Source organism: Chryseobacterium daeguense DSM 19388, from assembly GCF_000430825.1.
GTDB classification, from domain to species: Bacteria; Bacteroidota; Bacteroidia; order Flavobacteriales; family Weeksellaceae; genus Chryseobacterium; species Chryseobacterium daeguense.
Map to the genome: position 1 here is coordinate 115,343 of NZ_KE387263.1, position 57,671 is coordinate 173,013.

Here is a 57,671-nt window from a genome sequence, read left to right on the forward strand (position 1 = left end):
TCTGGTAACCCCAGCTCGGATCATACGGATATTCCATTACCGGCATAAACTCCACATGTGTAAAGCCCATTTCCTTGATATAAGGAATCAATTTTTCGGCAATATCTCTGTAATTTAAAAATCGTTCAGGATCATTTTCATATCTGAGCCATGAGCCCAAATGCATTTCGTACACAGAAATAGGTGCATTAAGGGTATTTTTTTTCCAGCGGTTTGCCAGCCAGTCTTTATCATTCCATTCGTACCAGGTTGTGGAAACCAGCGATGCCGCCTGAATATTCTGTTCCCAGCTCAGGGCATACGGATCACTTTTTTCGAGAATTTCTCCAAAAGCAGTCTCCACCGCATATTTGTACAACGTTCCCCAGGTAAGTCCTGCAATAAAACCTTCCCAAATCCCCGATTCGTCCCAGCGCGGAAACAAAATGTGGTCTTTGTGGTTCCAATTATTAAAATTGCCAATTACTGAAACTTTTTTTGCATTTGGAGCCCAAACCGAAAAATAAACACCTTTTACACCGTCTTTTTCCGCAGAATGTGCACCAAATTTATCATACAGCTTATAATGTTTACCCTCCTTAAAAAGGTAAATATCCTGATCCGTAAAAAGTGTATAAGTTTTAACCGAATTCATCACGGTTTTTAATTTAATTTTTATTTTTCTTGAAACTACGAAAAATTATCCACAAAAAACGTTAAATATTGTTGAAATAATCATCATCACTGTTGTTTCAGCACCTTGCTTCTTTCAAATATATCATTTTTTCTTTCACCACGTATTGAATTTTAAAAATTATCTGTATTAAAGATTTTTTATAAATTTAGCGGTTAAATTTTATGAGAACACATGATGAGGTTTGAACTTTATACGGCAGAAACAGACGACAGGAAAATATATATCACCGGAAATTTCAATGGCTGGAACCCTAAAGATGCACGCTATCAGCTTAATCAGACAGATTCCAACAATTATTTCATTGAGCTCGGAAGCGATATTTTGCCGGACGTTATAGAATATAAATTTACGAAAGGCGGTTGGGAAAACGTAGAGCTGGACAAATACGGAAGCATCACACCCAACAGGAAAGTTGCAAAATCTCAGGGAAAAACTTCAGACACCATAGAAAAATGGAGACTGAACTGGGGCCCTTTCAAAAAAGAATATTTCCCGATCGCGGAAATCATTTCTGAGGAATTTTATATCCCTCAGCTTGAGCGCTACCGGAAAGTCTGGGCGCTTTTGCCTTATGATTATTATATTTCACAAAAAAGCTATCCTGTTTTGTATCTCCAGGATGCACAGAACTTATTCAATGAAGGAAGCGGTTACGGAAACTGGGAAATTGATAAAAAGCTGTCCATTTTAGCAGAATACGGACGTGGTGATGTGATTATTATTGCCATAGAACACGGCAGCGAAGAGAGAATTAAAGAATATATTTTCGATAATGATAATGTGGCGAATGGTTCGGAAGGGAAAAAATACATCCGTTTCATTACAGACACCCTAAAACCTTATGTGGATGAAAATTACCGCACCAAAAAAGACAGGGAAAACACAGGAATCGGCGGAAGCTCTTTAGGGGCTTTAATCAGTATTTACAGCGGCTTTCTTTACCCTGAAGTATATTCAAAATTATTGATTTTCTCACCGTCACTCTGGGTAGAGCCGAACAATAATTTCCCGATGATGAATTTCCGTACACCGTTTAAAACAAAAATTTATTTGTACGGAGGCGGACAGGAAGGTTCCAAAATGGTTAAAAGAATCCACATTTTTGAAGAATATTTAAAACGCTGGGAAAAGAAAAATCTTTTCGATTTTGAATTTAAAACCAATATCAATCCGGAAGGAACGCACAGCGAATTCTACTGGTCGCAGGAATTTCCCAGAGCCATAGAATGGCTGTTTTACAACAACACGGAAAATCCTGTGGAAGTAAAGCCGCATCAGGAAAATATTAAAAAGTCTGTTTAACTGATAAAATTTAACCGCAAAAGCTACAAAGACTAAAAAAAATAGTAAGTTTAATAATTTGAAAACTGAAGTTTACAAAATCATTTTAAATCTTTATGTTCTTTGCGTTAAAAACGTTCAATCAAGATTAAAAATTAACTATGAAATTAATCAACAAAAAAAATAAAAATTACACCCAGGTTTTCCATCTTTTCACCGAAGAAGAATGGACCAAAACCGGTAAAAATTTCAGTAAAAACATTTCCGTTTTTTTTACCGGCAAAAAAAATGAAGTTTTCATCAATGCTCACGAAGAAGGCATTACCTACTTTATCGGACTGGGAAAATCTTCACTGCAGAATTTTGAAGTTCAGCAGGTGGCCGTTAAATTTTCACAAACGCAAAAAAGAAATCTTCAGGCCGTTCCTACATTGGTTTTAGCAGATTTCATGAACGAAAAGCAATTTGAAGAATTTGTAAAAGGGCTTTTCTTAGGAACCTACAATTACCCTTTCGAGAAAACTCATCCTGTCTGGAATGAAAAATTTGAGCTTCATTTTGAAAATTTAAGCCAGAAAAAACTGGATGCAATTAATCAAAAATCGGAAGCTTTATGTAACGGACAAATCGCCTGTCAGGACTGGCTGAATAAACCCGCCAATCTTAAAAATCCTGATATTTTCAGCTTATATTTAAAAAATACTGCTAAAAAATACAGTTTAAAATACACCTCGTTCAACAGAAAAAAATGTGAAGAACTCGGATTAGGAGCTTATCTTTCTGTAAATCAAGGAAGTACTTATGATGCCGCTTTTACTATTTTAGAATATAAAACCAATGTGAAAAACGCTAAAACGTTCGGACTGGTGGGTAAATGCGTGTTGTTCGACACCGGCGGAATTTCCCTGAAAGACCATACCAATATGCATTACATGAAATCCGACATGGGAGGTGCAACGGCTGTTTTGGGAACACTGATTTATGCCGCAGAAATGCAACTTCCGGTAAATATTGTCGCCATTTTGCCCATTACGGATAACGCCATTTCAGAAAAAGCATTTCTTCCGAGCGACGTGATTACCGCCTACAATGGTAAAACAATTGAAGTGCTGAATACCGATGCAGAAGGAAGAATGATCCTTGCAGACGGGCTTTCTTATATGGTAAAAAACTTCAAAACAGACTTTCTGATTGATCTGGCGACATTAACGGGAAGTTCCGTAAGGATGTTCGGTGATACTTGCGGGGCGCTATTTTCCAATGATGAAGAATTAAAAAATTTATTAATAAAAACCGGTGATAAAACCAATCAAAGGATGTGGAATATGCCGTTATGGGATATTTGGAATGACGATATCAAATCTGATGTTGCAGACATGAAGAACATTTCCATGAAGCCCATTGGCGACTGTATTATTGCCGCAAAATTTCTGGAACAATTCATTGAAAACCATCCGAAATGGGCACATCTTGACATCGCAGGTGTAGCATTTGGAAGCGTGGGTTATGCCAGAGAAAAGGCTGCAACCGGCTTTGGAGTACAATTATTGACAGATTTAATCGAAAATTATCACTAAAAATTAGTTTATTACAAAAATTCTCTGTATAATTGATAGAAGAATTTTCAAATACGCATTTTATTCCGGATTTTCATATTAAATAATTAATAGAAAATCTCTTTTATTTTTGAAAATTTATCAATATTAAAAAAACATTATATGGAGGAGAAATCAATAGTATGTATTTCGTGCTATTACAAGGGCTATGACTTCATGGACGAAATGAAAAAGCTCGGTAATAAAATAATCTTAGTTACATCCGAAAACCTTAAAGACAAAAACTGGCCTTGGCACGCCATAGACGAAGTATTCTATATGCCAGAAATGAAGCCGTCCGTATGGAATCTGGATCATCTTGTTCAGGGATTTTCCCACCTGATGCAAACCAGAAAAGTGGATGCCGTAGTAGCTCTGGATGATTATGATGTTGAAAAAGCGGCGCTTATCCGGGAAACTTTCCGTATTCCGGGAATGGGACAGACAACACACCGTTATTTCAGGGATAAACTGGCGATGCGTCAGAAAGCAAAAGATTCAGGGATCAATGTTCCGGAATTCACGGCTGTCTTTAATAATGATGAGGTTAATCATTTTGTTGAAAATGTACCTGCACCATGGGTTTTGAAGCCGCGTTCAGAAGCTTCTGCATCTGGGATTAAAAAGCTCAGCTCCAAAGAAGAACTTTGGGATGCCCTGAATTCCCTCGGAGAAGAACGACACCTTTTCCTCCTTGAAAGCTTCAAGCCGGGTGATGTATACCATGTTGACAGCCTTACATTTAATAAAGAAATTATTTTTACATCGGCCTCAAAATATCTGGCTCCGCCTATGCAGGTTTCTCATGAAGGAGGGGTTTTCAGAACAAAGACATTAGGAAGATATTCCGATGAATTTAAGGCCCTTGAAAAGATTAATTCAAAAGTTTTATTAAGTTTCGGGCTGCTGAACGGCGCGACACACACAGAATTTATCAGAAGTAAGGAAGATGGAAAATACTATTTCCTTGAAACATCTTCCAGGGTTGGTGGTGCACATATTCCTGATCTTGTGGAGGCTTCCAGCAATATCAATATCTGGAGAGAATGGGCAAAAATAGAAGATGCTTTGCTGAAAGGCAAAAAGTATGAAGTTTCCAAGTCTACGGGATATTATTCTGGGTTGATTATTGCCTTAATTAAAGATAAAGAACCAGATTATAATGAATTCGAATGTATCGAAGCGGTGAAATTTTTACCGATCGATTATCATGTAGGGATTGTTTATAAATCCAATGATTCTACTATTGTTCAGGAAAGATTAGACACGGCGGCAGAAAAAATACATGCAGAAATGCTCAATATCTTACCTCCGAAAGACAAACCGACAAGCTAAGAGTTAGGAGTTAGGAGTTAGGAAAATTACTCAAAATCAATTATCATTTATCAACCATAATTTATAACAAAAAATGCCGCAAATAGAGCATACAGATTATTACTCAAATATTTTAGGAATAAGCCTTAAGGTAGAAGTTACAGGACATTATGGCCATCCGATCATCATGTTTCCGACTTCTCAGGGACAATATACCCAAAATCACGATTTTCATCTTAACGGAAGTATCAACTGGTTTATTGAGCAGGGAAAAGTAAAGCTTTATAACATCCAGACCATCGACAGCTGGAGTTTTTATGACGAAAAAATTTCTCCCCAGCAAAGGATTAAAAATTACGAAAGATATGTGCAGTTTCTGATTCAGGAGTTTGTACCCTACATTCAGAAAATCCATAAAACGCACCGCGTAGCTGTGGCAGGAGCGAGTTTTGGAGGCTATCATGCCGCTAACTTCGCTTTCCGTTTTCCGGATGTGGTTTCGCACCTTTTTTGCCTGTCGGGAGCGTTCAGCATAAGAAACTTTATGGATGGATATTCTGATGATCTGGTTTATTTTAACTGTCCGAGAGAATTTGTAAGAAACGATGAAGCCTGGAAATACAAGCACATGCATATTGTTTTAAGCACTTCGGATCAGGATATCTGTAGGGATAAGAATATTGAAATGGCAGAAATTTTACGTTCAAAAGGAATTGATTTCTGGTATGATGAAAGAAAGTGGATCAATCATGACTGGCCGCTCTGGAGAATGGTTTTCCCAACTTTTATCGGAAACTTTTTCTCTTAAAAATAAATTTAAAATCAAATATTAATATAAAACATTAAAAAACATCAATTATGACAAAAAAAGTAGGAATTCTGTTCGGTATGGAAGATACATTTCCTTGGGCATTTATCGATAAAGTAAATGAGCTGGGAGGCGGGGAAATCGTTGCTGAGCCTGTGACGATCGATAAACTGGAACAGGGAGCAGACTATGGTTATGCAGTAATTATCGACAGAATTTCGCAGGATGTTCCCTTCTACAGAGCTTATCTTAAAAATGCAGCTTTAAACGGAACGTATGTAATCAACAACCCCTTCTGGTGGAGCGCAGACGAAAAGTTTTTCAATAATGCGCTGATGTCAAAGCTTGGGATTCCTCTTCCCAAAACAGTTTTGCTTCCGTCACACGAAAGGCCGACAAATACTTCGGAAACATCATTCAGAAACCTGAAATTTCCTCACGATTGGGATTATATTTTTAATTATGTAGGATTTCCGGCGTATATGAAACCTCATGACGGCGGCGGATGGAGAAACGTTTACCGCGTGGAAAACCCTGAAGATTTATGGGCAAAACTGGGCGAAACAGAACAACTGGTAATGATGGTTCAGGAAGAAATTATTTTTGACGATTATTACAGAGTGTATTGTTTAGGCAAAAAATATGTTCACATTATGCCTTACGAACCTAGAAATGCTCATCATTTAAGATATGCAACAACCCATCAGACACAAGGCGCAGAATTAGAAAAATTATTAAAAACAATTCATGATTATACCATTAAAATGAATGAAGCTCTCGGCTATGATTTTAATACGGTAGAATTTGCGGTAAGAGACGGAATTCCTTATGCCATCGACTTCTGCAACCCGGCTCCGGATGCTGACAGAAACTCTGTGGGTGAAGAAAACTTTGCATGGATCGTGGAGCATTCTGCAAAATTAGCCATTGAAAAAGCAAAAGAATATGTTCCCGGAAAACCTAATATTTCATGGGGAACTTTTGTGAAAGATTCAGTAAAATAAAACATAGAAAATAAAAAAGCACGAAAAAAAATGCATCAATTTACTATTGGAATCGAAGAAGAATATCAAATCATTGATGTTGAGAGCAGAGACCTTATCTCTCATGTTTCGAAAATTATTGAAGGCGGAAAAGCGGTTTTAAGTGAAAATTTAAAGCACGAAATGCATGAATCCATGATTGAAATGGAAACCGGCATCTGCCAGAACATTCAGGAAGCCAGAGCCGAACTTACGAACCTAAGAAGACACCTCATTAAAACCGCCCACGAGCAGGGACTTCGAGTTTCCGGAGGCGGAACCCATCCATTCTCACACTGGTCTGCCAACAGCATTACCCAGGGTGAGAGATACATTAAAATTGTGGATGATATGGGCGATGTAGCACGGGAAAATCTCATTTTCGGGCTTCACGTACACATTGGGATTCCGAACCGTGAAGAAGGAGTGAGAATTCAGAATGTGATGAGATATTTCCTTCCTCACGTGTATGCACTGTCCACCAATTCGCCTTTCTGGATCGGCAGATACACCGGCTTTAAATCGTACAGGCAGGAAATTTTTGTAAAATTCCCAAGAACAGGTATTCCGAGCTATTTCAATTCTCTGGCGGAGTTTGACAGCTATGTTGATCTTTTAGTGAAAACCGGTACCATCGACAATGCCAAGAAAATCTGGTGGGATCTGAGGGTTCACCCGTTCTACCCTACTATTGAATTCAGAATTTGTGACATGCCGTTAAGAATTGACGAGACGGTTTGCCTTGCAGCGATTATGCAGGCTTTGGTAGCAAAAATCTATAAGCTTCATCAGCAGAATTTAAGTTTCAGAAGCTACAGAAGATTATTATTGAATGAAAACAAATGGCGCGCTTCCAAGAGCGGAATTGAAGCCCATCTGATTGATTTTGGTAAGGAAGAATCTGTACCGTATCCTCATCTTTTGAAAGAGCTTCTGGAGTTTATTGATGATGTGGTGGATGATCTGGGATGCCGTGCAGAAGTGGAATATGCCTGGAAAATTCTGGAAAACGGAACCGGTGCAGACCGCCAGCTTAATATCTTTAAAGAGACCGGAGATCTCACGAAAGTAGTAGATTATATGATTTCAGAAACGGAGTATGGCATAACACATGGCGAACCCGCTTTGTAATATTTTTGGTAACTTTGCTAAAAATATGAAGTAGTATGAAAGACATTCGAATCGCTTTGCTGGACATGAACAACAATCATGTAAATCAAGGCTTTAAGAACATAAAAGAAATTTCCGAAGCATTTCAGCTCAACTCTGAAGAAAATGTAATCATCAAAACTTTTGATGTAAGATATAAAAATGAAATGCCGGATATTGAAGATTTTGACATCTTCATTTCATCGGGTGGCCCTGGAAATCCACACAGAGAAGGTCTCGAATGGGAAGATAAATTTGCATCATTTCTGGATCAGGTTTTTGAACATAATAAATACAGTGACGACAAAAAATATTTGTTTTTAATCTGTCATTCATTCCAGCTGGCAAGCATTCATTGGCAGCTTGGTAATATCTGCAAAAGAAAATCATATTCTTTTGGGGTGATGCCGGTTCATAAAACAGAAGAAGGAGAAAAGGAATTTTTATTTAAAAACCTTCCGGATCCTTTCTATGCGGTAGATTCAAGAGCTTTTCAGTTTATAGAGCCGAATCATGAACGTTTCGAAGAGCTTGGGATGAAAATCGTTGCGATTGAAAAATTCCGTCCGCATATTAATCTTGAAAGAGCCGTGATGGCGATCCGTTTTTCTGAGGAAATCTTCGGAACACAATTCCACCCGGAGGCCAATCCTGAAGGTATGGTAGAAAATCTGAAAGATGAAAAAAACAAGGAAGCCATGATCGAAAATTTCGGAATGGAAAAATACCTTGAAACCATCGACAGAATGGATGATGAAGACAAGATTATCCTGACCCAGGCACAGATTCTTCCGAGATTTTTGCAGCTGGCAAAAAAAAACGTTTTGAAGCACACAAAAGAAATGGCTTAAATTGAATAAAGATGCTTCGACTTCGCTCAGCATGACACCGTTACAAATATGCTGTTACTTTAGGAGTTAGTTTAGTGTTGTCGTGCTGAGCCTGTCGAAGCATCCGTCACTTGTTGCACTATCATGGAGGTATTAAAGTAAAAACTTAAACAATAAACAAAATCGGGCAAAAACTTGTCCGATTTTTTAAAACCACAAAGAAAAAGAATATGATTTCAAAATACAGAAAACAATTTAACCAAGAATTTTCGCAGGAAAAATATAATCAGCTTAAGGAAATTTTAAAGCAGAAAGGAGGTCTGGAACCCAGCTTCAGAATTTCTGAAAGTCCACTTTTTTTAACCAAAGAATTTGAATCAAAATTAATTGACGCCAGCGAAAGCATTATTGACCAGATCAAAGCCTTACCTTCTAAAACTCTTCAGAAAGCGATTCCAGATAACTGCAGGGTTCCGAACGACACAGAAAAACCCCACTTTTTCACCATAGATTTCGGAATCTGTAAAAGTGAAAACGGGGAAATAGAACCACAACTAATTGAGCTGCAAGCGTTCCCTTCATTATATGCTTTTCAGAAAGTTTTTGAAGATGCATTCTGTGAAGTGTATCCTTTTCTTTCCGAAATCAGGAATAAAATGCCGCATGAAGACTTTAAAAATTATTTGAAAGAATTAATTATAGGTAAAGAAAATCCTGAAAATGTTATTCTTCTTGAAATTTATCCCGAAAAACAAAAAACCTTAATTGATTTTATTTTAACTGAAAAGTTATTGGGAATAAAAACGGTTTGTCTTACCAAGCTAAAGAAAGAAGGCAAAAAACTCTTTTATGAAAATGACGGTAAATTAACTGAAGTTAAAAGAATTTACAACCGTGTAATTTTTGATGAATTAGACAGAATTCCTGACCTTAAAACAGAGTTTGATTTCCGTGAGGATATTGATGTGACATGGGTTACGCATCCTAATTGGTTTTTTAAAATATCCAAATTTTTGTTGCCGCTTCTTCAGCATCAGTTTGTCCCGAAGAGCTATTTTTTACATGAATTTCCGGAAAACGAAAATCTTGAAAACTTTGTATTAAAACCCTTATTTTCTTTTGCGGGAAGTGGAGTTAATTTAAACCCGACTAAAGAAATTACGGATGCTATTGAAGACAAAGAAAATTATATCCTGCAGAGAAAAGTAACCTATGAACCCATTTTTGAAGATATTAACGGTGAATTTTCAAAAGCAGAAATTCGATTGTTGTATATTTGGCGTGAAAATGATGAACGTCCAATCCTCCTGGAAAATCTCGGAAGAATGACAAAAGCCGCCATGGTAAATGTAGATTTTAACAAGAAAGATGCGATATGGATCGGGAGTTCTAATGCGTTTTTCGCGGAAGAAAAATAAATAAATAAGTGCTTCGACTTCGCTCAGCATGACATTGCTAAAAATGAGTCGCTAATGAAAAACAGTTAGTATTAGAGATGTTATGCTGAGCGAAGTCGAAGCATCTATTTAAAAAAATTTCGGCGGTTTTGTCTTTGACAAAACCGCCGAAATTACTAGATATTATATCTTATCATCCTCAAGCAATTCCCTCGCCTGATATTCCTGTACAAGATCAATAGCATTTGAAATTACATCACTTAAAGCGGTGATGAAAGTTCCTTCTTCGGCCATACCCATCGCATGCTTTAAGGCATCAATTTCTTTAGGGATAATTTCATAGCTGATATTCTTCCCCGAAGACTGCATTCCTTCGATGATCAGTCCGTTAATTTCCTCTTCTGTTCGCCCGCGAAGGTGTTTTTCATTTCTTATAATAATATGGTCAAACATTCTGCCGGCGATTTTTCCACACTCCCTGATATCATTGTCACGCCTGTCTCCCACTCCGGAAATAATACCTATTTTTTTGTTGGATTCCACATTTTTCAAGTAGTCTTCAATGGCTTGATAACCGGACGGATTATGTGCAAAGTCTATTAAAACTTTAAAATTTTTAAACTTAAAAACATTTAGTCTTCCCGGCGTAAGCTGTGCGCTTGGAATAAACGTTCTCAAAGAATTAGAAATATCTTCAATTCCAAAACCGTAAAGATAACAGGCAAGACTTGCCGCCAGTACGTTTTCGATCATGAATTTGGCCTTCCCTTCCATAGTAATAGGGAAATCTTTTGCTTTTCCTATTCTGATCTTCCAGTCGCCTTTTTTTATCGTAATAAAACCTTCTTCATAAACGCAGGTAATCCTTCCTTCTTTTGCAAAGCTCTGAATATGAGGATTATTTTCATCCATACTAAAGATGGCTACCTTAGAATCAAGGTCATTTACAATCTTCATAGAATATTCATTGTCTGCATTCAAGATGCTCCAGCCATTCTTTTTTACACTGTCCAGAACAACCCTTTTTACCTTTGTAAGGTCTTTAAGATTATGAATATCATTCATTCCCAAATGATCCTCTTCAATATTCGTTAAAACACCGATATCACATTGAGAAAAGCCAAGACCTGAGCGTAAAATACCTCCTCTTGCCGTTTCCAGAACGGCAAATTCCACCGTTGGATCCTTTAAAATAAACTCAGCGGAAAGCGGGCCTGTGGTATCCCCTTTTGACAGCATGGTGTTTTGAATATAAATTCCGTCTGAAGTTGTGAAACCAACCCTGTAACCGTTACTTTTTACAATATGAGAGATAAGTCTTGTTGTGGTAGTCTTCCCGTTTGTCCCTGTAACCGCAATAATTGGAATGGTGAAAGGCTTTCCGGGTGGATACAGCATATCTACGACCGGAGCCGCTACATTTCTCGGTAATCCTTCACTTGGAGCCAGGTGCATTCTGAAACCGGGAGCCGCATTTACTTCAATAATTGCGCCGCCGCTTTCTTTTAAGGGCTGAGTTAAGTTTTCAGCCATAATATCAATTCCGCACACATCCAGACCGATGATTTTTGAAATCCTTTCGGCCATCGTGATATTTTCCGGATGGATCATGTCTGTAACATCAATGGAAGTACCTCCTGTAGAAAGGTTTGCTGTTGATTTTAAATAAACCACTTCCCCTTTTTGAGGAACTGTTTCAAGAGTGTACTGATGTTTTTCGAGAAGCTCCATGGTGTCTTTATCGACTTCTATTTCGGTTAAAACATTTTCGTGGCCGTAGCCTCTTCTCGGATCTTTATTTTCTTTATCGATTAATTGCTGAATATTCAGTTCGCCGTCTCCTACAACATGGGCGGGAACCCTTCTGGCTGCGGCTACCATTTTATTATCAATAACCAATACCCGGAAATCATATCCGGTAATATATTTTTCAACAATTACTTTTCTGGAATATTTCTGAGCATGTTCCAGCCCAATCTTTGCGGCTTCCCAATCATTTACATTGATGGATGAGCCTTTTCCGTGATTCCCGTCAAGAGGTTTGATAACAACAGGATAGCCTATTTTTCTGATCACTGCATCCAGCTCTTCTTCATGGGTTACCAGATCACCTATCGGAACAGGGATTGCTGCATCGTGAAGCATTCTCTTCGTCAATTCTTTATTACAGGCAATATCTACGGCAATTGAGCTTGTTTTTCCTGTGATTGTCGCCTGGAATCTCTGCTGATTCACACCGTAACCAAGCTGTACCAGAGAATTGGTTCCCAATCTTATCCAGGGGATTTTCCTGGAAACTGCTTCCTCAACAATACTTCCGGTTGAAGGGCCCAGACGAACCCTTTCCCTGATTTCTTTTAATTTCTGAATGCAGGCGTTTAAATCATATTCTTCCACTTTTATAAGGGCTTCAGCAATCTTTACGGATTCTTCCGCTGCGTAAATTCCTGCATTTTCTTCAAGATAATTGAAAACTACATTGTAAACTCCCGGAGTTTTAGTTTCACGTGTCCTTCCGAAACCCACATCCATACCGGCCAGGGTCTGAATTTCCAGTGCAATATGCTCTATCACATGCCCCATCCACGTTCCGGTTTCCACACGGTGAAAAAAACCGCCATGTACCCCCTCAGAGCATCTGTGAGTATAAAGTGAAGGCATCAGCTTTTCGATTCTTTCCCGGAAACCCTCTATTTTATTGGTAGGAAAATCTTCCATCTCTTCAAGATCCAACCGCATCTGTATCAGCTTCTTCCTTCTGATACTCCAAATATTCGGGCCACGCAATGCCTGTATCTTTTCAATTTTCATATTCTATTTGCATTTTTTATAATTAACGATATCTTCATTTAAATCAAAGATAATGTAAAACCCTAAACGAAACTATACCACATTTAAAGATTTATTAAAAAAGAGCTGAAATTTATCATCATTTCTAAAATACTCAGAATCAATCTAAATATGGCATGAATTTCGCCAACTGTTAATTATTTTTTAAATTTGCACACTATGATGAAACCCGTTGGAAAATTAATTGTCATCGGAGGAGCCGTAAACAAAGGAAGCTTTGCCGAAACAGATTTTGATCAGAACATTGAAAAAAATCTCAACTTTTTTGAAAGAGGAATTTTAAGAAAGATCATCAACGAATCTAAACATAAGGAAGATTCTGTGATCGAAATTATTACAACCGCCTCACAAATACCTCAGATTGTAGGAACTGAATATAAAAAAGCATTCGAATTTCTGGGTGCTAAAAATGTCAATATTTTAGATATTCACAACCGTGAAGAAGCCAATTCTGATGCAATGGTAGCAAGAGCCAATGCAGCAGATGTAGTGATGTTTACCGGTGGTGACCAGCTGAGATTAACCTCAATTCTTGGCGGAACAAGATTTCACGACACTATTTTGCTGAAATATCAGGAGCAGGATTTTATCTATTCCGGGACTTCAGCCGGGGCAGCTGCCGCGTCAGAAAATATGATTTATCAGGGAAGCAGCTCTGAAGCTTTGCTGAAAGGAGAAATCAAAACCACGCAGGGTTTAGGCCTAATTGACAACGTTATTATTGATACCCATTTCGTACAGAGAGGAAGAATCGGAAGGCTTTTCCAGGCTGTGGTGAACAATCCGAGAACGCTGGGAATCGGGCTGGGAGAAGACACCGGGCTTTTTATCCATAACGATGTAATGACAGCCGTAGGTTCCGGACTTGTAATTTTGGTTGACGGAAGGTTTATTAAAGATACCAACCTTACCAATATTAATTTGGGAGAGCCTATTTCTATTGATAACTTAACGGTTCATGTAATGTCAATGAATGATCATTATGATTTGATAACAAAGACCTTAACCATCGAGAATTCACAATTTAATCCAATTCCACAAGACAGATAAGAGTTTTGAGTTATGAATTATTACTTATGAGTTTTATTTTTTTTAAATTAAATTTTAAATTCAGCGTAACAAAGAACTTATAATTTATAACTTACAACTCATAACTTTTAAAACTATGAAATTAATCATACACGGCGGTTTTTTCTCAGAAAGCGACCAGAGCCAGGAAGTAAAAATTGCCAAGCATGAATCTTTAAAAGCAATTGCACAAAAGGCATTTGAATATATGCAGTCTCATTCAGCATTTGATACTGCTGCCTATGCAGTTTCTCTTCTGGAAGATGATCCTCTGTACAATGCCGGAATTGGTTCCCAAATCCAAAGAGATGGCGTAATCAGAATGAGTGCAGCCATCATGAATGGGGAAACTCAAAAAATGAGTGGCGTTATTAATATTGAAAATGTAAAAAACCCGATTTTTGTTGCGAAGGATTTAGTTCATGAAGACGACAGAGTCCTTGGTGGAAATGGTGCGAAAATATATGCCACCGAAAACGGATTTGAAAGCTTTTCAACTGAAATCCCCCAAAGAAGAAAAGAATATGAAGCAAAAATAAATAACGGAGGAAAAGGAACCGTAGGCTGTGTAGCGATTGATAAAGATGGAAAACTGGCTGTTGCCACTTCCACAGGAGGAAAAGGCTTCGAAATTCCGGGAAGAATTTCTGATTCTGCAACCGTTGCAGGAAATTATGCCAACTCTTTTTGTGCCGTAAGCTGCACCGGAGTGGGTGAAGATATTGTAAGCAATGCCACAGCAGCAAAAATAGTAACAAGAGTTACAGACGGAATGTCTTTAGAAAATGCTTTTACAAAAACATTTGATGAATTAAAGACTATCGACGGATTTGCCGGGGCTATTGCTATTGACAAAAACGGGAATATTTATCATCAGGATTCTTATCCTACAATGGTTTTTGCAAGCTTTGATGGTGAAAATTTTGAAGTTTTCAAATAATTTTAACATTAATTTATAATAGCATTCAATTTTTTGGCACACATTTTACATGATTACTAACAAGAAATTTATTAATCACTTAAAATATAGAAATCATGGGAAATAAAACAAAAGGCTTATTAGCACTACTTGGTTTAGGAGCATTAGCATATTGGAAATACAAAAACTCATCTCCTGAGGAACAACAAGCTGTAAAAGATAAGATCAACAATGCGAAAGATAATTTAAATAAGTGGGGAAATGATCTTAAAGATAAAGCCAACACTGTTGCATCCCAAGTTCAGGAGAAAGCTGATGAATTTAAAAACAAAGCACAGGATTCTGTAAATAAAGCGCAGGAAACTGTTTAACCAGACTAGTTTATTTTAACATTCATATATAACAAAAAGAAGTCATCGTAGTTTTAATTACGATGACTTTTTTTGTGCTTTAATGGCATAAACCATGGGTATCTTGTTCCCAAACTTTTCTATTCTCCATTTTCCTTTTTCAAATTCTTCAATATGCCTGAAACATGGATATGGCGACCAGTCGAATTCTTTAAAATTTTCTATCTGAATATGATTTTGAATTAAATTCTGAATAACATCTGCCAGAGGATGATTCCAGGTGATGGATTCATCAACAATGTTTGCCGATCGGTCAGCATAAGTTCCTTCAGCAGTTTCTATGATTGGCTTTTCATTGAAATAATTATACTTAACTTCTGTAAAATCATCATCAAACATCCATACAACCGGATGAAATTCTGCCATAATAAATTTTCCACCGGATTTAAGGAAATGATTAATGATCTTCGCCCATTTATCAAGGTCCGGAAGCCAGCCGATAGTACCATAGCTTGTGAAAACAATATCAAATTTCTCATCTAAAACATTGGGCAGATTATATAAATCCGTGCAAATGAATTCCGTATCCGTACTGCATTTTTGGGCAAGATCTTTTGCCGCTTCAATGGCTTTATCAGACAAGTCTATTCCGGTAACTTTCGCTCCCATTCTTGATAACGAAATGGAATCCTGACCGAAATGACACTGCAGATGCAGAATGCTTTTGTCTCTAATATCTCCCAATAGCTCAAGTTCAATAGAATTGAGAGAAGTTCTTCCTTCCAGAAATTCATTCACGAAGTAAAAATCGGATTTCAAATTTGGATCTACTTTAGTATTCCATGTCTTTTTATTGACTTCAAGATAATTCTCCATAGTTTTAATTTTGTGATCTAAAAATAGGAATTAATTTCTAATCACCCGAAATAACGATTGAAGTATAAGGACTATAAAGCTCCCAGCCTAAAGATTCATATAATAATCGGCCTTCTTCAGTTGCTACTAAAAAATTATTGGAAACATTTTTTGAAAGCGCTATTTTTTCAAGTTCTTTGATTAAAAAAGTAGCCAATCTTTTTCTTCTGTGAATTGCCGCTGTTGAAATTCTGTCATAAACCGCTAAATTATTAGCAATTATAACCCTGCCTTCCGACGCTACCTCACCACTATCCTTTGTAACGATGCTTACCACGAAAGTAGATCCATATTGGTGAAACCGTAAAATATATTCATCCGGCAGCATGATATCCGGAAAAATCATTGGCTTAAAACAAAACATCATATAGCCTTGCGGCTGTAGAATCCAATTTTCTGAAAGATCAGCCTTAAACTCATTGAAAGAACCACAAACCTTTAAAAATACCCAGGGTTCATTAATTGTTCTTGTTAATTGTAAAAAGTCATCATTAACTTTAGGAAATACGTAACGCTTCTTTTGCTTTTCGTACCCTACATCAACCATAAATCCTGATTCATAACGGACAGGCGGAGGTAATTCTCTTGACAAAGACCATGCTTTAAGCCATGTTTCAATTATATCCGGTGAAATTTCTTTTCCCATTAATAATTACACAAAGGTTAGCAGATATCCCATCACAGAACCGGCCAAAACAATCAGCGCACTATTTATTTTCTTAAATCCAAAACTTAAAGCAACACATACGACAGCAATAAGTATGGTACGCCAACCTGTAATAGTATCAATTCCCATATTGATGCATACGGAAATAATTATTGCAACAGAAGCAACATTTACTGCATCCAGAAACACTGAGAATAATTCTGAATTTCTCATTTTTCTTATCAAAGGATTCAATAAAGCTACAAACAAAAATGAAGGTAAAAAAATCCCGACAGTGGCCAATGCCGCACCTGCAAAGCCATTGATTTGATATCCTATAAAAGTTACTGATGAAAATACTGGTCCGGGCGTAAACTGCCCTACTGCGATGGCATCAATAAGTTGTTTCCTTGTCATTAATCCTGTACAAACAAGTTCTGCATCAAGAAACGCGAACAGTACATATCCACTTCCATAAAGAATCGCACCTACTTTCAGGAAAATAAGAAAAAGCTTAATATTTGCCGCCGAAAAGAAATCATTTGCAGGCTCCTGTAAGATTATTAACGGAATAAAACTTTTGAAGTCTTCTGACTTTCTTTTCTTAACTAAAAATACCAGAACAGCAATAACCCCCGATCCAAATAACAGATAAATTTCATTATACTGCAACAATGATCCCACCAGCACCAATATTCCCAAAACAGCTAAAGCCGAAGTTTTGACAGACTTTTTAGCCAAGGGAAATATTGCTCCAAGAATAACAGCAATAATTGCCGGTTTAATCCCATAAATAAACGGCTGAACTTCGGGCAAAAGCCCATATTCTTTGTACAACCAGGCAAAAATCCCTGTAATAAAAACTGCAGGAAGAATAAAACAGATTCCTGCAGTTAATAATCCTTTCCAGCCTGCTTTTTCCCGTCCGATGTGGATTGCCATCTCTGTGCTGTTGGGTCCGGGAATTAAATTAGTAGCACCGATGAGGTCAAGAAAATGCTGCTGATCCATCCATTTCCTTTTGGTTACAACCTCTTCCTGCATCATAGAAATATGTGCAGCAGGTCCACCGAAGCCAATAATTCCTAATTTTAGAAAAAGCTTGGCTATATCTTTTAAGTCTTCTGTATTTTTCATCATACTACAGAATTCTTATAATTATTATTTATTTAAAAACTCCTCCAAAGAAACCGTTTTCTGCTCTCCTGCTTCAAGGTCTTTGTAAGTAATTGTTTTATTTTTAATTTCTTCTTCACCTAAGAAAACAAGGTTTTTAATTCCTTTCTTTTCTGCGTATGTAAATTGTTTTCCAATTTTGGCATTTTCAGGGTAAATTTCTGCAGAAATTCCTTTTTTCCTTAACTGGCTGATTAATTTTAAAGCTTCCAAAGTTTCATCACCACCAAAATTAGCGAATAAATACTCAACTTTTGAAGTTGCTTCTTCCGGGAAAAGGCCAAGCTCTTCCATAACCAGATAAATCCTATCCAGGCCAAAAGAAATTCCGATTCCAGGAATATTTTTCACTCCAAAAACTTCCGTAAGGTTGTCATATCTTCCGCCACCGCCTATGGAACCCATCTGAACGCCATTAGCTTTTACCTCAAAAATGGCTCCTGTATAATAATCTAATCCTCTGGCCAATGTAATATCAAAAACAAGACTTTTACTTTCAACACCAAGATCAATAGATTGTTTTAAAACAATTTCCAGTTCTTCAACACCTTTCAGTCCGATTTCATTTCCTGCAAATTTTTCTTTCAACTGAAGAAGATTTGCAAGGGCATCATCCGACTGATTGAACAGGAAGTCCAGCTTGTCAATAGAATCCTGAGAAATTTCTCTTTCTAAAAGCTCCTTTACAACGCCGTCTTTACCAATTTTATCTAACTTATCAAGAGCAACGGTAAAATCAATCAGCTTATCTGTAATTCCGGCATATTCAGCTAATCCTGAAAGAATTTTTCTATTATTTATATGTATTTTGACAGAAAGCTTAAGATCATCAAATGATTTTAGATATAATTGAATTAAATCAACCTCCTGCAATAAGCTTTCGCTACCCACAACATCTGCATCACATTGATAAAACTCCCTGAAACGCCCTTTCTGCGGACGATCTGCTCTCCATACCGGCTGAATCTGATATCGCTTATATGGAAAAGTAAGCTGTCCGTGATTCATCGCTACAAATCTTGCAAAAGGTACGGTAAGGTCATAACGAAGGGCTTTATCCGAAATTTGAGAAGTCAGTTTCTGATGATTTTTATTTTCCCAGTCTTCCTGATTTACTTTTGAAGTATAATCCCCTGAATTTAAAATCTTAAAAATCAAACGATCTCCCTCCTCTCCGTATTTTCCTGTCAATGTGGAAAGATTTTCAAAGCTCGGAGTTTCCAATGGCTGGAACCCGAATAATTCGAAGTTTTTCTGCAGTGTATTGATGATAAATCTTCTTCTTGCAACCTCTAATGCTGTAAAATCTCTCGTTCCTTTCGCTAAGCTTGGCTTCATTTTTATAATTGATAAATGATGATTAATATGTATAAGTCTTGCAAAAATAAGGAATTGAGCGGACTTTTCGGCCAAATGAATAAGCTGAAAAAGAATCTTCTTCAGCTTATCATCTTTCTTCACTATTTGTATTTTAAGCCACCTGAAAAATCAGATATTTTCTAAAATCTCAAGAATTTCCTCGCCATAATTTTCAATTTTATGTTTTCCAAAGCCTTTGATGTCCAGCAATTCTTCTTTTCTGGCAGGTTTATATTTTGCCACAGACATCAGCTCTTTATTGGTAGCAATGAAATACGAAGGAAGGTTTTGCTCTTTCGCTTTTTCCGATCTCCACTCTTTTAATGCAGATAAAATTTTCTCTTCATCAAAATTCAAATCATCAATTTCTGCAGAATATTTTGTGTTTTTAGAATCTTTAACGGTACTCTGCACCAGCTTTAACTCATCAAAATACATCACAACCGACCAGTATTTTTCATCTTCTACAAAAGCCGTTTCCACTTTTATCATGTCGTGTGACTCTAAAAAAGAGTCAAGAGTTCTTTGATCTTCATAGAGAAAATCTTCCGACAGCCGTATTTTAAAAACTTTTACTTTCATCATTTGTGTTTTTTATTTATTTGCTTCCTAACAGAAGAATTTCATCCACTCTTATTTCCGTTATATACTTCTTCACGCCATCTTTATCATCGTAAGACCGGTACGTCAGCTTACCTTCAATGGCGATTTCTTTACCCTTTGTAACATATTTCTGGAAAATTTCCGCTGTTTTCCCAAAAGCAACCAGATTGTGCCATTGTGTCTCTTCCACTTTCTCACCTTTTGCATTGGTGTAATGATCACTTGTAGCCAAAGATACGCTGGCTTTTACATTTCCGTTTTCGAAGTTTACCATTTCTACTTCTCTTCCTGTGTAACCTATTAATGTTACTTTGTTTCTTAGTGACATAATTAAATTTTTTAAGTTAAATAATCAGATGTGAGACGCTCACTGTTTTCTCAAATCTCTATTGCAAAGATTGTTGAAAACTGAAATAAAAGTCGGTAACAAACTATTTAAATTCATTTGTAGTCGTTTGCAAACGGATAATTTCGTATCTTTGATCAAATAAAAAATATGGAAAAGGATATAATTATTTTTGAATTTCCTTTTAATCTGGGGCTTACAAAGAAAGATCATGAAATTGAGCCCGGAGTAAAAAAACTTCCGGACTGGCTAAGGAAATTTGATTTTCATAAAAGAATTAATCCTAAAAATATTTTTAAGCTTGAATCTCCTGCTTATATAATGAATTTCGATGAGGAAACCGGTGTAAAAAATCCAGACCAAATCATTGAATATGCAAAAAAACAAGCGGACCTTATCCTTAATAATTCAAGGAAAAAAGCTTTTCATATCATGCTTGGCGGAGATTGCAGTATTCTAATCGGAACCGCAATTGCCCTGAGAAAAATGGGAAATTTCGGGCTTTTTTACCTTGACGGCCATACAGACTATATCCGTCCAAACCTCTCTCCGAGCGGCGGTGCCGCGGGAATGGATCTCGCCATAGTTTCCGGTGCCGGCCATGAAAGGCTAACTAATATTAACGAATTAAAGCCTTATTTTATTGAAGAAAATATTTTCTGTGTCGGTAACGCCGAAACTGATGATGAAGAATATGTGAATGAAATTATTAATTCCGGTATTCATTATTTTGATTTATATCAGTTGCGGAAAAATGGTTTTGGAAGAACATCCCGGGAGTTTTTGAGTTTAATTGATGAAAAAAATTTAGATGGTTTTTTTATCCATTTCGATGTCGACGTTTTAAATGATAAAATTATGCCTTGTGTTGACAGCAGAATGGAGGACGGAATTGATTACAACAATCTTAAAGAAATTCTACAACCATTAATTCACAGTGAAAAATGTTTCGGAATTGAGATTACTATTCTTGACCCGGATTATGATCCAAAAGGTGAATATACTAAAGCTTTTATAGATAATATGATTAAAATTATAAACAACATCCAATGAAGAAGGCAATAAAAAGAACGTTCAGAGTTTCAAAATATGTGATCTATAAAGAAACCCTGGTAGATTATAAAGAACATTTCTGGTCATTTTTGGGTGCTTTTTTTGGAATTGGGATTATTGCATTCATCCAGTCGCATACCCTTTCTGCAACGGAAAATATATTTCTGATCGGTTCTTTCGGGGCATCTTCTGTTTTGATTTACGGTGCTATCCAGAGCCCATTGGCCCAACCCCGGAATTTAGTTGGCGGACATGTTATTTCAGCCCTAGTAGGAGTTACGGTTTATCAAATTGTACCTGATATTATTTGGCTTTCCGCTCCTTTAGCTGTAGCATTTTCTATCGTTTTGATGCAATACACGAAAACTTTACATCCTCCCGGCGGCGCAACCGCACTGATTGCTGTAAGCTCTACGGGAAAAATCCCTGAATTAGGATATTGGTATGTAATTTCACCAGTCCTTTCGGGCTGTATCATTCTGCTGATCGTGGCATTATTTTTTAATAATATTACTTCAAACAGAAGCTACCCCACTCACAGCAGATTAAAAAAGTTAATAAAGAAAAAACACGAACATATACACAAAATGAAAAAGTAAAAAATTATGAATTGTCTAGAATGCGGCGAAAAAATTATCGGCCGGTCAGATAAAAAATTCTGCAACGATGCCTGCCGAAACGCCTATAACAACAAGCAGAACAAGGATTCCAGCAATTTAATGCGAAATATTAATAATAAGCTTCGTAAAAATTATAGAATCCTTGTGGAAGTAAATATTGAAGGAAAAACAAAAATTTCAAAAGCAAAACTGGACTCTTTAGGTTTTGATTTTGAATATTTTACCAATGTAAAAGTTTATAAAAACGGTTCGGAATATAAATTTATTTACGACTATGGCTATAAGCTGCTGGATGACGATTTTGTTCTGATTGTAAAAAATCAATCTTAAGTAATTATTTAACTTAAATTATTCAAATGAAAGAAGTTGTTCTGATTACAGGAAGCAATGGCCTAATTGCCCGGGAACTCTCAAAAAAGCTTGAAAAAGATTTTACCATTCGTTTTTTAACGAGAAAAAAACAGGGGAATAATGAGTTTGAATGGGACATCAGGCAACAGAAAATTGATGAAATTGCTTTTGAAAACGTGTCCCACATCATTCACCTCGCAGGAGCCAATATTTCTGAAAAGCGCTGGACAGATGAGCGAAAAAAAGAATTAATTTCCAGCCGCATAGATTCTGCGGATTTAATTCTGAAAACCTTACGAAAAAAAAATATTAAGTTAAAATCCTTTATTTCTGCTTCAGGAATAAATTATTACGGAACAAAAACATCGGATAAAATTTTTACTGAAAAAGATGCTCCGGGAAATGATTTTTTAAGTGAAGTTGTTGTTTTATGGGAAAGATCTGCCGATGCATTCAAAGAGCAGAATATCGCTGAAAGAGTGGTAAAAATCCGTACAGCCGTCGTGCTTTCAGAAAAAGACGGTGCGCTAAAAAAGATGCTCCCCATCATAAAAATGGGGATAGGTTCATCTCTGGGTGACGGAAAACAATTTATGCCCTGGATTCATATTGATGATATTTGCTCGATTTATGAATTTGCTTTAAAAAATTCAGATATGGAAGGTCCTTATAATGCAACTTCTCCCGAACATACAACGAATGAAAATTTAACTGAAAAGATTGCAGAAGTCCTGCAGAAACCTTTATTCATGCCGAATGTTCCTAAATTTGTTTTAAAACTTCTTTTTGGAGAACTGGCTGATGCTTTGTTGGAAGGATCGAGAGCTTCATCACAAAAAATTCAGGATGCTGGTTTTCATTTCAAATTTCCTCATTTGAAATCAGCTCTGGAAAATTTACTTAAGAAATGATTTTAAAACTAATTAAAATTTAATCAAATTTACAATGTAAAATATGAAGATAGATATTACAAAAACTGAAATTTTATCAGATAACTGGTATACGCTAAAAAAGGTGACTTATGCCATCGAAAAAAAAGACGGAACCACCGAAACACAAAGCCGTGAAGCCTATGACCGAGGCAACGGAGCAGTAATTTTGCTTTATAACAGAAATACGAAAACGATAATCCTTACCAGACAATTCCGGTTGCCTACTTTCATCAATGGGAATTCTACCGGAATGCTGATAGAAGCCTGTGCCGGACTTTTGGACAACGATAACCCCGAAGAGTGCATCAAAAGGGAAACTGAGGAAGAAACCGGTTACAAAATCTCAAGGGTTGAAAAGATTTTTGAAGCCTATATGTCGCCCGGCTCCGTAACTGAAATTCTCCATTTCTTTATTGCAGAATATTCTTCGGAGATGAAAATTACCAATGGCGGTGGATTGGCTGAGGAAGGAGAAAATATTGAAGTTCTTGAGCTTTCATTTGATCAGGCTCTACAAATGGTAGATACCGGAGAGATCAAAGATGCGAAAACCATTATGCTTCTTCAGCATTCACGTTTGAAAAACATTCTATAAAAGAATCATTATAGTTAAAAACAATTATTATACAACAATTGGCAAGTGCTTTGCTGAAATTTAATCCTACAAATATATATTTAGATCTATGAAACTTTTAATTTCTTTGAGCCTTTCTTTATTCCTGTCAATGAATGTTTTGGGGCAAAAAACCGATAAACCCGGACCTAAAGATAAAGCTGCGACAGAGCACTTTAAGAACGACTACAAAAAGAAAAACTACAAAAAATTTTCAGGAAATATTAGTGTAAAAGATAATCAGGTGCAGTTTGATAACAAAACCATTTATTACGATAAGTCTGATAAGCTTACCAAATTAATACTGCAGGAAGGCCTTCTATACCCGCAATTGCTCACCGATTTCCAGATTGATAAATTTGATAATGAAGACAGTGACAGAACACAAAAAAGATTTGCCCGCCTTCAGAAAAACTGGAAAAATGCTTTTGAAGTGAATAACATTAAGCTTAGCAGCGCTTCTGAATTAACATTTTTAAGTTCAGACTCCAAAGTAAAAAGGTTTAAAATTTTATGCAAAGATCCTAAATTCCCCAATATAATGGTTTATTATTTTGAGCTAATTAATAAAAATGCAGATAAAAATACAGGTGTTGAAGAATTTATAAAAGACGCTAAGCTTACTCATATTTATCAGGATTAGTTTACATTTTTACAATAAAAATAGGCTGCCTCCTACACTTGTCAAATATATAGGAGGCAGTTTATTTTTTATTGAAAAGCCATTCTTTCAGTTTCTTTTCCGTTTACTTTTCTTATAAAAATAGCAGTTCTTACACCGTCTATCATTTGAATAGTACAGCTCCAGCCTGGCTGTATATCTGCCGAATTTGCTAATGTTTCATCATCAGGGCTTTCAAAATGTACGATAGGCTTTTCTGACAGCTTTATTTTTGAAGCTTCTTCCGGAGACAGCTGCTTATCGAACATAATATATTCTTCGGTAATAAGGCCGTTTTCCCATTTTGCAACTGTAGCCATTTTTTGTTTGGTAGGATATTGAGTTCCTACTACTCCTACCCATTTTCCTCTGGCAACATTCGGGCTGTGCTGCCCCAGCTTGGTATCGGCCCCTACTTTTTCTATAAATGGCCCAAAACTTTTAACATGATCATGCAGCCCTACCGTATTTATCCCGCCGGAATTAAAGGCTTTAATATTTTTAGAATGATAATATTCCAATACTTTCATGTTGGTATTCCATCCTACGAAATCTACCAGGTGGAAGCGGATCATGTTTTGCTGTTCGGTTTTATAGTCATTTTTTTTGTTTCTGAAAGAGAATATTGTAACAGCCGCTAAAATACATACTGCAGTCAGAATTAATGCTTTGTGTGATCTTGTAAATTTCATATCTATGTTTTATTAATATTAAACAAGACAAAGATAGGTGTGATGAAATTTAAAAAAATTCGCCTATGCTAATAAATTACTTCTGACTTCTGATACGGCTAAGCGATGATGGTAAAATACCCAGATAAGAAGCTATAAGATACTGAGGGGCGCGTTGCAGAAGATCTGGAAATCTATCCAGCAATCCTTTGTATTTTGAAGCTGCATCGGTAGAATAAATTTCTAAAATTCTGATGATTGAATCTGCATATTCTGACTGAAACAGCATTCTTGAAAATTTTTCCATGCCGGGAACGAGCTGATGAACTATTTCAAGATCATTTTTAGTGATGGTCCATAATTCACAATCTTCAAGAGACCGTACGCCATATGGTGTTTTAGGATCAGCAAGGGTACTGCATAAGGTAGACATCCATTCTGTTTCTTTTGCAAACTGAATGACCTGCTCTTCTCCATTTTCTAATGTTTTATAGGCATACAGCAAGCCTTTTTCGATAAATATCAATTTACCATTATATTGATTTTCCTGCAATAGGTCTTTTTTCCTTTTCACGGTGAGGGGTTCAAAGAAAGAGACTATTTTTGGAATATCTGATTCTTCCAGATTAATTTTGGATTGTATATTTTTAATCAGCGTTTCTGCATTCATATATTCGTTAACTTATCATACTATTTCCCTAGCTAAGCACTGTAAATATATAAACTTTAAATGAATTGATTAAAAATTTGTAAATAAAAAGCCGTATCCCAATAGATACGGCCCAGGTTAATTAAGTTTAGCATTTAAGCTTCTATAATAAGATGATCATCATCTCCTTTTTTCTTGTGATACTCTTCAAATTTTTCAGGATATAATTTACTGTTTTCCAATTTAAAACCCTAATTTTGCAGTCTGAAATAAGGATTATAGAGTATGAAAAAATTAGGCGAATACAGAAAGCTTCTGGAAGTTGATAAAAATGTGACTTTAAAAGAGTTAAAAACAATTTACAGGAATACCATGAAAGATACACACCCTGATAAGTTTATCAATGATGAAGCCGGAAAACTGGAAGCAGAAGAAAGAAGCAAGTCTGTGATTGAAGCCTATCATTTTTTGGTGAGCATTAATTCTGAAACGCAGGAAAAATACAAAGAAGAATACACAGAGACAACTACAAAATCTAATATTCAGGATTTTTATCTGGAGAAATCTGTTCTTACGGTTCAGCATTTGAACGGAAACATTTATGAATATATCGGGGTTCCAAGGAATACGTATATCAAAATGGTGAATGCAGATTCTCCGAGCCGTTTTGCAAGAAGACACATCTACGGAAGTTTTGTTTATAGAAAGGCCGGTGAGGTGATGGCAGATTAAATTTTGGGATTATAAACAAAATTGAGCTCTCGATTGGTTTCGGGAGCTTTTTTTATCTACAGCTAAAAATATAGAAGTTTCTGAGTACCTAAAATAAATTATTTATATTAAATAAATTATTACTTTTGCAGTCACACACAAATGATTGAAATCAGAATTGTTTTATGATCACAGCTCTATTTTTATTACAATAGTTTCAAGGCATATTATTTTAGTAAATAATGTTGAATATTGTATTTAACTGTAATTAACAATACTGAAAATAATCATTTTAATTTATTTAAAATGAAAGTATGTTATTTAACTCAGTAAGCTTCTTAATTTTTCTGCCGATAGTATATCTGCTCTATTGGTTTGTTTTCAACAGGAATTATAAATATCAAAATATGCTTCTTTTACTGGCAAGCTTTTATTTTTATGCGTGTTGGGACTGGAGATTCTTATTTTTGCTGATTTTCTCCATCGGTCTGGATTTTCTTTCAGGCTTACGGATCGAAAAAAGCAGGACAAAGAAAGAGGCATTATTTTGGCTCACTTTAAGTATTTGTATTAATTTGGGGTTCCTGGGATTCTTTAAATACTACAATTTTTTTGCTGAAAGCTTCGCATCGCTGGTTGGCGGATTTGGTTTTAAAGCTAATGTATGGCTTCTAAACATTATTCTTCCCGTAGGTATTTCCTTTTATACGTTTCATGGCCTTTCATATATCATTGATATTTATAAGAAAAGAATCACAGCTGAAAAGAACTTTACAGATTACGCCGTTTTTGTAAGCTATTTCCCTTTGCTTGTTGCAGGTCCCATCGAAAGAGCCACACACCTTCTTCCTCAGATCCAGCAAAAAAGAGTTTTCAACGAATCGCTTACCGCAGATGGAATGAGGTAGATTCTCTGGGGTTTTTTCAAGAAAATTGTTATTGCGGACAATTGTGCACCTATTGTAAATGAAATTTTCCTGAATTATCAGACTGAGAGTGCCAGTAACCTTGTCATTGGGGCCATTCTTTTTGCTTTTCAGATTTATGGAGATTTTTCAGGGTATTCTGATATTGCTTTGGGAGTATCAAGATTATTTGGAATTGAACTGTTAAAAAATTTTGCATTTCCCTACTTTTCGAGAGATATTGCAGAATTCTGGCGCAGGTGGCATATATCACTTTCATCCTGGTTCAGAGATTACTTGTATATTCCTCTTGGAGGAAGCAAGGTAGGGATATACACAAAAATAAAAAATACATTCATCATATTTCTTGTAAGTGGTTTTTGGCACGGCGCAAACTGGACTTTTATCATCTGGGGCGGAATAAATGCTATTTACTTCCTTCCTTTATTAATTGCTGATAAAAACCGCCAGAATATAGACATAGTTGCTATGAACAGGACCTTTCCTTCTTTGAAAGAAGTTTTTCAGATTTTCATCACTTTCGGGCTTACCTGCTTTGCATGGATTTTTTTCCGGTCAGAAAATGCCTTGCAGGCCGTGATATATATTAAAAGAATATTTAGTGCTTCGTTATTTTCATTTCCAGGCATTTTCCCTTATAAAGTTTTTTCATTTATACTGATCATGGTTGCCATAGAATGGGTGAACAGGCAAAAATTCCACGGATTGGAAATAGCGGATTATAACCCTTGGATACGAAGGCTTTTCTATGTGATTATTATCTATATCATTCTCAGATACGCCAATTTTGGGAATAACGACTTCATTTATTTTCAATTTTAAGTATGAAAAAAATTATTTTAAAATTACTGGGTTGGCTTATTTTATTTTCTCTTGGCGGCTATGCGCTGTTACTGAGCAATAATTGTACTTTTTATGGTGACTATTTAATAAGACAAAAGGTAAAATATTATTATCAGCATGAAAATGAATACAATGCACTCATACTGGGCAGCAGCAGAATGTACAGACAGGTAAATCCCGGATTACTGGATTCTGCAACTCACCATACTATTAAAGCATATAATCTGGCTACCGGAGGTACTTTTTTTACCGAAAGCAGATATGTATTCAGGCACTTGAAATTGAATAAAAATATAAAATACCTACTCTTTGAGATTCAGGATCTACAGCCATTTGAGGGAAATTCTTATACGGAGAAAATTATGTATTATCATGATCTTCCAACTGTGGCTTTTGAATGTAAATATTATAAAAAAAATAAAGATATCAGCTCATCATTTTTACCTATATCCCACTATATTGCAAATATTTTATACTTTAAAAAACTTGCACAAAGAGATAAGCCTGTAAATGAATTTGCAAATTACAATAACGGGTATTACCCGCTTGAGAAGGACTATGATAAAATAATTACTGTTAAAGAACTCAGAGACCGTTTTGTAAAAGACAGCACCGGGATTGTATCAAAATCTGCAGAGCTGCAGAAAGTTAATCCTACAATCATCAAGGATCTTAAAAATCTTGCTTTAAACTGTCAAAAACAAAAAATACAACTAATTTTAATCTGTCCTCCTTTCGGTACACCCAGCGATTTGTCTGAAATAAGAGCAATCAGAAACACAAAAGTGATAGATTTTACTTCGAGGGAAAAATTCAAAGAGTTTTATACTTTCCGGAATGCTTATGATCACGGACATCTTAATCAGAAAGGAGCTCTTTTATTTAGCAATAAACTGGCAGATTCTTTGAATCTTTATTTAAAAAAATAAAAAGCGCATCATTTCTGATGCGCTTTCTCGGTTAATTAAAGTTGATATATTAATCTAAATGTTTCGGTGTATAGCCGTCTTCACTTAATTCTCTATGTTCGTACTCGGCTTTCATTTCAGCTTCGTAATCTAATTTTTCATGTTTGCCCATTCTTCTAAGAATTGAATCAAATAATGAATAAACTACCGGTACAATGATCAGGGTAAGGAATAGAGACGATGTCAAACCACCGATTACTACCCATGCCAGACCTTTGTTCATCTCTGCTCCGGCTCCTGTTGCCAAAGCGATCGGCAACATACCGAAGATCATCGCAATCGTCGTCATCAGGATCGGACGAAGACGTGCGTGGTTTGCCTGTACCAAAGCATCGTGCGTATTAGCTCCTGCTGCTTTTCTGGCGTTGGTAAAGTCGACAATCAAAATCGCGTTTTTCGCAACCAAACCAATCAACATGATCATACCCAACATGGTGAAGATATTCAATGAGTTAGCTGTCAAGGCAAGGATTACCATTACCCCGATCATCGCCAACGGAATTGAGAACAATACCACAAACGGATATACAAAGCTGTCATACAAGGAAACCATTACCAGGTAAACCAATACAATAGCCGCCAGTAAAGCAATTCCTAAAGTACCGAAACCTTCTTCCTGGTTTTCCATATCTGCACTCCAGATATAATCTACCCCTACAGGCTTATTTTTGCTGTCTTTAAACTGTGCCGCCCATTCGTTTGCAACGTCACCCACCGGTCTACCAACAGCCTTAGCTCTTACTTTTACAGAAGGTGCTTTATCTCTACGCTCAAGCAAACTCGGTCCTGAACCCATCTTTACATCAGCAAACTGGCTTAAACGAACCTGCTGTCCCTGAGGATTGGTAAACATTAAGTTTTTAACATCATCAATAGACTGTCTGTTGGCATCTCCAAAACGGATATTAATGTCATATTCATATTCTCCGGCTCTGAACTTTCCGTCTGTATTCCCGTTGAATGCTGTCTGCATCGTCTGTCCTACGCTGGAAAGATTTAAGCCTAAAGCAGACATTTTATCTCTGTCAATATTCACCTGAACTTCAGGGCTTCCTGTATCTGTAGATAATTCTGCATCTACTGCTCCGGGAACTTTTTTAAGTAATTCTAAAATTCTCGTTGCTTCTTTTACAGCCGTTTCGTTATCCGGAGCCGTTACTACCATCTCAATCGGTGCATTTTCAGCACCCATGATACCGATAGGAGCCGTTTTGAATTTCACTCCTGTGAATTTCTCTTCTAAAGCTCTTTTTATTTTTGCCGCTTTGATGTTTGTACTTTCAGAACGTTCAGATTTATCTGTAAGATTTACCTGAACCTCAGACTGGTAGGTTGTAGCCTGAGCTCCACCAAAACCTGTTGACTGCTGACCTACTGTTGTAATCAAATCAACAACATCTTTATCATTTCTTAAAAACTTCTCAACATCTAATGTCAATTGGTTAGTTTTTTCAACGGTTGCATCTTTTGATAATTCCATTTGTACAAGGAACTGCCCACGGTCGATAGGCGGGAAGAATTCACCTCCAATGAACCCGAATGCTACAAGCATGAATGAAGAAATTAAAACAACAAACGTAATAATAACTGTTGAAATTCTTCTTAAAGTCGTTTTCAGACACCATTCAAGAATTCCTGTGATCCAGTGTGTGAATCTGTCAATCATCCCTTCAAACCAAAGGATAAACTTCTCGAACCAGTTTTTACCTGTTAAATGTTCCAGCTTACCGAATCTTGAAGATAACCAAGGAATAATGGTAAATGAAGCAAGCAATGATAACATGGTTGCAATAACCACCGTGACGCAGAACTGTGCCAGAATGTTTGCTACAAGCCCTGAACTCATAGCAATCGGTAAGAATACTACCACAATTACCAATGTAATTGCCGCTACCGTAAACCCGATCTCCGAAGCCCCGTCATAAGCTGCCCTGATTTTACTTTTACCCATCTCCATGTGACGGTAAATATTTTCAAGAACTACAATCGCGTCATCCACAAGGATACCTACCACGAGTGAAAGTCCCAGTAAACTCATTAAGTTTAAGGTATATCCCATCAAATTCATCCCGATGAAAGTCGCAATCAATGAAGCCGGAATAGAAACCATTACAATAAATGCGTTTCTGATGCTGTGAAGGAATAATAACATCACAATTGCCACGAGGATAATCGCTAAGAATAAGTCGAAAATAACGTGGTTGGCAGATTCAAGGGTAAAGTCTGTGGTATCATTTACCACTTTTACCTTCACACCCTGCACTTTATACGCCGCTTCTACTGTAGCAATGGTTTTCTGAACACTTTCTGATACTGCAACTGCATTGGCGTCAGACTGTTTTTTAACCTGCATCAAAATTGTAGGAAACTGATTGAATCTCGCTACTTTTTCAACATCTTTCTGAGCATCAAAAACCGTTGCAATATCAGATAAACGAACCTGAGCCCCATTTTTATTGGAAACTACAAGATTATTCATTTCTGCAACCGACTTATATTTCCCTGAAAGTCTGATGGTAGATTTATTGGTTCTCGTCTTCAGGCTTCCTGTAGGGAAATCAAGATTTGAAGAAAGAATCGCATTTTGAACATCAGCAATAGAAAGCCCATATCCCTGCAGCTTCTTTTCATCAAGATTTACCTGGATTTCTCTTTCCTGTCCACCCACAAGGTCCACCTGAGCCACACCGTTCACACGGGAGAAAATAGGCTCTATTTTTTTATCTAAAAGGTCATAAAGATCTTTACTGTTTAGTTTGTCTGATGAAATACTCATCGTAATAATCGGTAAATCATCCAATGAGAATTTGTTCAGAGACGGTGCGTCTACATCTTCCGGAAGGTCTGCCAGAATAGCGTTTACCTTTCTCTGAGCATCATTTAAGGCATAATCTACATCCGCTCCGTCATTCAGCTGAACCATAATTACTGATAAGCTTTCATAAGATGAAGATTCTACTTTTTTCACGTTTTCCAAAGAACCCACGGCGTCCTCAATCTTCCGGGTCACGGATGTTTCCACCTCAGCAGGTGAAGCTCCCGGATATACCGTGGAAATGGTTACCATATTGGTTTCAAACTTCGGAATCAATTCATACCCCATCATGGAGTAGCTTAAGATACCACCCAGCGTAAGAATCGTAAATAATACGATAACGAGGGACGGCCTTTTAATGGATATTTCTGCTAACTTCATCTTCGCCCTACTTTATAATATTCACTTTAGAACCGTTATCAAGGTTGATCTGGCCGCTTGTTACTACCTGCTCGCCACCGTTTAATCCGCTAAGAACCTGAACTTTGTCCCCGTAAACTTTCCCTACTGTTACTTTAATTAATTTAGCAACACCATTCTGAACAATAAATAATTGCCCTGAACTTACTCCGTTTACGAAAGCTTCTGCCGGAACGGTTAACATATTTTGAGTTTCTGCGCCATTGTTTGTTTTAAATGTAGCTGTTGCATACATACCGGCTTTTAAATTTCCTCTGTTCTGCACTTCGATTTCAACCGGGAAATTCAAAGAAGCATCACTTTTAGGTGCAATGAAGGTAATTCTTCCCACGAAAGAATCTTGCGGCAGTACATTTACTTTAATCGGAACTTCCTGACCAAGCTGGATTCTTCCGATTTGGCTTTCATCCACTAAAACGGAAAGCTTTAAGCTGTTAATATTCACGATTTCGAAAAGTGCAGTTCCCGGAGCAACTACCATTCCCGGCTCAACCATTTTTTTATTGATCATTCCGCTGATTCCTGCACGGATGCTGGTATCATTTACCTTTACGCCCTGTGCTCTTACTGCAGCCTGCGCATTTTTAAGCTGTAATCTTGAATTATCAAGCTGCTGCTTTGTAACACCGCCTGTTTTATAGGCATTCTCGTAACGCTGATTATCGATAATGGCGTTCTGCAAGTTGTTCTGAGCCTGAGTAACATCTACTTCAATAGCATCTCTTTTGATGGTTGCCAATACCTGGCCTGCTCCTACTCTGGAACCTTCTTTCACCAAAACGCTTACAATACGCCCTGAAATTTCAGCAGACTGGTTCATTTCCTGCTTTGGAATAAATGTTCCGTTCGCAGAATAGTCCGTGTCTATATTTTCTCTTTTTACCGTTACAATATTTACGTTGATTTTATCTACCTGCTTGGCAACTTCTTTTACCTCCGCCGTCTGCTTTTCTTTGTTACCTGCAATCTTGTAAGCTGCCAAACCGATGAGTACAGCCGCCACGATGATATATATAATAGTTTTTTTCATGTTTATTACGGGTTTTGTAGTGTGTTTAATTCTCCTTTTGCTTTAATTAATTTAATTTCGGCCTGTTTATAATCCAATAATGCGTTTGCGTAATTCTGTTTAGCCTGGGTTAATGCGTTTTCAGCATCCAGAACTTCTGTAAGCGTCGCTAATCCGTACTGATAGTTTGACTGGGTGTTCTTCTGAACCCTTTCTGCAAGACCTACGTTATCTTTTGTGCTTTCGATATTGATCAATGCGTTTTCCATATTGGTAATTGCATTTTTGTAATCTAAGCTTAAGCTAAGCTGGGTGTTCTGAATATCCTGATCAAGATCCTGAATATCAATTTCCGCCTGCTGGATTTTTGCTTTTGTAGCGCCTCCGGTGAAAATCGGAATATTGATATTTAAACCAATCGCTGAATAATCACTCCAAAGAACACCCTGGTTCAGACCGTTTGTAAGGGGGAATTTTCCTCCTTGTCCGCCCCATCCGTAATTGGCAACCAGTCCTACGGTAGGATACAGATATGCTTCCGTAGCTTTTTTATTGTATTGAAGAAGTTCTTTATTTTTATTTAAAACTTTGATTTCCGTACGGTCATCAAGATTTACATTACTGGCTATAAGCTCCGGTCTCGGTTCTATTGATTTTTCTTCAAGCTCAATGTCTGTACCGATAGGAACTCCCATATAAAACTTCAAAGCATTTTTTGAAAGCTCTACAGAATTCACCAAAGTCTGCCTGTTTGACCCGATATTGGTAAGCTGAACATTGGTTCTGTCCAGATCAATTGATTTTGCAAGACCATTGTCTACCAGACTTTTGATAACATTTCTTACCTTTTCTGTATTGGCATAGCTGGCTTCTACAGTTTTAAGATTTTCTTCCTGCACAAAAACCTGGTAATAGGCTGTTGCTACATTTTCGATGATCTGTTCATTGGTAAGCTGTGCATTAAGCACATAAAATTCTCTGGTAGATTTTGCGGCCTTAAGACCTGTAAAAACCCTTTGGTCAAATAAAGCCTGCTGCACCTGAACGGAAGCAGTAGAGCTCCAAGGCTGTCCCAGCTGAGCTCTGATTCTTTCTCCACCAAACTCAAGCAACGACTCCTGAATAATAGGATTGTAGGTTAACCCCGCCGTAGCACTGATCTGTGGTAAGGCTCCCGCTCTGGCTTCATCAATTTTATATTCGGCTTTTTTAATCTGTAAAGCAGCTTTTTTGGCTTCTGCTTTGTTTTGAAGCGCCTGCTTGATGGCTTCCTGAAGAGAAACCTGCTGCTGTGCAGACACCGATGAAAAACCGAACATCATAAATGCAGCCGCTATTCCTATTTTTAGCTTGTTTGCAGTTATACGTTTTCTTTTCATAATCTTATACTTCGTTTATTTTTTTAATGTAAATATTGTCTTAAATGTTTTTATTTCTAAATGACGTATCATTTATTAAAATACTTTACCGTTTTATTTATTTTTTAAATAACATATTCAAGATAATGTCTTTTCTTTCAGAAATAATTTTATCAAATTCTTCTTCATTAATCATCAGATTCTCCATCAGCAGGGGTCTTACGGCACTTGGGAACACCAATAGCGAAACCATATTCAGCACAAACTGGATGGGCTTCATTTTTTCTATATTTCCCAGTTTCATTTCGGCTTCTATGTCTTTGTATAGCTTATGAAGCTCATCTTCTTCTATATCTTTCTTATGACAGTTTCCTTTGTTGATCTGTGAAACAATGTAGGTTTCCAAATAAGGGTATTGAAGACTTGTAGACAGGCTTCCTTCTATAAACTGACCGATCTTTTCCTTGAAAGGCAGATCAGAGTTCATTATAATTTCAGATTTTTCGTGTTCTACTTTCTGTGCTTCATCGAAGATGATCTGGATAAGATTATCACGAGAGCGAAAATAGTAGTTTATCAGCGTTCTATTGACCCCGGCTTCATCAGCTATTTCCTGAGTAGTTGCATCAAACTTACCTTTCACAAAGAATAAATTCTTTGCTGTTTCCTTGATTAATTCTTGTGTTTGGTCCTTTTTTGCTTGATTTGACATTTTTGTTAAACAAATTTGTGCAAATATAAATCAACCAAATGTTTTGACAAAATTGTTAAACAAAATAATTAAGAAAATTATTATGATTTGCATCAGGTTTTATGCAAAAAAAAAGCTGCCTCATTCGAGACAGCCTGTTTTATAATAATTTTATTTTATCTTCTAAAATATCGATGACTTTATCCTTGTAAAGCCCGCCGATTGCTTTTTTGAAGTTCTTTTTACTCATCTGGACCTCATCTTTGATCTCTTCAGGAGTAGATTTGTCTGAGAGATACAGCAGTCCATAGTTTTCTTCCAGCTTATCTAATATCTTCTTTTTAAATTCATCAATATTTTCGAAACCCTGCGGCTGTAGTGATACATCTATTTTGCCGTCTTCGCGGATTTCTTTGATATAGCCGGTTTCTTCTGATAAAGGATACAATTTTTTGAAAACATCGGAAGCGTAAATCAACCCGATGTATTTTTTATTAATAACTACATTCCAGCCCAATTCGCTTTCATTCATCATAATCAGATCCACCTTATCTCCTTTTTTGAAGGGTAAATCCTGGTATTGAGGATTTCTTTTAAACTTTGTGGTTCCTGTGATTAATTCTAAATCTTCATCAATATAAATATGAACAAGATATCTTTTTCCTTCTACAATTTTGGTTTTTTGCTGTTTGTACGGGATAAATAAATCTTTTATAATTCCCCAATCCATAAAAGCTCCGCTCGGAAGGCTCTGAACGCAGCTCATCACGGCAAACTCATCAACTTCGGCCAAAGGAATTTCTGTAGTTGCCTTTAATTTTCCATCATCCTGATACACAAAAACTTCCATTTCATCATCAATTTCTTTGTCGTCCTGGATGAAAATTTTAGGTAAAAAAGCTTTTTCACCCGATTCATCCGTTAAGATCCAACCTGAATTGTTTTTGTCTGAAATTTTTAAAGTCTGAGTTTTCCCTATTTGCATGAATGATAAATTAGTCTGCAAAGGTACGGAAATAATTGTAATTGGAGGTCGAGTTAAGAGTTGGAGGGTTTGAGAATTTAGGGTCTAGGGTTTAGGGTTTAGGGTTTAGGGTTTAGGAAAATAAAAAAGACTGTCATTCATTCAATAAGGAATAACAGTCTTTAATTTTTTAATATTTTAAATGATTAAATCTTTCAATCAAATATTACATGTGAATCGGTCTTTTTGCTGTAGCATCTAAAGCCGCTTCTTTAATAGCTTCTGCATACGTAGGGTGTGCGTGAGAACTTCTTGCGATATCTTCAGCACTTGCACGGAATTCCATGGCAATCACACCTTCTGCAATAAGGTCTGCAGCTCTTGCGCCTACAATGTGCATTCCTAAAACTTCGTCAGTTTTTTCGTCTGCAAGGATTTTTACCAAACCGTCAACATCACCACTCGCACGGCTTCTTCCTAATGCTCTCATCGGGAAAGAACCTACTTTGTAAGCGACACCTTCTTCTTTTAGCTGCTCTTCAGTTTTACCAACACCCGCTACTTCAGGCCAAGTGTAAACAACACCAGGAATCAGGTTATAGTTAACGTGAGGTTTTTGTCCTGCCAATGTTTCAGCAACGAAAACTCCTTCTTCCTCTGCTTTGTGAGCCAGCATCGCCCCTTTGATAACGTCTCCTATAGCGTAGATGTTTGCTACATTAGTCTGAAGCTGATCGTTTACTTTCACTCTTCCTCTTTCATCAAGCTCTACGCCTGCTTTTTCCAGTCCAAGACCATCTGTGTAAGGCTTTCTACCAACAGAAACTAAACAATAATCTCCTTCAACAGTTACTTCTTCTCCTTTTTTATCTTTAGCCATGATTTTTACCGTATCACCATTTCTTTCCACTGCAGAAACTGCTGTAGACAGCATGAACTTCATTCCCTGCTTTTTAAGAACTTTCGTTAATTCCTTACTTAAAGCTCCGTCCATTGTAGGAATGATTTTATCCATAAACTCTACTACTGTTACCTGAGCTCCCAGTCTTAAATAAACTGAACCAAGCTCAAGACCGATAACTCCACCACCGATCACCACTAAATGCTTAGGAATTTCTTTAAGATTTAAAGCTTCCGTAGAAGTTATCACTCTTTCTTTATCTAAAGTAATGAAAGGCAAAGAAGACGGTTTGGAACCTGTTGCGATGATGGTGTATTTAGATTCGATGGTTTCAGTAGAACCGTCGTTTTTAGTCACTTTAATCTGAGTAGCAGATTCGAAGCTTCCAACACCTTCAAAAACAGTAATTTTGTTTTTGTTCATCAGATAGCTGATTCCGTCTGTATTCTGTTTGATGACCTCATTTTTACGTTCAATCATTCTTGCAATATCAGCTTGAGGCTCATTAATAATGATTCCGTGGCCGGCAAAATTGTGTTTTGCATTTTCAAAATGCTCAGAGCTGTCCAGAAGCGCTTTTGACGGAATACATCCCACGTTCAGACAAGTTCCTCCTAAAGTTGGGTATTTTTCAATAATTGCTGTTGTGAAACCTAATTGTGCAGCACGGATTGCAGCAACATAACCACCAGGACCAGAACCGATTACGGTAACATCGAATTGACTCATGTTATTTTATGAATTTGTTTATTATTATCTCTTTAATTCTTACAAATTTAACGATTAATTACCACGTGAGAAAGTGAGATTTGTCAAATTTTTTAGATGGAAGCTGGATGATGGGTGATGGAAGTTTAAAACATTATGAATATTCCTAAACATTTTAATTTATTAAAAAGAAGTTCTCTATAACTTCCAGCCTCCTGCTTCAAGCTTCCAGCCTATTCATCAATCCAAATTCAGTTTTCCCTTTCCAAATTCTCCTGTGCTTTCAAAATAGGAACCTCCATACACGTACCATTCAAGGTTCTCCAGAAATTCCACGGTATTTTCAGGGGTGATATTCGGGCGGTCTTTTTTCGAAACAATTCCTTTGTACCATCTTCCTGATTTAGTATAATGTTCATATTCCACAAAATACCGGATCCATATTCTCTGACAGAGCTTGCATTGCTGAATAGAAACTTCCGCATGTCTTCCGTTCGTATGATCTATTCCCAGCTCGGAACTTCTATATTCGGTATAGTTTGAATTTGGCTTTTCACAGGCACATCCTAATTTCTGTATTTTATTCATTGATAAATACTGATTAAATAAAATTATTGAGGCCAAAAATAAGAAAATAAGATCCCAAAAGACAAACAGGGTTATTATGATTTCACCAAATCCAGCAAAACCTTTTCATATTTATCCAAAATAATATTCTTGGAAAATCTTGATTTAATGGAGCTTTTAATAGAATCTCCATCATACCTCTCGTGAAGAACCTGCATTATTTTCTGAGAAAAATCTTCATGATTATCAATGTCGGCAATTTCACCGTTGACGCTATGCTGAATAATTTCATTAATTCCGCCGGGGCAGTTGTTTGCTAAAGAGTAAGTTCCGCAGGCTCCGGCTTCCAGCAGTACATTTGGAAAGCCTTCATACCTTGAAGAAAGGATGAAAAGATCAGCATATTTCAAAAACTGATACGGATTTTCCTGCCTTCCGTGAAAAAAGACATGCTTGAGACCTAAAAAGTCTTTCATCTGATGCAGCACTTCCCTATCCTGTCCATCTCCTAAAATATGCAGCAGAATATTTTCATTTTTAAGTCTTGAAAATACTTTCAGAAGGTTATCAAAACCTTTCCTGGAGGATAAATTGCCAATAGCCACTACATTTTTATAATTGTATTTGAAGCATTCCGGCTTTTGCGCAGCTGCCAGCTTTTCTTCTATGAAATCAAAATCTACGGGATTATTTATCTTGATGATTTTACTGGATTTTATTCTGAAATTCTTTGTAAGATCTTTCATCATATCATCACTTTGAGCGATGATTTTATCGTAATTATTGTAAAAATTATAGAAGAATTTTATTTCTTTTCTTGTGACGTGCTCCGTTACAACATTGGTTTCCCTTGCTATGAATTTTGTCTGTGGAAACAGCTTGATAAATAATGATAAATAGGCGTTCACCTCCCCAAATCCAGAAAAAACTATATCGGGCTTCCTTCTGTAAATCTCCCTCAAAATAGGTTTTAAAGAATGCCTGATTCTCTCCTTATTTACATCAATAATTTCAACATCTTTTTTAAGATAATTGAGATAGCCGCCCTGTTTACGTAAAAGCAAAATTTTAGGCTCGAAACGATCCCGGGAGAGATGATTCGCAATGGTGGTAACAATCCTTTCTGCGCCTCCGGTTTCCAAATCCGGCAGAATAAATATGACAGAAATCTTTTTCATCAATGTAAAGTTAGTAAAAAGTTTTATTAACCTTTAATCCCAGCTCTTCAAAAATAGGAATTATTTCATTAATATTTTCCACGCTTAGGAAAACATACTTGTCTTCACTGAAATTCATTCCTCTTGTTTTAAAAAAAGAAAAAGGTTCATCATTTCTACCAAATATACTTTCGGGTTCTCCAAAAATTAAATTTCCAAAAAAATTACCATTCATTTCGGCATTAATTTGAGTGATTTCTTCAAGTTTTTCCTCTTTTTTAATATTTTGGGTTGGATTTTTTTGCAATAATAATTCTTTGGTTTGTTATTAAATAGTAATCATTTTTTAAATTAAAATACTTTAAAATCCATCTGAAAATGGCTACATAGAAACCCACACAAAACATTACAATTCCAAAAATGAAAACAGGAAATTTATTAAGAAGAAAAAAAAGAGAAACTACTAAATAAAAAACTGAAAAGACAATTCTCAGCTTTTCGATTGTATTAAAAAAGAAACTCTTCCTGGGAAGAATTTCTTTCAAAATTATTTCGTTATTGTTTAAAATCATTTTAATTTGCTACATCACTGATGAATTTTATTCTCAGCATTCTTACTTCTTCATCAGAAAGCTCATCTCCGAATTCATCTAACAAAACCTTCATGCTGTCACTTTCAGATTCTGTCATGAATTCCATGAAACCGTCTACAATATCTTCATCAAAATTATCTTCAATATAATAATCAATATTTAATTTAGTCCCCTGATAGACAACACTTTCCATTTCCTTTAAAAGTTCGTCCATAGAAAGGTTTTTGGCTCTTGCGATGTCTTCAAGATCAATTTTCTTATCAGTGCTTTGAATAATGAAAACTTTATGGCTGGATTTGTTCGCCACCTGTTTCAAGACCATGTCCTGAGTTCGTTCAATATTGTTATCTTCAACATATTTCCCGATAAAATCAGCGAATTCCTTACCATATTTTTTGGCTTTTCCTTCCCCTACACCATAGATTTTCGCAATTTCTTCAACCGTAATCGGATACTGGGCCGTCATATCTTCCAAACTTGGGTCCATAAATACGGTGTATGGCGGAATTCCGTGCTTTTTAGCCACTTTTTTACGCAAATCTTTCAATAACGTAAATAAATTCTGGTCTAAACCAGCCGACTGCATCTGCACCTGATCACTCTCAGCTTTAGCCTGAGTAAGATCGAACTCTCTGTCTTCGGCAATCAGGAAAGAATGTTCCAGTTTCCCATCTAAAACCAGCCTGCCTTTTTCAGCAATTTTCAGGACACCGTATGTTTCAATATCTTTCTGTAAGAAATTCTGAACCGTTGCCTGTCTCAAAATGGTTTTCCAGTGGTTATCCTTCTCTTCTTTTCCAAACCCGAAGTAAGAAGATTGTTCTAATTTATAGGATTTTGTAACTGCGTTTTCTTTTCCTGTGATCACGGAGATCAGGTCTTTTGATTTGAATTTTTCTCCGGTATCTCTTATCAGTTCAAGAACTTTCTTCAGATCATCCGTAGCATCTTTTAATTTTGGCGGATTGGATGAATTGTCACACATTTTTGCGCCATCACCATGTATAGGGTCAAAATTTTCCCCGAAATAATACAGAATATACTGTCTCCTGCTCATTGAAGTTTCGGCGTAGCCCACCACCTCATTCAAAAGCTGCAGCCCGATTTCTCTTTCGGAAACAGGTTTTTGAGCTAGGAATTTTTCTAATTTTTCGATGTCTTTGGGGTCATAGAAGGCCAGACAATGCCCTTCCCCACCATCACGACCTGCACGTCCGGTTTCCTGATAATAGCTTTCCAGAGATTTTGGGAAGTCATAATGGATGACAAAACGTACATCCGGCTTGTCGATCCCCATACCAAACGCGATGGTTGCGACAATAACATCCACTTCCTCCATCAAAAACTTATCCTGATTGGCCACCCTCACCTTTTGGTCAAGGCCCGCGTGGTACGGTAATGCATTAATTCCGTTTACCTGCAAGAGCTGGGCAAATTCTTCTACCTTTCTTCGGCTTAAGCAGTACACAATACCGGACTTTGTTTTATTTTGATTAATAAATCTTACAATTTCCTTATCAACATTTATTTTTGGTCTTACCTCATAATAAAGGTTTGGTCTGTTGAAGCTTTCTTTAAAAACCAACGCATTGATCATCCCTAAAGTTTTCTGGATATCATCCTGAACTTTAGGAGTTGCTGTTGCCGTAAGTGCTATTACCGGCACATCGGCGATTTTATCGATAATTGATTTCAAATTCCTGTATTCGGGTCTGAAATCGTGTCCCCATTCTGAAATACAATGCGCTTCGTCAATAGCAAAGAAAGAAATTTTCACCTCTTTTAAAAAATCCAGATAATCTTCCTTAATCAACGATTCTGGTGCTACGTACAAAAGTTTTGTCTTACCGCTTTTAATATCGTCAAAAACCTGTTTGGTCTGCGTTTTATTTAATGATGAATTTAAAACGTGTGCCACCCCGTCATCAGATGAAAGGCCGTTCACAGCATCTACCTGATTTTTCATTAACGCTATTAATGGTGAAACCACTATTGCCGTTCCTTCGGAAATAAGTGCAGGAAGCTGATAGCATAAGGATTTTCCTCCACCTGTCGGCATCAAGACAAATATATCCTTCCCATCGAGCAGGTTTTCTATAATCTGTTCCTGTTGTCCCTTAAAAGTAGAAAACCCGAAATATTTTTTCAACTCGCCTGATAAATTGGCTTTTTTTGCGCTCATCTAATTTTATTGCTAAATTTGCATCTAACCCAAAGTTATAACTTTTTTGCTTAAAACAAAAGCGAACGAATTTATTAAAAATAAAATTTATATTAAATATCCTTTTTAAAATATAACATTTTTTAAGAGATTTTTTGTATAGCCCTAAGATTAAAATGGAAAAAGCCAATATTATTTCAATTGCGAAAACCACTTTAGAAATAGAAATTTCGGAACTTGAAAAACTTAAGAACAGACTTGATGACGATTTTGTGAAAGCTATAGAAGTCATACACGCTGCACAGGGAAAGCTTATTGTGGTGGGAATCGGGAAATCGGCGCATGTGGGGAATAAAATTGTTGCTACGCTAAATTCCACGGGAACACCTTCACAGTTCCTTCACGCATCGGAAGCTATTCATGGAGACTTGGGTGTAATTCAGAAGCAGGATGTTGTTCTGTGCATTTCAAATTCCGGAAATTCGCCTGAAATTGTAAACCTTGTTCCTTATCTTAAAGATTATTCTTCCGCATTAATCGGGATGACCGGAAATAAATCAAGCAAACTGGCAGAATATTCTGATATTATTCTCGATACTCATGTAGATATGGAAGCCTGCCCGAATAAACTGGCACCTACAAGCTCTACAACCCTTCAAATGGCTTTGGGAGATGCTCTCGCGATTTCTTTGATGGAAATAAATGATTTCAAAGCTAATGATTTTGCAAAATTCCATCCGGGAGGAAGCTTAGGAAAAAATTTAATCTCAAAAGTAGATGATTTCCTGTCTTCCCAGAAGCCTCATGTTACGGAAAATGATACTGTAAAAGATGTTATCATTTCCATCAGCGGCTCAAGACACGGAATTACAGTGGTGACCAATGAGAATGAGATTATCGGTGTTATCACTGATGGAGATTTAAGAAGAATGCTAATGAAAGGTGATGATATTTCTAAAGTTTTGGCGAAAGATATTATGTCTGCGAATCCAAAAACGATAGAAAGAACAGCCCTTGCAAAAGAAGCCATGAAAATTTTAAAGGAAAACAACATCGGGCAGCTGATTGTAACGGAAAACGGAAAATATTTCGGGATTATTGATCTTCATAAGCTGCTGGACGAAGGGATAAACTAAGCCGGAAGGCTGAGGCTGGAGGCTGGAAGATGATTCAGAATATTTAATTGCTGAATTGCTGGAATAAATAATCACAATATTTTTAAACTTCCATCTTCTCTCTCCCAACTTCCATCTTTAACAAAATATTTCATAAATTTGAAGCCTAAAAATTTTATTCTGTGAGTGATGCAAAAGACATGTCTTTTTGGGGACATATTGGGGAACTAAGAGGCCATCTTATCCGCTCGATTATTGCCATTATAATTGCTGCAGTAGTTATTGGTTTCAATATCAACTGGATTATGGATCACATCTTTTTCGGGCCCACGAGAAATGATTTTCCGACCTTTGAGCTTGTCAATCACTTTTCAAAATTAATCTTGGGAGAAGACAGCATCCATCTTCCTAAAGACTTTCCCGTGCGTGCGAGCAAGCTTTACCAGCAGTTTAATGTGATGATGGCGGTTTCTATTTTTGGCGGAATCGTGGCTGCATTTCCTTATCTTGTCTGGGAATTGTGGAGATTCATCAGCCCTGCCCTGCATCCGAAAGAAAGAAAAAACTCAATATTTATCATTAATTCGGTTTGGATTTTATTTATGACCGGAGTTTTATGCGGATATTTTTTAATACTTCCTTTTGCAGTAAACTTTGGAGTTATCTTTAAAATCTCTGATATCATCATTCCGCTTTACGATCTGAGTGATTATACTACTTTATTCTTGCAGGTTGTCCTGGGAATGGGTGTTATTTTCCTTTTTCCGGTACTTATTTACTTCCTTACCACCATTGGAATTTTAACTCCAATGTTTATGCGAACTTACCGTCGCCACGCTATTGTGCTTATTATGGTAGTGGCAGCAATCATTACTCCTGCGGATGTTTTGAGTATGCTGATGGCGGCTTTCCCATTGCTTTTATTGTATGAATTCAGTATCCTGATGTGTTCTTATACCTACAAAAAAGTTCAGAAAGCGGCTGGTAATTTACCGGTTGTTCAGAAATAACTAATCTAATTTTAAAATATATTCCCGGGGATTTTTTCTTCGGGATTTTTTGTGCTATTTTATTATGTGGAAAAGCTGTATTGTTTTATTTGAAGCTTTTTCCCGCTTTCCGCACTCGCTATTTTTCAGGTTTCGGCGGCTTCGCCGCCGAAACCTGAAAAATGAGCTCAAACAATTTCTGCAATCGGGGCTAAGAAATGAGCCCGTTAAGCTCTTATAATTTTGTTCATAGTGATATTTTGACTTAAAAAATCCTGTAACAAAAAATCATTTCTTTCGTCTAATCGAAAAAAGGATTATTTACATTTATTTAATCTTATTTATTTTTAATTTAGAAGCTTATATTAATTCAATGAAAAAATTATCATATACCCTTTTGTTTGCCTCAGGCCTGGCTTTTGGACAGTTTTTCGAACAGAATAAAACGTATTCAAAACAAGACACTCTGAAAGGTTGCAACACTTCATTCAGAAATTTCTGGGATGTAAAGAAATATGACCTTTCCGTAGAACCTGATTTTGCCCAAAAAAGCATTAAAGGAAATAATAAAATAAGTTTCGAAATCATAAAAGATGTTACCAATCCTACTTTTCAGATTGATCTTCAGCAGCCGATGAAAGCGGATAAAGTGGAAGCCAATTTTCCTGTTGCTGAATATAATCAGGATGGCGATTTCATCTGGATTAAAACCAATAAAAGTTTTAAAAAAGGAGAAAAATATACTATTGATGTCACCTATTCCGGAAACCCGACAATTGCTAAAAATGCACCCTGGGAAGGGGGATGGGTCTTTGCTCAGGATGAAAAGGGAAATCCGTGGATGAGTGCTGCTGATGAGGGAATCGGGGCTTCCATCTGGCTTCCGACAAAAGATATCTGGAGTGATGAGCCTGATAACGGTGTGGTAATGAAAATTATTACTCCAAAAGATCTCATTGGTGTAGGAAACGGAAGATTAATTGATAAAAAAGCCGCAGGTGATAAAATGGCTTATACATGGGAGGTTAAAAACCCGATCAATGCCTATTCCATCATCCCGAATATTGGAAAATATGTAAATTTTAAAGATACATTTAAAGGAGAAAAAGGAAGTCTGGACTTAGATTACTGGGTACTTGATTATAATTTAGATAAAGCTAAAAAACAGTTTCAGCAGGTAAAACCAATGCTTTCCGCCTTTGAATATTGGTTTGGACCCTATCCTTTCTACGAAGATTCATACAAATTGGTAGAATCTCCCTATCTGGGCATGGAGCATCAGAGCAATGTTGCCTACGGAAACAAATACATGAACGGTTATCTGGGTAAAGATCTGTCGGGAACGGGAGTCGGGCTCAATTGGGACTACATCATCGTTCATGAAAGCGGCCATGAATGGTTTGCTAACAACATTACAGCAAAAGATCAGGCCGACATGTGGGTTCATGAAGGATTCACCATGTATTCTGAGGTGCTTTTCACCGAAAAATATATGGATAAAAAATCTGCTAATATCTATGCTGTAGGTATTAGAAATGCAATCGCAAATGATGTCCCTATCATCGGAAAATATGGTGTAAGGAATGAAGGCAGCGGCGATATGTATCCAAAAGGTGCAAGCATGCTTCACACGATCCGGCAGGTTATAAATAATGATGAAAAATTCAGGCAGATTTTAAGAGGGCTGGGTAAAGATTTTTATCATCAGACGGTAACCAGCGAGCAGGTTGAAAATTATATCTCAAAAAAATCCAGAATTGATTTTTCAAGTGTGTTCAATCAATATTTAAGATCTACAAAAGTTCCTGTTTTGGAATATTTTCAGAAAGGAGAAGAGCTGAAATTCCGTTATGCAAATACGATAAAAGGCTTTAAGCTTCCCATCAGAATAGATGCTGAACAGACCATCAATCCTACAGAACAATGGCAGACCATAAAGCTTAAGAAAGGAAATCCTGTAAAATTCAATGATGCTTATTACATTGAATATAATAAGGTACAGTAAATAAATTTTAACAGTTGTACAAAAAGGCCGCCTCTAAACAAGAGACGGCCTTTTCTTTATAACCCGTTTAATTAATATGTTAATTTATAAGAAGCAGCAGCATCAAGGTTAGTTCCCATAACTACTTTTTCGCTCATTAGCTTGTCATCTACAAAGATTTTTACAGTCATCACTGATGCAGGAGTCGTTCCTGTTGCTTTAAGGTCTATTGAGGCTGTAGCTGTATTTCCCGCAGGAGCCATAGTCTGATATTCTTTCATAAATACAGGAACTCCTGTAGTAACAGCCTTATTTGACAGATCTACGATATCGTAATACGTACCTCCCGTGATCGTACCCCCTAAATTAATTTCAGCTTTATAGATAATCTTGTGTGCCACCGAAGGCGTCACATCTCTGTCATCATCACATGATAAAGTAGTTGTAAATAAAGCGCCCGCTAAAACGGCAGTCATAGCACCCCTAAAAAGTTTTGAGTTTAAAAAATTTTGTCTCATAATTTATATTTTTCACAAAGAAACAAAACATTAAACGTTTATTTTACATTTTAAAAATATTTATGATTTTAGCGAAATTATCTTAATTTATTGTAAAATTCCCATTGCACAAATTTTTATCTTGTCTATATGCCATATTTTTAAATAAATTTTACAATAATTAGTTTTTAAATTAAAAAACTTCATTATTTGATTCTTAAAAATTTTTAATAAATAAAAATTATGTTAAATAAATAATATATTTTGCATCCATGTGTAACAAATTCATTTTAGCAGCAACTACTTAATTATAATTTAAACTCAATGAAAAAAATAGCAATAAGTTTGGGTGTCTTAACTGCATTTTTGGTTAATGCACAATCCATTAAAACAACCATTGATCTTGTGAATGTAAAAGATGATAAGGTTGCTGTAACAATGGAGTTCCCTAAAATGAAATCGGGAGATGTAAAGTTTCATTTTCCTAAAACGGTGCCGGGAACTTATTCGGTAGATGATTACGGAAGATTCGTAGAAGGCATCAAATTTTTTGATAATAAAGGAAAGGAACTGGCTTTCACAAAAGTAGGTGATAATACTTATACCCTTAAAAACGCTCAGAATTTATCCAAAGTAACTTATCTGGTTAATGACAGCTTCGATGAAGAAATGGATTCTTCAAAACATAAGGCTGTTTTTTCACCTTCAGGAACAGATATTGAAGCCGGGAAAATTTATATGATCAATACCCACGGTTTCGTCGGATATATTGATAATATGCAGGATGTTCCGTATCAGCTTATAATTCAGAAGCCTAATGATTTTTATGGCACAACCGCTTTGGTAGACCAAGACAAATCTGAATCCACAGATACTTTCACCCTTGCAAACTATGCTAAGGTGACTGATTCTCCGCTGATGTACACAAAACCGGATTATATTACCTTCAATGCAGGCGGAATGGACCTTGTTTTGGGTGTTTATTCTCCGACAGGGAAATATAAAGCTTCCGATTTTAAAGATAACTTAGAAAAAATGGTGATGGCCCAGAAGAAATTTTTGGGTGATATGAATACCAATAAAAAATATGCGATCATGCTTTACCTTTCCGGAGGTGATGGCCCTGAAATCAAAGGTTTCGGAGCATTGGAACATCATGAATCCACCAGCGTGGTTTTGCCTGAAATGATGCCTAAGGAAGCCATTGATAAAACCATTACAGACGTAGTTTCCCATGAGTTTTTCCATACCGTAAATCCTTTGAAAACGCATTCTGAAGAAATTCATTATTTCGATTATGCAGATCCGAAAATGTCTCAGCACCTTTGGATGTATGAAGGCGGAACGGAATATTTTGCCAATTTATTCCAGATTCAGGAGGGTTTGATTACTAAAGATGAGTTCCTTCAAAGAATTAACGAAAAAATTACCAATTCCAAGAATTACAACGATACCATGCCGTTCACGGTGATGAGTAAAAATATCCTGAAAGACGAATATAAAGACCAGTACAGAAACGTATATGAAAAAGGTACGCTTTTGACCATGTGTCTTGATATTGAGCTTAGAAAATTATCAAACGGTGAAATGGGTTACCGCGATATGATCAGAAAGCTGTCTCAGAGATTTGGTGAAAATAAGCCTTTCAAGGATGATAAGCTGATTGATGAGTTGGTAACCATTACAGGATATCCTCAGGTGAAAGATTTCTACAATAAATATATTGCAGGAAGCCAACCGACACCGTATGCTGAATACCTGAACCAAGTGGGTGTAGAAGTGAAAAAACAGGAAACACCACCTATTTTCTGGTTTATTAAAGATCCACAGCAGACAGGTTATAATGATAAAAATAACACCTTTATATTTGATGAAAGCTCAGCTTTATCACCATTTGCAAAAAGTGTAGGATTCAAAATTACAGACGAAATTGTAGCGCTTGACGGTAAAACAATCAATGTTCAAAATATCCAGGATTTCATTGGTTATGCTAAAACTATTAAGGAAGGACAGAACGTAACGCTTACTGTTCTTAGAAAAAACGGAGGAAAATCCGAGAAAATTGATCTTAAAGGGAAAGCTATTCTTGATAAAATGACAGTGGAAACCCTTAGCTACAAAGCAAATCCGAGCCCGGCAGAACTGAAGCTTCAAACTCAGTGGCTGACTGGAAAGAAATAAATTTTAATTACATTTAATAATCAAGCGGGGAAATTTTTCTCCGCTTTTATTTTTAAACTTACGCTTTTTTAATTGTAATTCTGAAAGTCGTTCCCTTTCCTACTTCGGTCTGGGAGATTTTAATGTCTCCATTATGATATTCCTGCACTACCCTTTTGGCTAATGACAAACCCAGTCCCCAGCCTCTTTTTTTGGTTGAATATCCCGGCTTGAAGGCATTTGCAGCCTGCTGTTTCGTCATTCCGCTTCCTGTATCTTGTACTTCAACCACAATATTTTTATTTCTTTCAAAAACTGACATGGAAATAGAACCCTCTCCTTTCATAGCATCCACCGCATTCTTCACCAGGTTTTCAATTACCCAGCTCATCAGAATTTTGTTGTGCGGAACGGCGATATCATAATTCGGGAGGTGTAATCCGAAATTTATTTTCCTTGAAATTCTTGTTTTTAGATAATCATAATTTTCCTGAATGGTAGCATTAAAATCCATATCATTAAGCTCCGGAACCGATCCTATTTTAGAAAACCGTTCAGAAATGGTTCTGAGTCTTTCAATGTCTTTTTCAATCTCGCGAACTCCTTCGGAATTAGGATCATCCAGCTTCATAATTTCCATCCAGCCGATCATTGATGATAATGGAGTTCCAATTTGGTGCGCTGTTTCTTTTGCCAACCCAGCCCACAAATAACCTTCATCTGTTTTCTTAATTGTCCTGAAAAACCAAAAAGAAAATCCAAAATATGAAAGAATAAAAAACCCTAAAATATAAGGGGAGTATTGAAGATTATTTAATAATTCTGAATTATCATAATATACAAATTGATTGTTTCCATTTGGGACTTTAATTTCTATGGGAGGATAGCTTTTGCCCATTTTCTTAGCCAATATTACAATTTGCTCAGAATTATTCTCAATATCTTGTGGAATATTTTTATGTACCATAATCTGATTATTTTTATCTAAAATAATCAGGGGGATAGTGGTATTTGAACTATAAATTTGAAGGAGTAAAGCCTGAACCTCCAGATTAGGATTGGATACTTCCTGTTGAAACTTCAGGGCACTTACCAAAATATCCACCCTTTTGATCTCTTCTTTACGTAAAAAATTAATCAAAATAGTAGATGCAATAACGATGGTAAGTACTACGATCGTCATTAAGGTAAAAATGATCCAGTTATTCAATCTGGCGAATATGGATTTTCTCAAAGCATTTTTATTTTAAAACATTCAGTATTTTCTGCAGCTCTGCGCTTCCGCTTCCCTGATAATTGTTGATAATAATTGAAAATACATATTTTTTACCATCCTTTGAGGTATGATATCCTGCAAAAGATTTCGTATCTCTCATGGTTCCGCTTTTCATCTTCATGCCGTTGTCCTGCGTGGGAAACCCATCATGATAAGATTCAAACCACGGTTGTTTTTTTGCATACAGCAAAGCCTGAACCTGAGCTTTTGCCGAAACATAATTTTGGGGTGAAAGTCCGCTTCCATCAGCGAAATTGATCATATTAGCGTTGATTCCCTTTGACTTCCAGAATTCTTTCAGGAAAGCAATTCCACTTTTGAAGCTTGGATTTCCTTTTTTCTCCTTTCCTAATGTTTTGATTAAAGTTTCACCGTAAAGGTTAACGCTTTTTCTTAAAAACCAGTACACTATTTTATCTAAAGACGGCGACTCATACGTAAGAATTACATTTTCTTTTGGAGCTTCCAATGGCTTTTTTCCATCAATTTCCAATTGGGAATTCGTAATCACATTTCCGGAAAAATCTATTCCTGATTCCTTCAGCCACTGTCTCACTTCTACCCCCAGCTGCAACGGCGGATTAGGTGTAGATCCGGAAACGGTAACTGTTTTTGAAGGTAAAGTTCCGTTGATCAGCGCTACATTGGAATGTGGAGCTGTAAAAATCAGGCTTTGGTCTGAATTTCCGCCTTCTTTAAGGTCATTCAGCCATTTTACTCCTTCCAGAGGATAGGAAAAGCTTTGAAATGCAGTTCCGTTTATATTGATATCAAACTGATTTTCACGCCAGTTGATTCCCCAGACCCCTGCTCCGTAATAATTCCCGAGATCATCCCATGGCCAGCCACCAGGAATAGTCTGATGATCAAAATAAGAGTCATCAATAATCAGGTCACCGGAAATTTTTGTGATTCCGGATTTTTTTATGGCTTCAATTAATTTTTGTTTAAAATTCTCGGGTTTATAGGCATCATAACGCCAGCTTCCTAAAGTAGGATCACCATTTGAGCTGATGAAAAGGTTTCCATTCAAATTGCCCCCGGAAATGTTACCGGAATAGCTTGAAGTTGTTTTAAAAGTATAGTCTTTACCTAATGTTTCCAGCGCCGCAGCAGCAGTAAATATTTTCTGTGTGGAGGCTGTTGAAAGTCCTTTATTTCCCTGATACTCGTAAATAAAATTTCCATTTTCATCAGAAACATAAAAAGAAAGGCCTGAAGATATTGCTCCCGAAGAATTCATAAGGTTTTTTGTGGCTGCATCGAGCTTCTGAGCAATATTCTGAGCCAAAATGATTTGCGTTGAAAGCGTGAGAATTGCTAATATTTTTCTCATTGCATTTGTTTTTCTAAGCTTAATTGTTACTAATAAAAATTCTGTTCATAATTTCAGAAAGTTTGATGTTTGAGATGCATCTACAGGCTCAGCATGACATCTCTAATACTAATTGTAGTAGCGTTAAGCTTAAACGGTGTCATGCTGAGCCTGTAGAAGCATCTTTTAAATTAAATATGACTCAAAAAATCACATTCTTTAATTCAAATATAATTAAAATAAAATTACAATCTGGAACCTGTTTCAATCTCGTAAGGCTCTTTATCTTTCTCAAAAATTCTTGTAGATTCGGTTCCTTCAACGGTAATTCTATCCCCGATTCTTCTGATCCAGTTTCCTTCCCGAAGCCCGACCACTTTGATATTATTTTGGGTTAAGAATTCCTTTATTCTGGTTTCTCTTGTTTCCCCGTTATGCTTTAAATCCGGATTTGGATCTAAATAATGCGGATTTATATTGAACGGAACCAATCCCATACAGTCAAAGCTTGGCGGATAAACAATGGGCATATCATTCGTAGTTTTCATATTTTGGCCGCCGATATTACTTCCCGCACTGCATCCCAGGTAAGGTTTTCCGCTTTCTATATTTTGTTTTAAAACGGACATCAGATTCTCCTCATGCAGCGTTTTTACCAGTAAGAAGGTATTTCCGCCTCCTGTAAAGTAACCTTTTGCATTGTTTAACGCATCAGTTTTATTCTCAAATTCATGCAGTCCTTTTACTTTGATATTAACTGTTTCAAAGAAAGAACGGGCTTTTGAAGTATAGTCTTCATGAGAAATTCCGCCGGGTCTGGCAAACGGAATAAAAATAATCTCGTCGATTCCTTCATACAATTCGATTAATTCTTCTCTTAAATATTCTAAATATTCTCCTCCAAAAAGTGTCGATGTGGAAGCCAGGATGATATTCATATAATGACATTAATTACAATAGTTGATTACAAATATAAATCAAACCACAACGATTCAAAAATTAAGCTAAAAAAAAGATGATTCCGTTAATATTTTCAAAAAAAACTTAAAGGTTCTAAAATTTACAATTTTGTGGAATTATTATTGAATTTTAAAAACTAATTAATTGAAAAATGTAAGAATATGAAAATGACTAAAATTAATATCAAAAACCTTTTTTTAGGTTTATTATTGATAGGAGGCGCAGGTTTTGTAAGCGCACAGACAACGCAGACGGACAGCGCAAATACACAGGCCGCTACAGCTCAGGCAGGTAATCCGGCCATAGAAAACCTTAAAAAACAAATTGCAGCCAATCCTAAAGATACAGATGCATTAGCAAAATTAGCAACCGCTTATCAGGAAGCTTCTGACTGGACGAATGCAATCAATACATGGAAACAAATTTCGGTTTTATTACCGGATTGGGCACCATCTTACTACAGCCAGGCGTACGCTTATCAATCTGCAAAGGATGATGCAAATGCAAAAATGGCTTACGAAAAATATATTGCTACCGTAAAGCCGGAAGAGGTGGAGCAGAATAAGAAAAATCTGGCTTATGCCTATTTTTATATCGCTTTTGCGGAACAGACCACTGATCCGAATAAAGCAAAAGAGCACATTGCTAAATCATTACAGTATGATCCTACCAATCAGGATGCTGTAAAACTTAGCCAGGCTTTAAAAAATTCATAGTGAAAAAGTGAAATCCGGAAAATTTTTCCGGATTTTGTTTTTTTGATTATTTTGATTTTAACGCAAAGCCCACAAGGTTTTTTTGACTGCCAACTTTCTTAAAGTTCACAAAGACGTTATACTCAGCTAAGTTTACAACAACTTCAAATTTTAAGCATTTTAATTAATTTTCTTTCCGAAGAAATCTGTTTCTCCGTGTAAATGACGGATAATCTTTTCAATATTCCTGTTGATGCTTTGCTCGGTTTTTAAATTGTTGATATATCGGATTAATTCTAATCTTCTTGAAGGAATTAGCTGATCGAAATTACTTGATGCAACAGGACTTTCCCTTATCGCTTTTTCTAATTGGGGATGAATGGAAATTGTACGGTCGGAGTCATCAAATTCAACAAATACTTCAATGATTTCCCCAATTCTTTTCGGAGAGTTATCAAGCATTGTAAGGTTAATATACAGCCTCCACTCGCCTAAATATTTCATTAAATTTTGCTGGAATTCTTTACCATTTACTGTTCCTTTCACAGGAATAGGGCTTTTGCTTTTTCCTGCTTTTTCGAAAATCTGGTTTAAAATTTTCTCAGGAACAAAAACAAAAGGATTAATACCTATGATTTCCAGCTTTGCGGTGAAATGGTTGTTTTGCATGATAACAAAGTTAATATTTTTGAAGAAAGTGAAGATAGGTTGTTTTATGCCTTTTTTAAACTACCCCGTCTTTTTGCTGCGCAAAAATCCACCCCTTCAGGGAAGGGGAATTTTTTACTTTGCTAATACTAACTATCACTTTTCCTTTAAATTAAACCCTAAACCCTAAACCCTAAACCCTAAACCCTAAACCCTAAACCCTAAACAAAATTAATTTCCCACTCAAAACTGGAATGATTATCTTTGCATGAAATAAATCTAAAACAAATGAAATTTTTTATTGACACGGCTAATTTAGAGCAAATCAGAGAAGCAAAAGATCTTGGAATTCTTGATGGGGTAACTACAAACCCTTCATTAATGGCAAAAGAGGGAATTCAGGGGGCTGAAGCTATCAAAAACCATTACAAGGCAATTTGCGACATCGTAGACGGAGATATTTCTGCGGAAGTACTTTCTACAACTTACGAAGAGATGATCAAAGAAGGTGATGAATTGGCAGCGATCCACCCGAATATCGTGGTAAAAATCCCGATGATCAAGGACGGAATCAAAGCTTTAAAATATTTTTCAGATAAAGGAATCAAAACGAACTGTACATTGATTTTCTCTGCAGGGCAAGCGCTTCTGGCAGCGAAAGCGGGTGCAACTTATGTTTCTCCTTTCCTTGGAAGACTGGATGATATTTCTACAGACGGTTTAAATTTAATCCAGGAAATCAGATTGATTTTTGATAACTATATGTATGAAACTGAGATTTTAGCGGCTTCTATCCGTCACTCCATGCATATCATAGACTGTGCGAAGATTGGTGCTGATGTTATTACATCACCGCTTCCTCCGATCTTGAGCTTATTAAAACACCCACTTACAGACAACGGTTTGGCTCAGTTTATTGCTGATTCTCAAAAATTAGCTTAACCACTGAATCCAATTAAAATAAATTTCGGCGCGGAAACTTCGTTTCCGCGCCGAAATTGTTAATTATCAATATTTTTCACCACTTTACAGGGATTTCCTACTGCAACTGTATTGTCAGGAATATCTTTGGTAACAATACTTCCGGCACCGATAACTGTATTATTCCCGATTGTAACTCCCGGAAGCACAACAACATTGCCACCAAACCAGACATTATCCCCCACTTTGACAGGATGTGCGTATTCAAGGCCTTCATTTCTTTGTTTTACATCCAAAGGATGGCCCGCGGTATAAAAGCTGCAATTCGGGCCAATAAAGACATTATCCCCAAAAATCACTTTTGCACAATCTAAAACAACAAGGTTGTGGTTTGCATAGAAGTTTTCTCCCACTTCAATATTGTATCCGTAATCGCACCAGAAGCTGGGTTCGATGTAAACGTTCTGTCTAGTTTTACCTAAAATCTTTTTAATTAAATTTTGCCTTCCTTCCAGGTATGAATTTTTTAGCTGATTATAATCCTGACAAAGATCTTTAACAGCTATCCGTTCATTGATTAATTGCTGGTCATAATTGGCGTTATACAGAAGGCCTTTCTCGCATTTTTCCTTTTCTGTCATATCTTAGATTTTGGTGTTTTAGCGTGTATTTTTAGTTTAAATATAAAAAAGCAGAACGAAATTACTTCATTCTGCTTACATTAAAAAAAATTACGTTTGCTTATTTTGTAAGATCCGGTTCAATCGGATTATTATTTTTAGCTAAAGTTTCCTTTGTTCTTTTTTCCATTTCCCTGAACACCTGATTCGGGTCTGAGATTTCTTTTCCGTCGGATGTTCTTACTTTGAAAGCTACCCTGTTATTGCCGTCGCCGCCGTTTCTCATCATCATTTCTCTCATATTTTTAGACGGATCATTTACATACGCTTTCCATACTTTTTTAAACTGATCTTTTGTAACTTCTATTTCTTTTCCTCCAATACCCATTATTCTTACATTTCCCGGCATATCCATTTCAGCTGCAGCAACGGGGGCTTCAATTTTTTTATTTCCGACCAAAGTCATGATGTGTGAACCGGTAGTATCTTCCAGTTTTACAATAAGTCCCGGAAGGCCGTAGAATTTATAAGGACCGTCCTGAAAAGGAATATCTGTGCTGAACCAGGCGATCCATTCTCTTCCGCCGTAAGTGGATGTTGCTTTTTGTGCATTATATTCCCCGATTTTTTGTTTTTCCGGAAGAATTTTCCATTCCGGTTTTTGATCTTCTTTTACTTTATACTGATCTGTTGAAACCCTTGTAAAAAGGTAAGTTTTAAAATCAGGATAGGATTTTGTAACCTTGTATGAAACTTGTCCGGGATTTTCTCTTCTTGAAATATTGATGCTTCCAGTACCACCTTTTATTTGTTTCTGAACATCCGCCATTGCAGTGGAATCTGCCACAAACTTGTCTCTGCTGTAGTAATTGGATCCGTTCTTATCAATATCCAACAGCATCATTTCTTTTTTAACATCCGCTTTATCATTCGAATTGGGAATGTATCTGTAATCGTAAAAGAATCTGTTTACCTGTGCATTGGCAAATGCGCCTAAAAGCAAAAAAAATAAAATAATATTTTTCATAATTGTATTTAAAAAGAAGCTTTGTCAGTAATGAATTTAAGGTTTTAAGTTTAAAAACTTTAGTTTTACTGACAAAGCCGGTTGGAACTTTATTTTTTAGTTTCTATTCTTATTTCTCCGGAGCTGTTTCCGTCCGTTGATCTTTTGTTGACGTTCATATTTTTGATTTTGCCCGGATCCAAAGCGTCAATATCCTGTTTTGTAACTTCTTTTCCGTCGATATAGAATTTTATATTGCTCATATCACCTGAAAACTTCTTCAATCCAGAACCTGCTACAATTCTTGCATTGTTGTCCATTTTCATCACACGCACATTATTGAATTTCATCGGCTCGCTGCTCCTGTTGTTGAACATATATACTCTTCTGTCTCCGTCCAGCACTCTTCTTTCTGCTTCCAGTTTTGCCCTTTCCCCTTCCAGCTTGGCTCTTTTTTCTTCCAGCCTTGCTCTTTCTTTGTCGAGTTTTGCTCTTTTTTTAGCTGTGGATGCAGATTCTTTGGCTCTTTCTGCAGATCTGAATACCATATCCGATTCCGGCGACCATCTCCTGTCCTGGTTATCACGGAAAGTATACACTTTTACTTTTGGCGGAATTGGTGCGTTAGGAGGGGTTGGAACATCGTGGAACTCAAAGTTCATTTCGGGAATTTCCGGCATTTCGAATTTCATGTTTTCGATTTCCTTTATTTTATCCTTCCATTCTTTAGAGTCAAAATATTCCATGGCATTTACGTCTTTGCCGTCCATTCTGATCACCATTGCCCTTTTAAGAAAATCTTCAGAGCTGGCAATTTTACCGATTTCTCCAGATAATTT

Annotated in this window: 53 protein-coding genes and 1 pseudogene (2 of these 54 running past the window's edge); 26 read left to right on the plus strand and 28 right to left on the minus strand. The window is 36.5% G+C overall.

Annotation, left to right across the window (positions count from 1 at the left end; genetic code table 11):
• On the minus strand, positions 1–634 hold the 5' end (the start) of the coding sequence (glgB, locus tag H560_RS0119990) for a 1,4-alpha-glucan branching protein GlgB (protein WP_027381612.1). It extends 1,313 nt beyond the left edge of the window; 634 of the gene's 1,947 nt are visible here — the first part of the coding sequence; it begins with the start codon at positions 632–634; its stop codon lies beyond the left edge, outside the window.
• A 216-nt stretch (positions 635–850) separates the two neighbouring features.
• On the opposite strand from glgB, the gene H560_RS0119995 reads away from it, so the two are divergent.
• From H560_RS0119995 to H560_RS0120030, 8 genes are all read left to right on the plus strand, one after another.
• Positions 851–1,978: an alpha/beta hydrolase-fold protein gene (locus tag H560_RS0119995; RefSeq protein WP_027381613.1), complete on the plus strand. Its 1,128-nt coding sequence runs from the start codon at positions 851–853 to the stop codon at positions 1,976–1,978.
• A 140-nt stretch (positions 1,979–2,118) separates the two neighbouring features.
• Entirely contained in the window at positions 2,119–3,534 is a 1,416-nt protein-coding gene (locus H560_RS0120000; RefSeq protein WP_027381614.1) for a leucyl aminopeptidase family protein, read from the plus strand.
• Between the two features lie 141 nt (positions 3,535–3,675).
• Positions 3,676–4,887, plus strand: coding sequence for an ATP-grasp domain-containing protein (locus H560_RS0120005; protein ID WP_027381615.1), 1,212 nt, complete (start codon positions 3,676–3,678; stop codon positions 4,885–4,887).
• 73 nt (positions 4,888–4,960) lie between these two features.
• Positions 4,961–5,674, plus strand: a complete 714-nt coding sequence (locus tag H560_RS0120010; RefSeq protein ID WP_027381616.1) for an alpha/beta hydrolase-fold protein — start codon at positions 4,961–4,963, stop codon at positions 5,672–5,674.
• Positions 5,675–5,724: 50 nt separating this feature from the next.
• Positions 5,725–6,678, plus strand: coding sequence for an ATP-grasp domain-containing protein (locus tag H560_RS0120015; RefSeq protein WP_027381617.1), 954 nt, complete (start codon positions 5,725–5,727; stop codon positions 6,676–6,678).
• A gap of 30 nt (positions 6,679–6,708) precedes the next feature.
• Positions 6,709–7,827: a carboxylate-amine ligase gene (locus tag H560_RS0120020; RefSeq protein ID WP_027381618.1), complete on the plus strand. Its 1,119-nt coding sequence runs from the start codon at positions 6,709–6,711 to the stop codon at positions 7,825–7,827.
• A gap of 35 nt (positions 7,828–7,862) precedes the next feature.
• Positions 7,863–8,696, plus strand: coding sequence for a type 1 glutamine amidotransferase (locus H560_RS0120025; RefSeq protein WP_027381619.1), 834 nt, complete (start codon positions 7,863–7,865; stop codon positions 8,694–8,696).
• 209 nt (positions 8,697–8,905) lie between these two features.
• Positions 8,906–10,093: a hypothetical protein gene (locus H560_RS0120030; RefSeq protein ID WP_027381620.1), complete on the plus strand. Its 1,188-nt coding sequence runs from the start codon at positions 8,906–8,908 to the stop codon at positions 10,091–10,093.
• Positions 10,094–10,255: 162 nt separating this feature from the next.
• Here the strand turns inward: H560_RS0120030 and cphA are convergent, their stop codons facing one another.
• Positions 10,256–12,883, minus strand: a complete 2,628-nt coding sequence (gene cphA / locus H560_RS0120035) for a cyanophycin synthetase (protein ID WP_027381621.1) — start codon at positions 12,881–12,883, stop codon at positions 10,256–10,258.
• 201 nt (positions 12,884–13,084) lie between these two features.
• Between cphA and H560_RS0120040 the strand changes: the two genes are divergently transcribed.
• The 3 genes from H560_RS0120040 to H560_RS0120050 all read left to right on the plus strand — a co-directional run bounded on the left by H560_RS0120040 (position 13,085) and on the right by H560_RS0120050 (position 15,280).
• The gene (locus tag H560_RS0120040) at positions 13,085–13,972 is read left to right on the plus strand and encodes a cyanophycinase (protein ID WP_034753436.1); all 888 of its coding nucleotides are present in this window, start codon (positions 13,085–13,087) and stop codon (positions 13,970–13,972) included.
• A gap of 115 nt (positions 13,973–14,087) precedes the next feature.
• The gene (locus H560_RS0120045) at positions 14,088–14,930 is read left to right on the plus strand and encodes an isoaspartyl peptidase/L-asparaginase (RefSeq protein ID WP_027381623.1); all 843 of its coding nucleotides are present in this window, start codon (positions 14,088–14,090) and stop codon (positions 14,928–14,930) included.
• Between the two features lie 95 nt (positions 14,931–15,025).
• Positions 15,026–15,280, plus strand: a complete 255-nt coding sequence (locus H560_RS0120050; protein WP_027381624.1) for a YtxH domain-containing protein — start codon at positions 15,026–15,028, stop codon at positions 15,278–15,280.
• 57 nt (positions 15,281–15,337) lie between these two features.
• On the opposite strand, the gene H560_RS0120055 is transcribed toward H560_RS0120050, so the two are convergent.
• From H560_RS0120055 to H560_RS0120080, 6 genes are all read right to left on the minus strand, one after another.
• Positions 15,338–16,135, minus strand: a complete 798-nt coding sequence (locus H560_RS0120055; protein ID WP_081414017.1) for a class I SAM-dependent methyltransferase — start codon at positions 16,133–16,135, stop codon at positions 15,338–15,340.
• Positions 16,136–16,172: 37 nt separating this feature from the next.
• On the minus strand, positions 16,173–16,820 hold the full coding sequence (locus H560_RS0120060; RefSeq protein WP_027381626.1) for a GNAT family N-acetyltransferase: 648 nt from the start codon (positions 16,818–16,820) through the stop codon (positions 16,173–16,175).
• Positions 16,821–16,826: 6 nt separating this feature from the next.
• Complete coding sequence (gene chrA, locus H560_RS0120065; RefSeq protein WP_027381627.1) at positions 16,827–17,957, minus strand: chromate efflux transporter; 1,131 nt, start codon at positions 17,955–17,957, stop codon at positions 16,827–16,829.
• A 24-nt stretch (positions 17,958–17,981) separates the two neighbouring features.
• Positions 17,982–19,334: a histidine--tRNA ligase gene (hisS, locus tag H560_RS0120070; protein WP_027381628.1), complete on the minus strand. Its 1,353-nt coding sequence runs from the start codon at positions 19,332–19,334 to the stop codon at positions 17,982–17,984.
• A gap of 150 nt (positions 19,335–19,484) precedes the next feature.
• Positions 19,485–19,940: an HRDC domain-containing protein gene (locus H560_RS0120075; RefSeq protein ID WP_081414018.1), complete on the minus strand. Its 456-nt coding sequence runs from the start codon at positions 19,938–19,940 to the stop codon at positions 19,485–19,487.
• Positions 19,941–19,953: 13 nt separating this feature from the next.
• Positions 19,954–20,286 carry a single-stranded DNA-binding protein gene (locus H560_RS0120080; protein ID WP_027381630.1) on the minus strand — a complete coding sequence of 111 codons (333 nt, stop codon included), beginning with the start codon at positions 20,284–20,286 and terminating at the stop codon, positions 19,954–19,956.
• Between the two features lie 168 nt (positions 20,287–20,454).
• On the opposite strand from H560_RS0120080, the gene H560_RS0120085 reads away from it, so the two are divergent.
• The 6 genes from H560_RS0120085 (at position 20,455) to H560_RS0120110 (ending at position 24,516) form a co-directional block, all read left to right on the plus strand.
• Complete coding sequence (locus H560_RS0120085; RefSeq protein WP_027381631.1) at positions 20,455–21,357, plus strand: arginase family protein; 903 nt, start codon at positions 20,455–20,457, stop codon at positions 21,355–21,357.
• Positions 21,354–21,956, plus strand: a complete 603-nt coding sequence (locus H560_RS0120090) for an HPP family protein (RefSeq protein ID WP_027381632.1) — start codon at positions 21,354–21,356, stop codon at positions 21,954–21,956. Before H560_RS0120085 ends, H560_RS0120090 begins: the two co-directional genes overlap by 4 nt.
• 6 nt (positions 21,957–21,962) lie before the next feature.
• On the plus strand, positions 21,963–22,307 hold the full coding sequence (locus tag H560_RS0120095) for a hypothetical protein (protein WP_034753394.1): 345 nt from the start codon (positions 21,963–21,965) through the stop codon (positions 22,305–22,307).
• A 26-nt stretch (positions 22,308–22,333) separates the two neighbouring features.
• The gene (locus tag H560_RS0120100) at positions 22,334–23,239 is read left to right on the plus strand and encodes a TIGR01777 family oxidoreductase (protein WP_027381634.1); all 906 of its coding nucleotides are present in this window, start codon (positions 22,334–22,336) and stop codon (positions 23,237–23,239) included.
• Between the two features lie 43 nt (positions 23,240–23,282).
• On the plus strand, positions 23,283–23,855 hold the full coding sequence (gene nudK / locus H560_RS0120105; protein ID WP_027381635.1) for a GDP-mannose pyrophosphatase NudK: 573 nt from the start codon (positions 23,283–23,285) through the stop codon (positions 23,853–23,855).
• Between the two features lie 88 nt (positions 23,856–23,943).
• Positions 23,944–24,516 carry a hypothetical protein gene (locus H560_RS0120110; RefSeq protein ID WP_027381636.1) on the plus strand — a complete coding sequence of 191 codons (573 nt, stop codon included), beginning with the start codon at positions 23,944–23,946 and terminating at the stop codon, positions 24,514–24,516.
• 68 nt (positions 24,517–24,584) lie between these two features.
• Here H560_RS0120110 and H560_RS0120115 read toward each other — a convergent pair whose 3' ends face one another.
• A complete protein-coding gene (locus tag H560_RS0120115) occupies positions 24,585–25,226 on the minus strand; it encodes a hypothetical protein (protein WP_027381637.1) in 642 nt (213 codons plus the stop codon).
• 76 nt (positions 25,227–25,302) lie between these two features.
• Positions 25,303–25,875 (minus strand): Crp/Fnr family transcriptional regulator, encoded by a 573-nt coding sequence (locus H560_RS0120120; RefSeq protein WP_027381638.1) that lies wholly within the window; start codon positions 25,873–25,875, stop codon positions 25,303–25,305.
• A 264-nt stretch (positions 25,876–26,139) separates the two neighbouring features.
• On the opposite strand from H560_RS0120120, the gene H560_RS0120125 reads away from it, so the two are divergent.
• The 3 genes and pseudogenes from H560_RS0120125 to H560_RS0120135 all read left to right on the plus strand — a co-directional run bounded on the left by H560_RS0120125 (position 26,140) and on the right by H560_RS0120135 (position 29,263).
• Complete coding sequence (locus H560_RS0120125; RefSeq protein WP_027381639.1) at positions 26,140–26,586, plus strand: KTSC domain-containing protein; 447 nt, start codon at positions 26,140–26,142, stop codon at positions 26,584–26,586.
• Between the two features lie 293 nt (positions 26,587–26,879).
• Positions 26,880–28,313: pseudogene (locus H560_RS22130) on the plus strand (MBOAT family O-acyltransferase).
• Between the two features lie 2 nt (positions 28,314–28,315).
• On the plus strand, positions 28,316–29,263 hold the full coding sequence (locus H560_RS0120135) for a hypothetical protein (RefSeq protein WP_027381640.1): 948 nt from the start codon (positions 28,316–28,318) through the stop codon (positions 29,261–29,263).
• Positions 29,264–29,312: 49 nt separating this feature from the next.
• Here H560_RS0120135 and H560_RS0120140 read toward each other — a convergent pair whose 3' ends face one another.
• The 10 genes from H560_RS0120140 to recQ form a co-directional block, all read right to left on the minus strand.
• On the minus strand, positions 29,313–32,498 hold the full coding sequence (locus H560_RS0120140; RefSeq protein WP_027381641.1) for an efflux RND transporter permease subunit: 3,186 nt from the start codon (positions 32,496–32,498) through the stop codon (positions 29,313–29,315).
• A 7-nt stretch (positions 32,499–32,505) separates the two neighbouring features.
• On the minus strand, positions 32,506–33,567 hold the full coding sequence (locus H560_RS0120145) for an efflux RND transporter periplasmic adaptor subunit (RefSeq protein ID WP_027381642.1): 1,062 nt from the start codon (positions 33,565–33,567) through the stop codon (positions 32,506–32,508).
• Between the two features lie 5 nt (positions 33,568–33,572).
• Positions 33,573–34,925, minus strand: a complete 1,353-nt coding sequence (locus H560_RS0120150) for a TolC family protein (protein WP_027381643.1) — start codon at positions 34,923–34,925, stop codon at positions 33,573–33,575.
• Between the two features lie 97 nt (positions 34,926–35,022).
• Positions 35,023–35,616 (minus strand): TetR/AcrR family transcriptional regulator, encoded by a 594-nt coding sequence (locus tag H560_RS0120155; protein ID WP_027381644.1) that lies wholly within the window; start codon positions 35,614–35,616, stop codon positions 35,023–35,025.
• A 139-nt stretch (positions 35,617–35,755) separates the two neighbouring features.
• Positions 35,756–36,580 carry a CvfB family protein gene (locus tag H560_RS0120160; RefSeq protein WP_027381645.1) on the minus strand — a complete coding sequence of 275 codons (825 nt, stop codon included), beginning with the start codon at positions 36,578–36,580 and terminating at the stop codon, positions 35,756–35,758.
• Positions 36,581–36,785: 205 nt separating this feature from the next.
• A complete protein-coding gene (gene lpdA / locus H560_RS0120165) occupies positions 36,786–38,189 on the minus strand; it encodes a dihydrolipoyl dehydrogenase (protein WP_027381646.1) in 1,404 nt (467 codons plus the stop codon).
• 219 nt (positions 38,190–38,408) lie between these two features.
• On the minus strand, positions 38,409–38,756 hold the full coding sequence (locus tag H560_RS0120170; protein ID WP_027381647.1) for a hypothetical protein: 348 nt from the start codon (positions 38,754–38,756) through the stop codon (positions 38,409–38,411).
• Between the two features lie 74 nt (positions 38,757–38,830).
• The gene (locus tag H560_RS0120175; RefSeq protein WP_027381648.1) at positions 38,831–39,913 is read right to left on the minus strand and encodes a glycosyltransferase; all 1,083 of its coding nucleotides are present in this window, start codon (positions 39,911–39,913) and stop codon (positions 38,831–38,833) included.
• A 10-nt stretch (positions 39,914–39,923) separates the two neighbouring features.
• Positions 39,924–40,199, minus strand: coding sequence for a hypothetical protein (locus H560_RS0120180; protein WP_027381649.1), 276 nt, complete (start codon positions 40,197–40,199; stop codon positions 39,924–39,926).
• 266 nt (positions 40,200–40,465) lie between these two features.
• Positions 40,466–42,667, minus strand: a complete 2,202-nt coding sequence (recQ, locus tag H560_RS0120190) for a DNA helicase RecQ (protein ID WP_027381651.1) — start codon at positions 42,665–42,667, stop codon at positions 40,466–40,468.
• 155 nt (positions 42,668–42,822) lie between these two features.
• Here recQ and H560_RS0120195 point away from each other — a divergent pair, with 155 nt between their 5' ends.
• The 3 genes from H560_RS0120195 (at position 42,823) to H560_RS0120205 (ending at position 46,755) form a co-directional block, all read left to right on the plus strand.
• Positions 42,823–43,782: a KpsF/GutQ family sugar-phosphate isomerase gene (locus tag H560_RS0120195; protein WP_027381652.1), complete on the plus strand. Its 960-nt coding sequence runs from the start codon at positions 42,823–42,825 to the stop codon at positions 43,780–43,782.
• A gap of 161 nt (positions 43,783–43,943) precedes the next feature.
• Positions 43,944–44,771: a twin-arginine translocase subunit TatC gene (gene tatC, locus H560_RS0120200; RefSeq protein ID WP_027381653.1), complete on the plus strand. Its 828-nt coding sequence runs from the start codon at positions 43,944–43,946 to the stop codon at positions 44,769–44,771.
• 352 nt (positions 44,772–45,123) lie between these two features.
• Positions 45,124–46,755 (plus strand): M1 family metallopeptidase, encoded by a 1,632-nt coding sequence (locus tag H560_RS0120205; protein WP_027381654.1) that lies wholly within the window; start codon positions 45,124–45,126, stop codon positions 46,753–46,755.
• Positions 46,756–46,826: 71 nt separating this feature from the next.
• On the opposite strand, the gene H560_RS0120210 is transcribed toward H560_RS0120205, so the two are convergent.
• A complete protein-coding gene (locus tag H560_RS0120210; protein ID WP_027381655.1) occupies positions 46,827–47,252 on the minus strand; it encodes a hypothetical protein in 426 nt (141 codons plus the stop codon).
• Between the two features lie 303 nt (positions 47,253–47,555).
• On the opposite strand from H560_RS0120210, the gene H560_RS0120215 reads away from it, so the two are divergent.
• Complete coding sequence (locus tag H560_RS0120215; RefSeq protein WP_027381656.1) at positions 47,556–49,412, plus strand: M61 family metallopeptidase; 1,857 nt, start codon at positions 47,556–47,558, stop codon at positions 49,410–49,412.
• Between the two features lie 58 nt (positions 49,413–49,470).
• On the opposite strand, the gene H560_RS0120220 is transcribed toward H560_RS0120215, so the two are convergent.
• From H560_RS0120220 to pepE, 3 genes are all read right to left on the minus strand, one after another.
• Positions 49,471–50,625 (minus strand): sensor histidine kinase, encoded by a 1,155-nt coding sequence (locus H560_RS0120220; RefSeq protein WP_027381657.1) that lies wholly within the window; start codon positions 50,623–50,625, stop codon positions 49,471–49,473.
• Positions 50,626–50,632: 7 nt separating this feature from the next.
• Positions 50,633–52,003, minus strand: a complete 1,371-nt coding sequence (gene dacB, locus H560_RS0120225) for a D-alanyl-D-alanine carboxypeptidase/D-alanyl-D-alanine endopeptidase (RefSeq protein WP_027381658.1) — start codon at positions 52,001–52,003, stop codon at positions 50,633–50,635.
• Positions 52,004–52,227: 224 nt separating this feature from the next.
• Positions 52,228–52,920: a dipeptidase PepE gene (gene pepE / locus H560_RS0120230; protein ID WP_027381659.1), complete on the minus strand. Its 693-nt coding sequence runs from the start codon at positions 52,918–52,920 to the stop codon at positions 52,228–52,230.
• Positions 52,921–53,103: 183 nt separating this feature from the next.
• Here pepE and H560_RS0120235 point away from each other — a divergent pair, with 183 nt between their 5' ends.
• On the plus strand, positions 53,104–53,658 hold the full coding sequence (locus tag H560_RS0120235) for a tetratricopeptide repeat protein (RefSeq protein ID WP_027381660.1): 555 nt from the start codon (positions 53,104–53,106) through the stop codon (positions 53,656–53,658).
• A 159-nt stretch (positions 53,659–53,817) separates the two neighbouring features.
• Here the strand turns inward: H560_RS0120235 and H560_RS0120240 are convergent, their stop codons facing one another.
• Positions 53,818–54,306 (minus strand): YdeI/OmpD-associated family protein, encoded by a 489-nt coding sequence (locus H560_RS0120240; protein WP_027381661.1) that lies wholly within the window; start codon positions 54,304–54,306, stop codon positions 53,818–53,820.
• Between the two features lie 267 nt (positions 54,307–54,573).
• Between H560_RS0120240 and fsa the strand changes: the two genes are divergently transcribed.
• Positions 54,574–55,227, plus strand: a complete 654-nt coding sequence (gene fsa / locus H560_RS0120250; protein ID WP_027381662.1) for a fructose-6-phosphate aldolase — start codon at positions 54,574–54,576, stop codon at positions 55,225–55,227.
• A 59-nt stretch (positions 55,228–55,286) separates the two neighbouring features.
• On the opposite strand, the gene H560_RS0120255 is transcribed toward fsa, so the two are convergent.
• The 3 genes from H560_RS0120255 to H560_RS0120265 all read right to left on the minus strand — a co-directional run.
• On the minus strand, positions 55,287–55,847 hold the full coding sequence (locus H560_RS0120255; RefSeq protein WP_027381663.1) for a sugar O-acetyltransferase: 561 nt from the start codon (positions 55,845–55,847) through the stop codon (positions 55,287–55,289).
• 100 nt (positions 55,848–55,947) lie between these two features.
• Positions 55,948–56,853 (minus strand): GLPGLI family protein, encoded by a 906-nt coding sequence (locus H560_RS0120260; RefSeq protein WP_027381664.1) that lies wholly within the window; start codon positions 56,851–56,853, stop codon positions 55,948–55,950.
• 89 nt (positions 56,854–56,942) lie between these two features.
• A protein-coding gene (locus H560_RS0120265) for a M56 family metallopeptidase (protein ID WP_027381665.1) crosses the window boundary here: on the minus strand, positions 56,943–57,671 show its end. 1,119 nt of this gene lie beyond the right edge of the window; only the last 729 of its 1,848 coding nucleotides appear in the window; its start codon lies off the right edge, out of view; the stop codon is at positions 56,943–56,945.

What these genes read in the sequence shown, in the direction of transcription:
- H560_RS0119995 (WP_027381613.1), top strand. Translation starts at nt 851, where the DNA reads ATGAGGTTTGAACTTTATACGGCAGAAACAGACGACAGGAAAATATAT.
- H560_RS0120000 (WP_027381614.1), top strand. Translation starts at nt 2,119, where the DNA reads ATGAAATTAATCAACAAAAAAAATAAAAATTACACCCAGGTTTTCCAT.
- H560_RS0120005 (WP_027381615.1), top strand. Translation starts at nt 3,676, where the DNA reads ATGGAGGAGAAATCAATAGTATGTATTTCGTGCTATTACAAGGGCTAT.
- H560_RS0120010 (WP_027381616.1), top strand. Translation starts at nt 4,961, where the DNA reads ATGCCGCAAATAGAGCATACAGATTATTACTCAAATATTTTAGGAATA.
- H560_RS0120015 (WP_027381617.1), top strand. Translation starts at nt 5,725, where the DNA reads ATGACAAAAAAAGTAGGAATTCTGTTCGGTATGGAAGATACATTTCCT.
- H560_RS0120020 (WP_027381618.1), top strand. Translation starts at nt 6,709, where the DNA reads ATGCATCAATTTACTATTGGAATCGAAGAAGAATATCAAATCATTGAT.
- H560_RS0120025 (WP_027381619.1), top strand. Translation starts at nt 7,863, where the DNA reads ATGAAAGACATTCGAATCGCTTTGCTGGACATGAACAACAATCATGTA.
- H560_RS0120030 (WP_027381620.1), top strand. Translation starts at nt 8,906, where the DNA reads ATGATTTCAAAATACAGAAAACAATTTAACCAAGAATTTTCGCAGGAA.
- cphA (WP_027381621.1), bottom strand. Translation starts at nt 12,883, where the DNA reads ATGAAAATTGAAAAGATACAGGCATTGCGTGGCCCGAATATTTGGAGT.
- H560_RS0120040 (WP_034753436.1), top strand. Translation starts at nt 13,085, where the DNA reads ATGAAACCCGTTGGAAAATTAATTGTCATCGGAGGAGCCGTAAACAAA.
- H560_RS0120045 (WP_027381623.1), top strand. Translation starts at nt 14,088, where the DNA reads ATGAAATTAATCATACACGGCGGTTTTTTCTCAGAAAGCGACCAGAGC.
- H560_RS0120050 (WP_027381624.1), top strand. Translation starts at nt 15,026, where the DNA reads ATGGGAAATAAAACAAAAGGCTTATTAGCACTACTTGGTTTAGGAGCA.
- H560_RS0120055 (WP_081414017.1), bottom strand. Translation starts at nt 16,135, where the DNA reads ATGGAGAATTATCTTGAAGTCAATAAAAAGACATGGAATACTAAAGTA.
- H560_RS0120060 (WP_027381626.1), bottom strand. Translation starts at nt 16,820, where the DNA reads ATGGGAAAAGAAATTTCACCGGATATAATTGAAACATGGCTTAAAGCA.
- chrA (WP_027381627.1), bottom strand. Translation starts at nt 17,957, where the DNA reads ATGAAAAATACAGAAGACTTAAAAGATATAGCCAAGCTTTTTCTAAAA.
- hisS (WP_027381628.1), bottom strand. Translation starts at nt 19,334, where the DNA reads ATGAAGCCAAGCTTAGCGAAAGGAACGAGAGATTTTACAGCATTAGAG.
- H560_RS0120075 (WP_081414018.1), bottom strand. Translation starts at nt 19,940, where the DNA reads ATGATGAAAGTAAAAGTTTTTAAAATACGGCTGTCGGAAGATTTTCTC.
- H560_RS0120080 (WP_027381630.1), bottom strand. Translation starts at nt 20,286, where the DNA reads ATGTCACTAAGAAACAAAGTAACATTAATAGGTTACACAGGAAGAGAA.
- H560_RS0120085 (WP_027381631.1), top strand. Translation starts at nt 20,455, where the DNA reads ATGGAAAAGGATATAATTATTTTTGAATTTCCTTTTAATCTGGGGCTT.
- H560_RS0120090 (WP_027381632.1), top strand. Translation starts at nt 21,354, where the DNA reads ATGAAGAAGGCAATAAAAAGAACGTTCAGAGTTTCAAAATATGTGATC.
- H560_RS0120095 (WP_034753394.1), top strand. Translation starts at nt 21,963, where the DNA reads ATGAATTGTCTAGAATGCGGCGAAAAAATTATCGGCCGGTCAGATAAA.
- H560_RS0120100 (WP_027381634.1), top strand. Translation starts at nt 22,334, where the DNA reads ATGAAAGAAGTTGTTCTGATTACAGGAAGCAATGGCCTAATTGCCCGG.
- nudK (WP_027381635.1), top strand. Translation starts at nt 23,283, where the DNA reads ATGAAGATAGATATTACAAAAACTGAAATTTTATCAGATAACTGGTAT.
- H560_RS0120110 (WP_027381636.1), top strand. Translation starts at nt 23,944, where the DNA reads ATGAAACTTTTAATTTCTTTGAGCCTTTCTTTATTCCTGTCAATGAAT.
- H560_RS0120115 (WP_027381637.1), bottom strand. Translation starts at nt 25,226, where the DNA reads ATGAAATTTACAAGATCACACAAAGCATTAATTCTGACTGCAGTATGT.
- H560_RS0120120 (WP_027381638.1), bottom strand. Translation starts at nt 25,875, where the DNA reads ATGAATGCAGAAACGCTGATTAAAAATATACAATCCAAAATTAATCTG.
- H560_RS0120125 (WP_027381639.1), top strand. Translation starts at nt 26,140, where the DNA reads ATGAAAAAATTAGGCGAATACAGAAAGCTTCTGGAAGTTGATAAAAAT.
- H560_RS0120135 (WP_027381640.1), top strand. Translation starts at nt 28,316, where the DNA reads ATGAAAAAAATTATTTTAAAATTACTGGGTTGGCTTATTTTATTTTCT.
- H560_RS0120140 (WP_027381641.1), bottom strand. Translation starts at nt 32,498, where the DNA reads ATGAAGTTAGCAGAAATATCCATTAAAAGGCCGTCCCTCGTTATCGTA.
- H560_RS0120145 (WP_027381642.1), bottom strand. Translation starts at nt 33,567, where the DNA reads ATGAAAAAAACTATTATATATATCATCGTGGCGGCTGTACTCATCGGT.
- H560_RS0120150 (WP_027381643.1), bottom strand. Translation starts at nt 34,925, where the DNA reads ATGAAAAGAAAACGTATAACTGCAAACAAGCTAAAAATAGGAATAGCG.
- H560_RS0120155 (WP_027381644.1), bottom strand. Translation starts at nt 35,616, where the DNA reads ATGTCAAATCAAGCAAAAAAGGACCAAACACAAGAATTAATCAAGGAA.
- H560_RS0120160 (WP_027381645.1), bottom strand. Translation starts at nt 36,580, where the DNA reads ATGCAAATAGGGAAAACTCAGACTTTAAAAATTTCAGACAAAAACAAT.
- lpdA (WP_027381646.1), bottom strand. Translation starts at nt 38,189, where the DNA reads ATGAGTCAATTCGATGTTACCGTAATCGGTTCTGGTCCTGGTGGTTAT.
- H560_RS0120170 (WP_027381647.1), bottom strand. Translation starts at nt 38,756, where the DNA reads ATGAATAAAATACAGAAATTAGGATGTGCCTGTGAAAAGCCAAATTCA.
- H560_RS0120175 (WP_027381648.1), bottom strand. Translation starts at nt 39,913, where the DNA reads ATGAAAAAGATTTCTGTCATATTTATTCTGCCGGATTTGGAAACCGGA.
- recQ (WP_027381651.1), bottom strand. Translation starts at nt 42,667, where the DNA reads ATGAGCGCAAAAAAAGCCAATTTATCAGGCGAGTTGAAAAAATATTTC.
- H560_RS0120195 (WP_027381652.1), top strand. Translation starts at nt 42,823, where the DNA reads ATGGAAAAAGCCAATATTATTTCAATTGCGAAAACCACTTTAGAAATA.
- H560_RS0120205 (WP_027381654.1), top strand. Translation starts at nt 45,124, where the DNA reads ATGAAAAAATTATCATATACCCTTTTGTTTGCCTCAGGCCTGGCTTTT.
- H560_RS0120210 (WP_027381655.1), bottom strand. Translation starts at nt 47,252, where the DNA reads ATGAGACAAAATTTTTTAAACTCAAAACTTTTTAGGGGTGCTATGACT.
- H560_RS0120215 (WP_027381656.1), top strand. Translation starts at nt 47,556, where the DNA reads ATGAAAAAAATAGCAATAAGTTTGGGTGTCTTAACTGCATTTTTGGTT.
- dacB (WP_027381658.1), bottom strand. Translation starts at nt 52,003, where the DNA reads ATGAGAAAAATATTAGCAATTCTCACGCTTTCAACGCAAATCATTTTG.
- pepE (WP_027381659.1), bottom strand. Translation starts at nt 52,920, where the DNA reads ATGAATATCATCCTGGCTTCCACATCGACACTTTTTGGAGGAGAATAT.
- H560_RS0120235 (WP_027381660.1), top strand. Translation starts at nt 53,104, where the DNA reads ATGAAAATGACTAAAATTAATATCAAAAACCTTTTTTTAGGTTTATTA.
- H560_RS0120240 (WP_027381661.1), bottom strand. Translation starts at nt 54,306, where the DNA reads ATGCAAAACAACCATTTCACCGCAAAGCTGGAAATCATAGGTATTAAT.
- fsa (WP_027381662.1), top strand. Translation starts at nt 54,574, where the DNA reads ATGAAATTTTTTATTGACACGGCTAATTTAGAGCAAATCAGAGAAGCA.
- H560_RS0120255 (WP_027381663.1), bottom strand. Translation starts at nt 55,847, where the DNA reads ATGACAGAAAAGGAAAAATGCGAGAAAGGCCTTCTGTATAACGCCAAT.
- H560_RS0120260 (WP_027381664.1), bottom strand. Translation starts at nt 56,853, where the DNA reads ATGAAAAATATTATTTTATTTTTTTTGCTTTTAGGCGCATTTGCCAAT.